Origin of the sequence: uncultured Sphingomonas sp., from assembly GCF_937871615.1 — a bacterium.
Classification (GTDB): Bacteria; Pseudomonadota; Alphaproteobacteria; order Sphingomonadales; family Sphingomonadaceae; genus Sphingomonas.
The window spans coordinates 114,073-171,743 of sequence record NZ_CALMPA010000023.1 but is presented as its reverse complement, the minus strand read 5'-3'; the positions used below and the strand labels follow the sequence as shown (position 1 = coordinate 171,743).

Sequence of the window (57,671 nt, the reverse complement as noted above, 5' to 3'; positions counted from 1 at the left end):
AATAATTCTGCCTTGAGGTTTGACCAGGACAGAAGCGCCGCTAGGCCATTGACGTCCGGCTTCGCGCCCTGACCGATTCTGGACAGGGTGGATGCGTTGACCCCGGCCTCCTCGGCTACGTCCTTCCAGGTTTTTTGACGGCTGAGGCGCGCGGCGTTCAGGGCCGCATAGAAGGCGTCGCTGTCAAAACGGTCGGTCATGCTCTCTCCGTTGCGAAAATTAAATTGATTGCGAACTTGCAATTTCATTCTAAGGATCATAATATCAAATTGATTGCTAGATCGCAATTGTAACCGAGCATCCTACCGGCGGCTGTCCGCCAGAAAGGCTAACCCATGAATGCTCCCAGCCCCGAAGAACGGCCGAAGACCGTCACCATTATCGTCAATGGCCGTCCGAAGACGCTGCCGAAGAAGGAGGTTCTGACCTTCGAAGAGGTCATCGCCCTGGCCTTCGAGAACCCGCCGACCGGCGACGGCATCCAGTACACGGTCCAGTACACACGCGGCCACGGCAACAAGCCCGCGGGTACGCTCGTCGAGGGCCAGTCCGTCAAGATCAAGGAAGGGATGGAATTCGATGTCACGTCGACCAATCGCTCTTAGTCCGGACCTTCTCCGGCTTCAGAACGAGGGTTACGACCTCGACATACGGGGCGGCTACCTGCTCGTCAGGGACGTTCCGTATGTCGACTCGTCGGCAACCATTCGTTTGGGTGTTCTGATTTCACGGCTGGAGCTGTCCGGTGACAAGACCGTCAAGCCGACGGATCATGTCGCCTACTGGACCGGCGCGCACCCGTGTCACAGTGATGGCAGCAAGATCACCGCCATCCAGAACAGCTCCGTCGCCCAGGATTTTGGCGACGGCGTCCGGGCCGAGCATACGTTTTCGGCGAAGGCGGATTACCGCGACTACCATCACAAGATGACGAGCTACATCGCGCGCATTGCGGGCGAGGCCCACAAGCTGGACGACAGCGTGGGTGCGCGCACGTATCCGGCCATTCCTGCGGACGATGATACTTGCGTCTTCAGGTATGTCGACACGGCGACGAGCCGCGCCGGTATCGGGGCGGTCAACGGCAAGATCGCCGGTCAGCGCATCGGCATCGCCGGACTCGGCGGAACGGGCGCTTACATTCTGGACCTTGTCGCGAAGACGGCGGTGACCGAAATCCGGATCATAGACGGCGATGTTTTCTCCCAGCACAACGCGTTCCGTGCGCCGGGAGCACCGTCGCTCGGAGACCTTGAGAACAAGCCGCAGAAAGTTTCCTATTTCGCGGCTCTATACTCGAACATGCATAAGGGCATCGTCGCGCACGATGTCTTCCTGGACGAGGCGAATGTCGCGCTGCTCGACGGGTTGGACTTTGTGTTCGTCTGCCTCGACCGGGGACCCGTCAAGCGGGCCGTCGTTCATCGCCTGGTGGCTAACGGCACCCCGTTCGTGGACGTCGGCATGGGCGTACTGCTCAATGACGGGCAGCTCGGCGGCATCGTGCGCCTGACGACCAGCACGGCGGAAACCCGCGAAGAAGCGGCGCCTCACATCTCCTATGCCGATGATGACGGCGGGGCCAACGAATACGCCACGAACATTCAGATCGCCGAGCTGAACTCGTTCAACGCTTCGCTTGCCGTCATGCGGTGGAAGCAGCTGTTCGGGGTCTATCGCGAGGCGCGCGGTCACTTTTATACCGGCTATTCGATCGGGTCCGGGGAGATTGTGCACGAAGGTGCCGAATGACGGGCGCATCGCACCTCAGGCCGGAATTCGTCGAATTCATCCCGGACCGACTGGAACCGGGCGTCCTGTATATTTCGCGGCGATACGCGACCGCATCACATCTGTGTTGCTGCGGGTGTGAGCGCGAAGTCGTGACGCCTCTTAACCCGGCAAAATGGCGGATTACAGAGCGTGCGGCGAAGGTGTCCCTAACACCATCGATTGGGAACTGGAGCTTTCCCTGCCGCTCCCATTATTGGATCAGCGCGAACCGCGTTCAATGGGCACCTGTAATGGCCCTGGAGATTATCCAAGCTGTTCAAGCGCGCGATCGTCGCGATGCGGAACTCTACGTGCCAAAGCCGCCAAGCTGGATCAGGAGGGTATTTGATGAATTGGCGGGAGCGTCGTCCCTCTTGCTTTCCAAACTGAAATCTTGGTGGAGCCAATCCTAAATAGGCCGCGTCAAAATGTTGGCCTTGGATTGAGACCCTCGGCAAAGCAATGCGTGTGCGCCTTGATCGGCGCGGCGATCAGGGTGCCGCAGCTAGAGAACTAGGACCTCTTCCTGGCCGATCTGCTTCGGCAGGGATGGGTCAGACGCAGGATAGCGCGACCTCGATCGCCTTAGCGGCCACCGAACTCGTATTCCTGGGTGCGAAGGGCCTATCTCATCGTCGGCATTCTGCGACAGCAATACCGTGCCGTGAACGTCGCGGGCGACTAGCGTATTCGAATCATTTTGTAGGAAAGCACCGAGAGGTCGACTTTCAATTCATCTGTAAAGTGCATCTCATATGTTCTTGCATCGAACCCGGCGAAGTTTACTCCTCTGGCTTTCAGGCTTTTGAATGTTCTGCAAACGGCAGAAATGAATATCGGTATGACGTTCAAATAAATTTGCCCGGTTGGATAACGTTCGGCGCTTGCCTTGGCAAACAACTCGTTGAACCCGAGGTCCGTACTCAACTGCTCCAGAATTTTGACCCGGTTTTTCGCGTTCATTTTGCTTTCGAGAGCGGGTGAATTTAGCCCGCTGTCGATCCGTAAAAGGAAGTCCTCTGCCTTGTAAAGTTGATTACCCACATGTCCGTCACCAGCAACATGGTGGCTCGCTATCAGAAATTCGGCTCCCAAGAACCTCAATGGACCTCCTTCCTGGGCCATTGTCGCATTCCAACTCGAAAACAACTCATGATCTCTGTGGTGAATTGCGTTTCGCAATAGCAAAACTACCGCCGTATCAGCATGCTCAAAATAGTCAAAGGCCGCTTTATCTACGTCGTAGAGGCTGTGAAAGGCTTCTAGTTTGGCCTCAAATTTGCGGTCCAGATTGTCGATTGCTTCCTGGAGGTCGACTTTCTTCAGCGCGTCGAACCTTACGTTTTCCTCTGCATAAATGCGCATCTGGTTCGCTAGTTTTTCGATTGCTCGTTCTGCTATTTTCATGTTTCGGCTCGCAAAGCCTTCAAGCTCATGACATTGGGCACGATTTCCCGGACGGTGTCTGGAAGGGGCATTTCTGCAAGAGATACGCCGACCCAAGCGTTATCGACTCGATGCTCTACACGATAATAGTGAAAGCCGCGTGCCGTTTCGGTCTCGGCAGCGGCGATCCGCACCGGCATAGTATAGTCCGCAGGCTCGTCGGCTAGCACGAAGTCGGCGCCGATCCCGCCGGGAAGGGAATAGCTGCGCCGCTTGCGAGGGGCCCACTTCACGCGGCGCGCCCGGAGTTGAGAGAGGCTGAATGGCCCCTGGAGGAAGAGGCTGCTCCAACGCTCCGACGCATACCAATGTCCGCCGGCGCTATGTTCGTCGCCGTCTGCGAACCAGGACGTCGGATTCCGGTAGAGCATACAATTGTCGAGCATCCCGCGCCAAACTCCGCGGGTCACCGGGTCATAGAACCATAGCTGTCCCTGGAGGTCATGGACCCAGAGCTGCCAGGGAGGCGCCGAATAATGGCTCACATAGAATATTTCGGTCCCTGCGATCCGGTTCGTTTCGCCGAGACGCTTCCGGATGAGGATTGGCACCCAGATGACCGCAACACCTGCGGCCAAGTAGGCGCCGGTGCGTCGCTCCAGGGTGGCATAGTCGAGCGTGCTATGCTGCACCTCGAGCGCCACGCGATAGGCCTCGCCCGGCGCATGCAACAGCACGTCGGCGCGCCGATCGCCGTCGACCGACAGCACCTCTACCTCGACATCGCACGATAGGCTGCGCGCGCGATAAGCGGCGGCAAAGTCCTCCTTGGCCTGCTGATGCTCCCAGGTTTCAAGCGCGGCATAGCTGCAGACCGCCCCCGGCCGATGCCCGAAATAGGGCCGGCGGATGCGCCCCTTCGCTAGCGTCACCGGCTCGCCGCAGCCTGGGCAGGCATAGGCTGGCCCCTTGGCTGCCTGCGCCGCTTCGATCCGCGCCCGGTCGTCGCCCCTGAGTGCGATCAGCATGGAATAGGCCCTAGCAGCGCCTCGAAGTCCGCGGCCTTGCTGATCTCACCGACTAACCCCTTCAGCCGGGGTTCCTTGCGCTGCGCGCGCGAGAAGTCCTCGGCGGTGCGCTTGTCGACATACAGGACCGCGCAATAGGCGGCGAGGACCCCAAGATAGCCATCGTTGAGGTCGCTCCCGGGGCGGAGCGGCCTCGGTTGACCATGCGTCCGGAGCGCCTCGCCGATGATCCGGCTGGGCAGCACATCCATCGGCACCTTCTTGAGCGCCTCGAACGACCGTCCTGTATCCGACGCCACCACCCGAAGCTGGCTTCTGAATAGCGCCAGCCGACTAAGATCGGCGAGGACATATTCGTCCCGGACCTCGTCCTCGTCCAGGCCCTGGCCGACGAGCGTCGATACCAGCAGTTCACGTACCGTTGTGCCCGGCGGAGGCATCATGGCGACGACCTGCGCTACGAAGTCATCGGCCATGACACGTGCACGCGCGGCATCGCCGCCAGTGCTCTGCGTTGCCTCCTGCAGCGCCTTCGCGTGAATCCGATTGAGCTGCGCGCGCATCTGGCCGGGCGGATTGATCGCCGACTTGGCCAACTCGCCGATCGTCCGGTTTTCGTCGAACGTCCGCAACGGACTGAGTGCCGCGATCATGTCGGTCTTGCCCTTGCGGGACCGCAGCATCGGCCGCACCACCTCCCACATCCAGGTCTCTTCGCCGATTGCCTGCGTGCCCGATCCCGTCTTCAGCAACAGCTCGCGGGCGCGGTCGCGGATTGAAATGAGATCGCCATGTCCTTCGGTGGCTGCGATCGCTTCGGCCGCCAGCACCTGCGCAATCGACCCGAGCCCGACCTCATCCTTGGGTAGCCGAATATAGGCCAGCATGGGTAGGTCCTGGAGAAAGGCGACCCGCGCGCGGGCGGCGTCGTCATCCTCGCCGCCCAGCAGTTCCTCAAGATGATGCCAGGACAAGAGTGGGATACGACCCAGCCCCATCAACCGCTCATGCAGCGCACGCGCCCTCTGACGCCGATCGCTGTCCTTCGCTGAGGCCGCGTCGAGCCACTTCGCCCAATGCGAGCTGTCGGGAGCAATGATCTTTGGTTCGATGAGGGCCAATCCAAGCTCTCGCAAACATAGGCTTCAGTCGAACTCCATAGCCGATCACCGCGCGATCTGCGACGATCTTGCCTTCGTGATGATCTTCGCGATGAGAGGGCAGCTCACGAGTCTGCCCGAAGTTTGTATATGTATTTCAGACGAGTGGCTGGCCAGGGGACGCTGTTGTTACCGGGCTGAGAGGACTAACAGCTCGAGCCGATCTTGATGTGGCGTACGAAATTGATGCTTGGTCATCGGGCTTCGCGCCACGATCAAACACAAGCTCTGCTCGTAAAAGAGGGGAGATTCCGTGTGGGGGGAGCCAACGCTCTTACCCGCTAGACTAGCCAACATTCAAGGAGGGTGGCGCACCCATCAGGATTCGAACCTGAGACCTCTACCTTCGGAGGGTAGCGCTCTATCCAGCTGAGCTATGGGTGCATTGATCTTCAGATAGTGTCCGAGGACGACCAGGGTCAATCTCGATTCCAACTTTCAAACGATCGCAAACGGTGCGAGCCCGAGGCACTGCCGATTGTGGTCGTTCGTACTCTACAGCTTCCTTCAGTTTGCTTCCGCGGCGCTTCCGTGACCACGGAAGCAGTTTCTCTGCTTCCTTCGAGTTTCCCCAATCGCTTGGTTTTCCTCGATCTTTTCTACCATCGCCCACAGCGCGCTTGACTTAGCCTTGCCTTCGGAGGGCAGCGCTCTATCCAGCTGAGCTACGGGTGCGTGGTCTGGGGCGCCTAGCAGGCGCTTTGACCGAACGCCAGAGGCTTCATCGCTTTGCGATCTTTACCGGCTGAAATTGCCCCAGACCGCAGCTTGCGCCACGCATCGGCGGGCTTTGGTAAAGCACCGTAATGATATCGGTGGAGCACAATTGACTGAGCGAGGTGGAATAAGTGAAGCGCCGTTCAGAGCCCAGCCCGGAGCAGGATTGCGGTAGCGTGACGCGATAATAGCGATCGCCCGAAATGTGGAAATCAATCACCTTGTCGTTGCGCACAAGGCTTTCCCGAAGGCTCATGATCGGCACGCAGCTTTGCGGCTTGCCATCCGGTGTCGCGACGGGAACCTCGTTGCGCTCGCGCGCGGCGCCGGGGGCGGCGAGCGCGGCGATCGCGATGGCGGCTGGTAACAGGATTCGCATGGTGCAGCTCCTACTCGTCAATCCCCCGCAAAGGCATTCCTGAGCCGGGCAAAGAAACCCTGTGTCGCGGGGCATTCCTCTCCGGTTTCGGTTTCCCGGAACATCTCTAGCAGTTCGCGCTGGCGTGTGGATAGCCGGGTAGGGGTCTCCACGTCGATCTGGATCACGAGATCGCCGTGGCCGCGCCCCTGCAGCACCGGCATTCCCGCGCCGCGCTGGCGCAATTGCTTGCCGGACTGGATGCCGGCCGGAATTTTCACCTCATGGGTTCGGCCGTCGAGGCCGGGGATGGACAACAGGCCGCCAAGCGTCGCGGTGGTGAAGCTGATCGGCGCGCGCGCGAACAGGGTGGTGCCCTCGCGCTCGAAGATCGGGTGGCGTTTGAGGTGGAGGAAGATGTAGAGATCGCCGGCGGCAGCGCCGCGTGGACCAGCCTCACCCTCGCCGGACATGCGGACGCGCGTGCCCTCATCGACGCCGGCGGGGATATTGACGCTGAGCGTTTTCGTCCGCTCGACGCGCCCGTCGCCGCGGCAATCGCGGCATGGATCGTCGATCACCTGGCCCGAGCCGCTGCACACCGGGCACGCGCGCTCGACCACGAAAAAGCCCTGCTGCGCGCGGACCTTGCCATGGCCCGCGCAGGTGGAACAGGTGTGCGCGTGCGTGCCGGGCTTCGCACCGGAACCGTGACAGCTCTCGCAGGCCGCGGTGACATCGACCGTTATCTCGGTGGATTTGCCGTGATAGGCTTCCTCCAGCGTGATCTCCATGTCGTAACGCAGATCGGCGCCACGTTGCGGCTGCGCGCGGCCACCACGGCCACCGCCCATGAATTCGCCGAACACGCTTTCGAAAATGTCGGAAAAGCCCGCGAAATCCTGCGGACCCGCGCCGCCGCCGCCACCGCCGCCGTTCCGATACGCGGCATGACCGAAGCGATCATAGGCCGCGCGCTTCTGCGGGTCTTTCAGGCAGTCATAGGCTTCGTTGACCGCCTTGAACTTCGCCTCGTTTTCCTTGCACCCGCCATTCTTGTCGGGATGGTGCTTCATCGCGAGCTTGCGATAGGCCGATTTTATCGTTGCGGAATCGGCGCCGCGCTCGACCTCCAGCAACTCATAATAGTCGATTTCGGTCATTCACGGCCCCCGCCGAGTGTTCCGGCGACCGTCGCCCCGGCGGATGCCGGGGCTTCTGGCGACACGGGATGCTGCCTGAAATGCCGGCCAAGACCGGCACGACGATCGCGGATCACGTCACTTACGCCTTGTTCTCGTCCACTTCCGAGAATTCGGCATCGACCACGTCTTCGCCACCGGCAGCCGCACCAGCGGCTTCGCCAGCGCCCGACGGCGAAGCCTCGGCCTGCTGCTGCTTCTCGTAGATCGCCTGACCGAGCTTCATCGCGACCTGCGCGAGCGCCTGGCTCTTTTCGTTCATCGCCTCCGGGTCACCGCCCTCGACCGCGGCCTTGGCGGCGTCGATCGCGGACTGAATCTCGCCCTTCAGGCTCTCGTCGACCTTGTCGCCATTGTCGGCAAGCTGGCGCTCGGTGGTGTGGATCAGGCTTTCGGCGTTGTTCTTCGCCTCCGCCGCCGCCTTGCGCTTCTTGTCTTCTTCGGCGAACTGCTCCGCGTCGCGGACCATCTGGTCGATGTCGCTATCCGACAGGCCGCCGGAGGCCTGAATGCGGATCTGCTGCTCCTTGCCGGTGCCCTTGTCCTTGGCGGAGACGTTGACGATGCCGTTGGCGTCGATGTCGAACGTCACCTCGATCTGCGGCACGCCGCGCGGGGCAGGGGGGATGCCGACCAGATCGAACTGGCCGAGCAGCTTGTTGTCCGCCGCCATTTCGCGCTCGCCCTGGAAGACGCGGATCGTCACCGCCTGCTGATTGTCGTCAGCGGTGGAATAGGTCTGCGACTTCTTGGTCGGGATCGTCGTGTTGCGGTCGATCATGCGGGTGAACACGCCGCCCAGCGTCTCGATGCCGAGGCTCAGCGGGGTCACGTCGAGCAGCAGCACGTCCTTCACGTCACCCTGCAGCACGCCGGCCTGGATCGCGGCGCCCATCGCGACGACCTCATCGGGATTGACCCCGGTGTGCGGCTCCTTGCCGAAGAACTGCTTCACCACTTCGCGCACGCGCGGCATACGCGTCATGCCGCCGACCAGCACGACATCGGCGATCTCGTCAGCCTTCATGCCGGCATCGGCCAGCGCCTTGCGGCACGGCTCAAGCGTGCGCTTGATGAGATCCTCGACCAGCCGCTCCAGATCGGCGCGGGTGATCGTCTTGACGAGGTGCTTCGGCCCGTTCTGATCGGCGGTGATGAAGGGCAGGTTCACCTCGGTGGTCTGCGCCGACGACAGCTCGATCTTCGCCTTTTCGGCTGCTTCCTTCAGCCGTTGCAGCGCGAGCTTGTCCTTGGTGAGGTCGATGCCCTCCGCCTTCTGGAATTCGCTGGCGAGATACTGGACGATGGTGGAATCGAAATCCTCGCCGCCCAGGAAGGTGTCGCCGTTGGTCGCCTTCACCTCGAACACGCCATCGCCGATCTCGAGGATCGAGATGTCGAACGTGCCGCCGCCAAGGTCATAGACCGCGATCGTCTTGCCGTCCTGCTTCTCCAGCCCGTAGGCGAGCGCGGCGGCGGTCGGCTCGTTGATGATGCGCAGCACTTCAAGGCCAGCGATCTGGCCGGCATCCTTGGTCGCCTGGCGCTGCGCGTCGTTGAAATAGGCGGGGACGGTAATCACCGCCTGCGTCACCGTTTCGCCGAGGAACGATTCGGCGGTTTCCTTCATCTTTTGCAGGATGAAGGCGGAAATCTGCGACGGGCTGTAATCCTTGCCGCCAGCCTGAACCCATGCGTCCCCGTTCGCGCCCTTCACGATGTGATAGGGAACCAGTTCGGTATCCTTCTTGGTGACGGGATCGTCAAAGCGGCGGCCGATCAGGCGCTTCACCGCGAAAATCGTGTTGTCGCCGTTGGTGACGGCCTGGCGCTTCGCCGGCTGGCCGATCAGGCGCTCGCCATCCTTGGCGAAGGCGACGATCGACGGCGTGGTGCGCGCGCCTTCGGCATTCTCGATCACCTTGGGCTTCCCGCCCTCCATGACCGAAACGCATGAATTGGTGGTGCCAAGGTCGATACCGATAACTTTTGCCATGAGTGCTCTTCTAGCCCCTACATTTAATTACGTCCGCGTCCCGTGAAGCGGCGACGCGCAAACGGTGTTGACCGGCGCGATATAGGTGTCGTGCGCCTTGCCGCAAGAAGGTCTGCGCGCTAGCTCTCACTTGCTGTTCCGTTACGGGAGAAACGCGCCGTGCGTATTGCCGCTACTTTCGCCGTCGTCGCCGCGGCTCTTGCCGGGTGCGCGCAGGAGAAGCAGCTTTCGGTTTCCGACGCATGGGTGCGGCTGGCGGCGGTGCCCGGTCGCCCGGCGGCTGGCTATTTCACGCTGAACGGCGGCCCGGCGGATGCGACGCTGATCGACGTATCCACCGATGTCGCCGTGCGCACCGAGATGCATGAGATGAAGCCCGCAGGCCCCGGCGGGGCGATGGCGATGGATGCGGTGCGGCAGGTGCGGGTGCCGGCGTCGCAAAAGGTGCGGTTCGCGCCCGGCGGGCAGCACGCGATGCTGTTCGACGTGAACCCGAGCGTGAAGCCGGGCGGGCAGATCACCTTCACCTTCACCTTCTCCGATGGCCTGCGCATCCAGCAGCAGGCGAACGTGATCGCGGCGGGCGATCCGGCGCCAAAGGGCTGAGGCGCGGGCGGATCGGCGCGGCCCGGTGCGCGGACGCGGCCTGACGCCGGGCGAGGTGGCGCTCGCCCGCTCGATCTTCGGCGATGCGATTGATTATGGCGCGGTCGGCATCGCGCGGCGGCGCTGGGCGTTTTTCCAGCCGCGCAATGTGGTGATGGCGCCGCGCGGCACGATCCATTTTCATCCGGGCGGCGCAAGTTATCGCGATGATTTCGCTACCGCGCCGCTCGATCTGCAAGCGTTGTTCATCCACGAGATGTGCCATGTCTGGCAGCATCAGCGCGGCGTGTACCTGCCGCTCGCACGGCATCCGTTCTGCCGTTATCATTACAGCTTCGTGCCGGGCTGGCCGCTTACATCCTATGGCATCGAGCAGCAGGCGGAGATCGTGCGCCACGCTTTCCTGCTGCGCGCCGGCTTCGCCGTTCCCGGCGCACCGGCACTGGCACGCTACGAGGGCTTGTTGCGGATATTCGCAAAATGACTGCCCCGGCCAGTCCGCCCCTTGGGTGAAGGGGCGGTGGCGGGTGCGTCAGAACGCGGCCGAAACCACGCCGACCACCAGCGCCTGGGCCGCGATCACCAGCGCGAAGCTGGCCGCGGATTCGAACATGCGCATTTCATGGTCTCCATGCCGGGAAGTCCGGCATAGCTCATGTGGGGATCATTATGCTGCATTGCAACATAAGACAATGCAGCCCTGGCTGCACTTTATGCAATCATGCCGCGCCGAATACCCGCTCGAAGATCGTATCGACGTGCTTCAGGTGATAGCCGAGATCGAAACGGGCGTCGATTTCCGCCGGCGACAGGGCGGCAGTGACCTCCGCATCGCCCTTGAGCAACTCGGCCAGCGACAGCGTGCCATCGGATTCCCACACCTTCATCGCGTTGCGCTGCACAAGACGATAGGAATCCTCGCGGCTCACCCCCGCCTGCGTGAGCGCCAGCAGCACGCGCTGCGAATGGACGAGCCCGCCCATCCGATCGAGATTCTTCTGCATCCGATCGGGATAGACCAGCAATTTGTCGATCACCCCGGTCAGCCGCGCGAGCGCGAAATCGAGCGTGATCGTGGCATCCGGGCCGATATAGCGTTCGACCGACGAATGGCTGATGTCGCGCTCGTGCCACAGCGCCACATTCTCCAGCGCCGGGGTGACATAGCCGCGCACCATGCGGGCAAGGCCGGTAAGGTTCTCGGTCAGCACCGGGTTGCGCTTGTGCGGCATCGCCGAGGAGCCTTTCTGGCCCGGCGAGAAATATTCCTCCGCCTCCAGCACTTCGGTGCGCTGAAGATGCCGAACCTCGACCGCCAGCCGCTCGATCGAGCTGGCGATCACGCCAAGCGTCGCGAAGAACATCGCGTGGCGATCGCGCGGGATCACCTGCGTCGATACCGGCTCGACAGACAGGCCCAGCTTCGCCGCGACATGCGCCTCCACCGCGGGCTCGATATTGGCGAACGTGCCGACCGCGCCGGAAATCGCGCAGGTGGCGATATCGGCGCGCGCGAAGGCGAGGCGATCGCGGTTGCGGCTGAATTCGGCATAAGCCTCGGCGAGCTTCAGGCCGAAGGTGACCGGCTCGGCGTGGATGCCGTGGCTGCGCCCGATCGTCGGCGTCATCTTGTGCTCGTAGGCGCGGCGCTTGAGCACGGCGAGCAGCGCATCGAGATCGGCGAGCAGGATATCCGCCGCGCGGGTCATCTGCACGGCAAGGCAGGTGTCGAGCACGTCCGAACTGGTCATGCCCTGGTGCATGAAGCGCGCCTCATCGCCGACATGCTCGGCAACCCAGGTGAGGAAGGCGATCACGTCATGCTTGGTCACCGCCTCGATCGCGTCGATCGCGGGCACGTCGATCGCGGGCTTCGTATCCCACCAGCGCCACAATGCGGCGGCGGCATCCTTCGGCACCACGCCGAGATCGGCGAGCGCATCGGTGGCGTGCGCCTCGATCTCGAACCAGATGCTGTAGCGTGTCTCGGCCGACCAGATCGCGGTCATCTCCGGGCGGGAATAGCGCGGGATCATGTATCTTCCTCAAAGGTTGTGGCGGGGCGCCGGATTCGGGAGTTTGCCGCCGCCTAGCAGCGCGCGCCCGGCGCGCCAACCGCCGGGTCTTTTTATGCGCGGGGGTGGACACGGCGGGGACGGGATCGCATTTCCCGATCGAAACGAGCTTCAAGCAAGGTGACCAGCATGAGCCAGACCGACCGCCCCGCACGTGGACTGTATATTGCCGGCGAATGGCGCACCGGCGGCGGGCGCGAGGAACAGGATGTCCTCAACCCCGCGACCGGCGCGGTGATCGGCACGGTTCCCCATGCGTCGGCGGCGGATCTGGAGGAGGCGCTGGAGGTCGCGGCGCGCGGTTTCAGGATGTGGCGCGACACGCCGGGCGATCAGCGCGCCGCCGTATTGATGCGCACCGCCGCGCTGATCCGTGAGCGCGCCGACGAACTCGCCGCGATCGCGACGGAAGAACAGGGCAAGCCGCTGGTCGAGGCGCGCGGCGAGGCATTGGGCGCGGCTGGCATCCTCGATTTCCATGCCGGAGAAGCGACGCGCATCTATGGCCGCGTGCTGCCGCGCCCGGCCGGATCGCGCAGCCTTGTGCTGAAGCAGCCGGTCGGCCCGGTCGCCGCGTTTTGCGCGTGGAACTTTCCGTTGCTCAACGTGGTGCGCAAGATTTCCCCCGCGATCGCATCGGGTTGTTCGATAATCCTGAAGCCAAGCGAGGAAACGCCCGCCAGCGCGGCGGCGATCCTGCGCTGTTTCCAAGACGCGGGGCTGCCGGGGGAGGTGGCGCAGATCGTGTTCGGCGTGCCCGATGACGTGTCGCGAACGCTGCTCGCTTCGCCGGTGACGCGGAAACTGAGCTTCACCGGATCGGTGCCGGTCGGCAAGCATCTGATGCGGCTCGCCGCCGATACGGTGATGAAGATGACGATGGAACTGGGCGGCCACGCGCCGGTCCTCGTGTTCGACGATTGCGACCTCGAAAAGACGCTCGACATGCTGGTGGCGCATAAATTCCGTAATGCCGGCCAGGTTTGCGTCGCGCCGACGCGCTTCCACGTGCAGGACGGCATTTATGATCGCTTTGTCGCGGGGTTCGCCGAGCGCACCCGCGCCCTGCCGGTCGGCGACGGCAGCGTCGCGGGGAACAGGATGGGGCCGCTCGCCAATCCGCGCCGCCCGGCCGCGCTCGACGAGATGATCGCCAATGCGCGGGAGATCGGCGCGCGGGTGCTGGTGGGCGGCGAACGCGGGGAGGGGGACGGCTTCTTCTACCGCCCGACCGTGCTGGCGGACGTGCCGCTTGAGGCGAAGGCGATGAACGACGAGCCGTTCGGGCCGGTCGCGCTGATGCGCCGCTTTGGCACGCTGGACGAGGCGATCGAACAGGCTAACCGCCTACCTTACGGCCTTGCTTCCTATTGCTTCACCGAAAACGGCCGGCGTCAGGCGATCCTTGGCGACGCGATCGAATCCGGGATGGTGTGCATCAACAATGTCCGCGCGTCATGGCCCGATTCGCCGTTCGGCGGGATCAAGGATTCGGGCTTCGGCTCGGAGGACGGCCCCGAAGGGATCGAGGCGCATATGATTACCAAGACCGTGCATATCAGTTAGGACCGCTTGACATTCAGCCCATGCCGGCCTGCAAATGACGGTTCCCCGCGCTTTTCGGTGCTCACGTACCTTTAGTACGCTGCGCTTGCGGGTCACGAGAAACCACCATTTTCGGCTCGACCTGACCTGAATGTCGAGCGATCCTAGGGCCGATCCGTGCGGGCTGGGGGTCAGCGCACCCCCAGCCCGCGCGCGATGATGCCGCGCAATATCTCCCGCGTGCCGCCGCGCAGCGAGAAGCTGGGCGCGTTGAGCATCGTATGCGCCAGCACCGCGACGAAATCGCTGGTGGAGGCGCGATCCGGCTCGGCATCGACCAGGGATCGGGCGATTTCGGGCATGTCCTGTTCGAACGTCGCGCCCAGATCCTTGACGATCGCGGCGTGGATCGCCGGGTTCTCACCCGCCTCCAGCAGCGCCGCGACCCCGCGCGACAGGCGGCGCAGCACGACAAGATGCGCGGTCAGCCGCCCGAGCGCGAGCCGCGCCGCGTCTCCGGGCGCGTCCGCCAGCACGCCGATCAGTTCGAGCAGCAATTGCATCGAGGACAGGAACCGTTCCGGCCCGCTGCGCTCGAAGGCGAGTTCGCTCATCACCTGATTCCACCCATTGCCCTCCGCCCCGATCAGCGCGGAGGCGGGAAGGAAGGCGTCCTCGAAATGCACCTCGTTGAAATGATGCTGCCCGGCGAGGTCGATGATCGGGCGGATCGTTATCCCTTCGACGGCATGGAGATCGACGAGCAACTGGCTGGTGCCGGCCTGCCGATCGGCGGAGGAGCCGCTCGTGCGGCAGAACAGGATCATGTAGTCCGCATGGTGCGCGCCGGTGGTCCACAGCTTCGTGCCGGTCACCCGCCAGCCGCCATCAACGGGCACCGCGCGCGTGCGCGTCGCGGCGAGATCGGAGCCGGAATCCGGCTCGCTCATCCCGATGCAGAACACCGTTTCGCCCGCCGCGATCCCCGGCAGGATCGTCGCTTTCTGCTCCTCGGTGCCGAATTTGAGCAGCGAAGGCCCGCTCTGCCGGTCGGCGATCCAATGCGCGGCGACCGGCGCCCCGGCGGCGAGCGTTTCTTCCACCACAACATAACGCTCGAACGCGCTGCGCTCATGCCCGCCATAACGCTTCGGCCATGTCATGCCGAGCCAACCCTTCGCGCCCATCGCGCGGCTGAAATCGCGATCGAAGCCGTTCCAGCTTTCCGCGCGCGACACCGGCGGGCGCTTCGCCAGTTCGTCGGCGAGGAAGGCGCGTACCTCGCCACGCAATTCCTCGGCGGCGGGCGAATGGGGCGGGGTGGGGAAACGGAATCCGGTCATGCCGCCGTCACCATCGGCCAATAGCCGTCGCGGCCCGCGCTGAGCGCGCGATCGCCGAGCTGGCCTGCCCAATATACCGCGCCGCCAAATTCGCCGCGCCACGCCCACAGGCTGGTGGTGAACAGATGCAGCCGGTGCTCGGCGGTGAACCCGATCGCGCCGTGAAGCTGGTGCGCGATGCCGTTGGCGCGGCCGACCGCCTCGCCGATCCGCACGCGCGCCACCGCGATCGCGAAGCGCGCCTTTGCCGGATCATCGACGAAGGCGTCCGCCGCGAGGTCCGCCGCGGCGGACGCTGCCGCGACCTCTCCGGCGAGTTTCGCCAGTTCCTGCTGAATCGCCTGGAATTTCGCGAGCGGGCGCCCGAACTGCACCCGCTCGGAAACATGCGTGACGGTCAATTCCAATAGTCGTTCGAGCGCGCCCGCGCATTGCAGCGCGCGAACCAGCGCACCGCGCTCGATCAGCCGCCCCGCAATCGGCGTGGCGTCATTCGTCTTCGGGAAATGCATCGCGTCGCGCGGCAGGCCGGCGAGGTTGTGCCCCTCGCGCTCCACCACCGCGCCGCCGTCGATCCTGACGACGCCGCCGGGGGCCTCGACCACGAACGTGCGGCAATGCCGCCCCCAGGCGATTCGTGCCGCGCCGTCCATCGGCACCAGCGCCGCCGCGCCGTCGGCGAGCGGCAGGCCAGCTTCGGCCAGCGTGGCATTGGCGAGCATCGTCTCGCCCAGCGGCAATGGTATCGCGTGGCGCCCGAGCAGCCGGATAAGCTCCAGCGCGTCACGCGGATCGAGCCCGAATCCGCCCGCATTTTCCGGCACCAGCGCCAGCGGCACGCCCTGTTCCTCCAGCGCATGCCACAGTTCGCCGGCCCATTCGCCCGCGCGCGCGGCGTGCATCGTTCCTTCGTCGAGCCGGGCGTCGAGCAATCGCTCGATCGTGTCGGCAAGGATCGTCGCGATCTCGCTCACTGCCTCTCCATCGCATTGTTGCTATCGTTCCAAACGGGTCTAAGCCGTTTCGATTACGACGCAACAGAAGGAGCGCGCGTGCCGACCAGGCTGTTTCACGTCAGCGATATCCATTTCGGCGCCGAAGACCCCGCGGCGCTCGCTTGGTTTGCCGAGCGCGTGGCGGCGGAAAAGCCCGATGCCGTCATCATGACGGGCGATCTGACGATGCGCGCGCGCCCGAGCGAATTCGATGCCGGCGGGCGCTGGCTGCGCGCGCTCGGTGTGCCGGTGACGCTGGAGGTGGGGAACCATGATATCCCTTATTACTGGGATCCGGTCCGCCGGCTGGTGGCGCCCTATCGCCGTTACGGCGTGGCGGAAAAATTGATTGAGCAACCGCTGGAAATCCCTGGCGTCTCGATCATTCCGCTCAAGACCACCGCGCGGGCGCAACTCCGCTGGAACTGGTCGAAGGGCAATGTGAGTCGCGACGCGCTGGATCGCGCGCTGGCGCTGATCGCGGATGCACCGAAGGGCAATCTGATCTTCGTCGCGGGGCATCATCCGCTGATCGAGGGGCCTACCACCGGATCGGGGCGGACACGAAATGGGATGCGCGCGCTGGCCGCGCTGGCGGCGGCGGGCGCCCATGCGGTGTTATCGGGCCATGTCCATGATCCGTTCGACATTCCCTATGACCGCGATGGCTGGCGTGTGCGGCTGATCGGGGCGGGCACCTTGTCGAAGCGGTTGCGGCAAACCCCGCCGAGCTTCAACGAGATAAGGATCGCGGGCGATCGCTTCGAAACATTGGTGCGCACGCTTTCGCCGCGTCCCGCCATGCCGATCAGCGCGGCGACCGATGCGGGGGCCACGCGCTGACTCCGCCATTGCGGTCAGGTTGGCCGGCCCCTAAGGCGGCGCGCATGGAGCGGCTGGACGGCGGCTCGGCGATCCCGCCGCACCTTGCAGGCGGCATCGTCGCGCTCGGCAATTTCGACGGATTCCACCTGGGGCACCAGGCTGTGATCGGTCGCGCCGTGGATCAGGCGCGGGCGGAAGGCCGCCCGGCGCTCGTCGCCACCTTCGATCCGCATCCCGTGCGCCATTTCCGCCCCGATGCCCCGCCGTTCCGCCTCACCACGCTCGATCAGCGCGAGCGGCTGTTCGCAGACGCGGGCGCGGACGGGATGATCGTGTTCCACTTCGACGGCGAACTGGCCGCGCTCTCCGCTGAGGAGTTCGTTCGCGATCGGCTCGTCGGGCTGTTGCGCGTTGGCGGAGTCGTGACGGGCGAGGATTTCACCTTCGGCCATAACAAGGGCGGCAACGCCATCGCGATGGCCGAATTCGGCGCGCGTTACGGCTTTTCCGACGCGACGGTTGGCGCGGTGCTGCTTGATGGCGCGCCGGTCTCCTCAAGCCGGATCCGCGATGCGCTTCACGCCGGCAACCCGCGCGAGGCGGCGCGGCTGCTCACCCGGCCCTGGGCGATCGAGGGTCGCGTGCAGCACGGCGACAAACTGGGGCGCGAGATCGGCTTCCCCACCGCCAACATCGACATGGGCAATTATCTGCGCCCAGCTTACGGCATCTACGCGGTGCGCGGGCGGCTGCCCGATGGCAGGGTGGTGAACGGCGCGGCGAATCTCGGCATCCGGCCGAGCTTCGATCCGCCCAAGGAATTGCTCGAACCATATTTTTTCGATTTTCACGGCGATCTCTACGATCAGCGGATCGAGGTCGAACTGGTCGACTATCTGCGCGCCGAAGCGAAGTTCGAGACGCTGGAGGGGCTGGTGGCGCAGATCGCGGCGGATTGCGACCGCGCGCGCGCGCTTTTGGTGCGTGGTTGATAACACACAGGCGCAGGTGTTGAGGTGCCTTGGGCCTGAAACACTCGTCTTGCATTCGTCATTCCCGCGAAGGCGGGAATCCATATGCGCTGCGACTACGGCTCCATTGCCAGCGCCAGCCAGAATGGATTCCCGCCTTCGCGGGAATGACGGTGCTTCAAGCTATGTCACCGCTCATGCACATGGGGCATGACGTGGCCTTATTCCCGCGCTAATGCCGCGCGCACTCATGGCTGACGCATCCGACACTCCGAAGCGCGACTGGCGCGACACCGTCTTCCTGCCGAAGACTGATTTCCCGATGAAGGCCGGGCTGCCCCAGAAGGAGCCCGCTATTCTCGAACGCTGGCAGAAGCTGGGCCTGTACCGGCGGTTGCGCGAGCAGCGCACGGGGCGCGAGAAGTTCATCCTCCACGATGGCCCGCCTTATGCCAATGGCGATATGCACATCGGCCATGCGCTCAACCATATCCTGAAGGACATGGTGGTGCGCACTCAGACCTTGCTGGGCAAGGACGCGCCATACGTTCCCGGCTGGGATTGCCACGGCCTGCCGATCGAATGGAAGGTCGAGGAGGAATACAGGAAGAAGAAGCGCAACAAGGATGAGGTGCCGCCGCGCGAGTTCCGTGCCGAATGCCGCGCCTATGCCCAGCATTGGGTGGATACCCAGCGCGAGCAATTGAAGCGGTTGGGCATCAATGGGGATTGGGATAAACCCTATCTGACGATGGACTTCGCCGCCGAAGCCACCATCGTTTCCGAACTGATGAAGTTCGCCGAATCCGGCCAGCTCTATCGCGGTGCGAAGCCGGTGATGTGGTCTCCAGTGGAAAAGACCGCCTTGGCCGAGGCCGAGGTGGAATATGAGGACATCACCTCCACCCAGATCGACGTGGCGTTCGAGATCGTCGAGGCGCCGGGCGCGCCGGAACTGATCGGCGCGCACGCGGTGATCTGGACGACGACGCCATGGACGATCCCGGTCAACCAGGCGTTGGCTTATGGGGAGGATGTTCTCTACCATCATTATCGCGCGCATGATGGTCGCCGCTTCATCGTGGCGAACGAGCTTCTCGAAAAGTTTTTCGAGCGCACCGGGCTCGGGCCGCTCGCGAACCGGGGGCCGGGCGATCCCGACGCTGATCTTTCCGAATATGCGCTGGGCGAAATCACCGGCTCTCAACTCGCCGGCGCCGTCGCGCGCCATCCGATGCACCACCTCGGCGGCTTCTTCGCGAAACCGCGCCCGTTCCTCGCGGGCGATTTCGTCACCACAGACGCGGGCACCGGGCTCGTCCATATGGCGCCCGATCACGGCGAGGACGATTTCAACCTGTGCAAGGCGAACCATATCGAGCCGGTATTCGCGGTCGATGCCGGTGGCATGTATCGCGAGGATTGGGCGTGGCTCGGCGGGCAGGGCAGCGTCATCAACAAGAAGTTCGTCGCCGCCGATGGCCCGATTTGCACGGACCTGCGGGCAGCGGGGGCGCTGCTCGCGGCGTCGGATGATTTCACCCACAGCTATCCGCATTCGTGGCGTTCCAAGGCGAAGGTGATCTTCCGCTGCACGCCGCAATGGTTCATCCCGGTCGACAAGAAGATCGACCGTCAGATGGCGCTCTGCGCGACCGAGGCGGAAATCCGCGCCGAACAGGGCGACGGCGAAACGCTGCGCGAAACCGCGATGGCCGCGATCGCCGCCACGCGCTTCGTGCCGGAGAAGGGCCGCAACCGCATCGGCGCGATGGTGGAGGGGCGGCCCGATTGGGTGATCTCGCGCCAGCGCGCCTGGGGCGTACCGATCGCGCTGTTCGTCAACCGCAAGACCGGGCAATATCTGTGCGATCCGGCGGTAAACGCGCGGATCGTCGAGGCTTTCCGCGCCGAGGGCGTCGATGCGTGGAGCGATGAGGCGGCCCCCGCGCTGCTCGGCCCGGATCATGATGTGGCCGATTACGAGCGCGTCACCGACATTCTCGACGTGTGGTTCGATTCGGGCTGCACCCATTCCTTCGTGCTGGAAAGCGGGCGCTGGCCGGAACTTCGCTGGCCGGCGGACCTCTATCTTGAGGGGTCTGACCAGCATCGCGGGTGGTTCCAGTCGTCATTGCTGGAAAGCTGCGGCACGCGCGGGCGGGCGCCTTACGATACCGTGCTGACCCACGGCTTCACGATGGACGCCAAGGGCATGAAAATGTCCAAGTCGCTCGGCAACACGGTTAATCCGCTCGATCTGATGAAGGAATATGGCGCGGATATCCTGCGGCTGTGGGCGCTGTCGGTGGATTTCACCGAGGATCACCGCATCGGCAAGGAAATCCTCGCGGGCGTGGCGGATCAATATCGCAAGCTTAGGAACACCTTCCGCTACCTGCTCGGCGCGCTCGATGGTTTTGAGGAGGCGGAGCGGCTGCCGGTGGCCGAATGGCCGGAACTGGAGCGTTATATGCTCCATCTCGTCCATGCGCTCGACAAGCAGCTTCGCCAGGCGATCGCGGACTTCAACTTCAACGGCTATGTTCGCCTGTTGAGCGATTTCGCGAACGAGGATCTGTCCGCCTTCTTCTTCGATATCCGCAAGGATTCGCTTTATTGCGACGCGTCGACCGATACGAAGCGCCGCGCCTATCGCACGATGTTGGACGTGCTGTTCCACGCGCTCGTCCGCTGGGCCGCGCCGGTGCTGACCTTCACCGCCGAAGAAGTGTGGCAGACGCGCTTCCCGAGCGAGGACGGATCGGTGCATTTCCTCGACTGGCCGGAGCTTCCGGCGGAAACGGGCGAGGATTTGAGCCAGCGCTGGCTAGAGGTGCGTGCGCTGCGCGTCCGCGTGACCGAGGGGATCGAGCCGCTGCGCCGCGAGAAGATCGTGCGCTCCAGTCTTGAAGCCGATGTAACGGTGCCGGAAATGCCGCTCGATGCGGCGGCGCTGGCCGAGGCGTTCATCGTCGCCAGGGTTCTTCCCGGCGACGAACTGGGCGTGACGCGCACGGACTATCACAAATGCGGTCGCTGCTGGCGGCTGCTTCCCGAGGTGGCGGAGGATGACGGCCTGTGCGGGCGCTGCGCCGGGGTGGTTGGCGAGGTGGCGGCATGATGCGGGCGCTTCCGCGGGCCGGGTTGATGAGCGCGGCATTGCTGTTCGTGCTCGATCAGTTGGTGAAGTGGATCGTCACCGGGCCGCTCGGCATCGACTATATCGGCGCGGTGCGTGAAATCGCGCCGATCTTCGATCTGCGCTTCGTGCAGAATATCGGTGTCAGCCTCGGCATGTTGCGCGCGGAAAGCGAGATGGGGCGCTGGCTGCTGGTGGTGATGACCGGGGCGATCGCCACGGGCGTGCTGATCTGGATGTGGCGCGAGAAGAACCGCGCCGATCAGATCGCGCTCGGGCTGGTGCTGGGCGGCGCGATCGGCAACATCGTCGATCGCGTGCGGTTCGGTTACGTGGTCGATTTCGCCGATCTGCATTTCGGCGAATGGCGCCCGTTTTTGGTCTTCAATGTCGCCGACGCGGCGATTACGATCGGTGTGCTTATATTGCTGGTGCGCGCGCTCCTGATGCGCGACAAGCCCGGCAAGCCTGTGGAGAATCAATAATGCGTAAGATCGTTGTCGCCGGAGCCGGCATCGCCGCGCTCGCCCTGCTCGCAGGATGCGGCAAGCGTGGCTACGATCGGGCGCGGCCCGACGAATTCGCCGTCGCGCGCCAGCCGGCGCTGGTGATCCCGCCCGATTTCGCGCTGGTGCCCCCCACGCCGGGCGCGGCGCGGGTTCAGGCGAACAGCGCCTCGCAGACGCAGACGTTGGAGGCGCTGTTCGGCACCGCGCCGCGCGATCCCGCGGAAGCCGCGACGATCAGCCAGGCCGGCGGCACCGCCGATGCGGGCATCCGTTCATCGGTCGGCGATCCCAAAACCAATGTCGTCGACAAGGGGCAGACCACGCGCGATATCATCGCCGCGCCGCAGGGCGATGGACAGGATGCCCGCGCCGCGACGCCGGGGACGCCGAAGTAAACGCGGGATCGTTCCTCCGTTCGCCCCGCCCGTATCGCGGGGTGAATGGGCGTTCAGGCCAACGCGGCGCGGAACCGTGCCAGCCCGCGCTCCAGATCGGCGATCAGATCGCCCACATCCTCCAGCCCGATCTGTAGCCGCACGAGCGGGCCGGCGAAATCGGGCACGGTCGCGGTGCGATATTTCGCGGGATCGACGGGCAAGGCGAGGCTTTCGTAGCCGCCCCAGGAATAACCGATCCCGAAATGATCGAGGCCGTCGATCAGCGCGGCGCGCTCCTTCTCTCCGCCGCCGTTGAGGACGAACGAGAAAAGCCCGCTGGCGCCAGTGAAATCGCGCGCGAATATCTCATGGCCGGAGCAGGAGGAGAGCGCGGGGTGGAGCACTTGCGCCACCTCCGGTCGGGTTTCCAGCCAGCGCGCGATGGCGAGCGCGCTTTCCTGATGCCGCTCCAGCCGGAGCTTCATCGTCCTGAGGCCGCGGCTGCCCAGCCACGAATCATCCGGGCTGGCGATCTGCCCGAGCTGGAAACTGGTATCGCGCAATCTGGCGAATCGTCCCTGCGCCGCCGTCACCGATCCCAGCATCACATCCGAATGGCCGACGACATATTTGGTGCAGGCGAGGATCGTATAATCCACCCCGCGCTCGATCGCGCGAAAGTGCAGCGGCGTCGCCCAGGTATTGTCGAGCAGGGTCACCACGCCGCGCGCCTTCGCCGCCGCGACGATCGCGGGCACGTCCTGCACCTCGAACGTCAGGCTGCCGGGGCTTTCCATGAAGATCGCGCGCGTGGTGGGGCCGATCAGCGCGGCGATATCGCCGCCGATCAGCGGATCATAGAAGCGCGTCGCGATCCCCATCCGCGCGAGCAGCCCCGTCGCCATCGAGCGCGTCGGGTCATAAGCCGAATCCGGCACCAGCAATTCGTCGCCGGGTGCGAGCACGCTGAGCAGGGCAGCGGCGATCGCGGCGACGCCCGAGGGGTAGAGAAAGGTCGCCTCGGCCCCCGGCTCCAGCGAGGTCAGCGCATCGGCGAGGCTCCACTGCGTCGGCGTGCCGCGCCGGCCATAGAACAGCCGGTGATGGGTGTCGCCATGCGCGGTCGCGCGCAGGTGCGCCACATCGTCATAAAGGATGGTCGAGGCGCGCCACACCGGCGCATTGACCACGCCCCCGGTCCATTCCTTGCGCCGCCCGGCGGAGACGACACGGGTGGCATCGGCGATATCGTCGTGATCGCCGCTCACCGCCCGGTTTCCTTTGGCGCATCGGGCGTGCCGCCCCATTCGGCCCAGCTTCCGTCATAGACCGCCGCGTCATGCCCCAGCAGATGCGCGGCGAAGGCGATGATCGAGGCGGTGACGCCCGAGCCGCAAGTCGCGACCACCGGGCGATCGAGGTCGATGCCATTGTCGGCGAACACGGCGGCGAGGCGCTCGCGCGGCAGCCAGGTGCCGTCCGCGTTGAAGAACCGGCCATATGGGATGTTGATCGCGCCAGGAATGTGGCCGGGCACGACGCCGGGGCGCGGTTCCGGTTCCTCGCCGGCGAAGCGCGCGGGCGAACGCGCGTCCACCACTTGCTCGGTTCGGCTGGAGAGGTTGGCGCGCATTTCCGCGATATCGCGCACGCCCATGCCGCGCGCGCGTGGCGTCATATGCCGGGTGCGCGGTTGTGTCTCGTCATCGCTGAGCGCGCGACCCTCCGCGCGCCATTTCGCCAGACCGCCATCGAGGATCGCCACATCCGGCACGCCGAAGCTGCGTAGCATCATCCAAGCGCGCGCGGCGGTGTGGTGCGGCGAATCGTCGTAGAGCACGATCCGCACGCCGTCGCCCAGGCCCAGTGCCGCCATCCGGCTGGCGAATTTCTCGGGCGGTGGCAGCATCATCGGCGCGGGATGATCGGTATCCGCAATCTCGGCGAGATCGAGGAACACCGCGCCGGGAATATGCCCCCCGCGATATTCCGCCGCCGCGTCCCGCCCGTCGCCGGGCAGGAACCACGAGCAGTCAGCAATGCGAAGATCGGAAACGCCAAGCGCGTCGGCGAGCCATTGGGTGGAAATGAGCGAGTCCATGGCCGCCTCTTACCGCCGTGGGCGGGTTTGTCGAAACCCCGCTGACCTCGATCACCGTAAGCACGTTGTGGATCGCGGCGCTCGCGACGGCTATCCGATGGCGATGGAAGATCTGTTTTCCGATCAGGCAATTCGCGGCCAGCGGCTTACGCGGGGAGGAGTAGAGTCCCTGCTCGGCGGCGCCCGACATCTGATAGATTGCGATCTGGAGGAGGCCGATCTCTCGCGGCTCGATCTGTCGCGATGGACGTTCGAGCGGTGCAACCTGCGGCGCGCCGATTGCGCGGAAACGATTCTGGAAGGGACGAACTGGCAATCCTGTCGCGGCGCGTTCGCCAGTTTCACCGGCGGCGACCTGAGCGACGCGACCTTCATCGCCAGCGATTTCAATAATTCCTCGTTCAAGCGGGCGACGCTCGAATCAGCGAAATTCGTCCGATGCAAGCTCACCGGCGCTGATCTTACCAGGGTGAAGGCGGTTGAAATCCATTTCGATGAAACCCTGCTGATTAACGCGAAGCTGCTGGAACATTCGTTCCGGGACGCGACGTTGAAGCGGATTGATTTCGCGCAAGCGGATCTGCGGAAGGCCGATTTTCGCCGGGTGCGGTTTGAGGAATGCAGCTTGCGCGAGGCGAGCCTGGAGGGCGCGCGCTTCGAAGGGGCGGACCTGCGCGGCGCCGATCTCGGAGGTGTGCGGCTGATCGACGCGGCGCTTTTTCGCGGGGCGACCATCTCTAGGGAGCAGGCTGGGCAGTTGCTGAGCGAACTGGGTATCAACGTTCGTTAGGGTCCAAACTCAATCAGCACGGCGGCGTAAAGCCGCTAATCCGCGCGTAGCCGCAGGCGAGGAGTGGCGCGCCGGGCGATCCGCGCCTATCTCTTGCCGCATGACACTTCATCTCGGCAAGGCCAGCACGCTTCCCGTCTCTCCGGAAGAAGCGGTGCTGGATTATGTTCCCAATCCGCGCCCGGGGCGCGTCTATGCGGTGCGCTTCGTCGCGCCGGAGTTCACTTCGCTCTGCCCGGTGACGGGGCAGCCCGATTTCGCGCATCTGGTGATCGACTATCTTCCCGGCGAAACGATCGTGGAATCGAAGTCGCTGAAGCTGTTCCTCGCCTCGTTCCGCAACCATGCGGCCTTTCACGAGGATTGCACCGTTGGTATCGGGGAGCGGCTGGCGACCGAGATGAAGCCGGTGTGGCTGCGCATCGGCGGCTATTGGTATCCGCGCGGCGGCATTCCGATCGACGTGTTCTGGCAGACCGGCGCGCCGCCGGCGGCGCTGTGGCTGCCCGATCAGGGCGTTCCACCGTATCGCGGGCGCGGCTGATCCCGATCGGCGCGGTTCGTCGGCGCCGCATCGCACAACCTCTGCAACCATCTTCCATCTTGCCGGTTAGGATAAGAGGCGGCGGAACAACGCCGCCATCCAGCACTAATCGCGAGTGAGGTGGCGGTGGAAAGGCGCGTTCAAAGCTTGGTCAATCACATTGCGCTGATCGGCAATTTCCTGCCGAGAAAGTGCGGTCTGGCGACGTACACCACCGATACTTATGCGGCGCTGCGCGATCGTTTCCCCGATCTTCGGGTGGATGTTTACGCGATGGACGATCATCCCGGACAATATGATTATCCGCCCGCGGTAACCGGCACGATCCCCGAGCAGGATCGCGCGGCCTATATCGAAACGGCGCGCCGGATCGAGCAATCGGGCGTGCAGGCGATCTGGCTTCAGCACGAATATGGCATTTTCGGCGGCGTGGCGGGCGAGCATATCCTGGCACTGCTCGATCGCACCACGCTGCCGCTGATCGTGACGCTCCACACCGTGCTCGAAAAGCCCGATGAGCATCAGCGCACGGTGATGGAAGGGCTGTTGCGCCGCGCCGCCCGCGTGATCGTGATGGTGGATCGCGGGCGGGAGATATTGCGCCGCGTTTACGGCGCCGATCCGCGCATCGTGGTGACGATCCCGCACGGTGTTCCCGATCGTGCGCTCGCCGATCCGGCGGTGTTCAAGCCGCGCTTCGGATGGGAAGGGCGCAAGGTGGTGCTCACCTTCGGCCTGCTCGCGCCCGGCAAGGGGATCGAAACGGTGATCGAGGCGATGCCACAGATTGTGGCCCAACATCCCGACGCGCTCTATGTCGTGCTCGGCGCGACGCATCCCAACCTCGTCGCGCATGAAGGCGAGAAATATCGCGATTCGCTGAAGGCGCTCGTCCGCGCGAAGGCTGTGGAGGAAAGCGTCAGCTTCATCGACGCCTTCGTCGAATATGACGAACTGATTGATTATCTTCAGGCGGCGGACCTTTATGTCACGCCCTATCTGAACCCGGCACAGATCACGAGCGGGACGCTCAGCTATGCGGTGGGGGTGGGCAAGGCGGTGATCTCCACGCCTTATGTCCACGCCACCGAGATACTGGCGGACGGCCATGGCGTGCTGGTCGATTTCCGCGATTCGGTCGCGTTCGGTCGCGAGATCAGTCGGCTGCTTGGCGATGACGAGGGCCGGGCGCGCCTTTCCGAGCGTGCCTATGCGCGCGGGCGGACGATGATCTGGCCGCGGCTGGCGGAGCGCGCGGTGGCGGAAATCGCCGCGATCATCTCCTCGCGGCCCGAACGGCTGGGAAAAAGCGGGCTGGGCGGCAAGCGGCTCGCGCCGGATATCAGCGCGGTCGAGCGGATGAGCGACCAGACGGGGATGTTCCAGCACGCGATCTATTCGGTGCCCGATCGCCGCCACGGCTATTGCATCGACGATAATGCCCGCGCGCTGATGCTGATGAGCGCGGTCGATGAACTGGCGCCTCCCGTGCGCGATCGCTGGATGACGATTTATGCCTCGTTCGTCCAATATGCGTGGAACCCGGACAGACGGCGCTTTCGCAACTTCATGAATTTCGACCGGACATGGTGCGAGGAAGAAGGGTCCGAGGATTCGAATGGCCGCGCGCTCTGGGCGCTGGGGGTCACCGCGCGCGATGCGCGTGAACGCAAGCATCGCGATTGGGCGAGCGCGCTGTTTGCGGATACGGCGAGCCTGGCCTTCGCGCTCGGCAGTCCGCGCGCGCAAGCTTTCGCGATGCTCGGCGCCGCCGCGATGCTGGAGGCATCACCCGGCAACCAGCTCGCCCGCGCGATCCTTGAGCGGTTTCCTGACGAGCATCTCGCGCTGCTCGATCGGGTGAAGCGGCCCGACTGGCAATGGTTCGAGATCGTCCTCGCCTATGATAACGCGCGGCTGCCGGAGGCGATGATCCGCGCGGGGCTGGCGCTTGGCCGCGACGATCTGATCGCCTGCGGCATCGAGACGCTCGAATGGATCGTCGCGATGCAGACCGGGCCGGGCGGCCATTTCCGCGCGATCGGCACCGAGAGCTTCGGGCGCGCCTATGCCGATCCGCTGCCGTTCGATCAGCAGCCGCTGGAAGCGCAGGCGACGATCGACGCCTGCTGCGCGGCTTATGATGCGACTCGGGATACGAAATGGATCGCGGAGGGCGAGCGCGCCTATCGCTGGTTCCTGGGCGGCAACGATCTCGATCTGCCGCTCGCCAGCGGGCCGGATGGCGGCTGTTTCGACGGGCTGATGCCCACCGGATTGAACCGGAATCAGGGTGCGGAGTCGATTCTTGCGCTGCAACTCGCGTCCTGCACCATTTCAAGGCTATCAAAATCGGGTGTTGCCGTGGCAGGTGAAGGACGCGCCGTCGCCTGACGGGCGGTGAGCGCATCGGCTAGACGGCACGCGAGGCGGGTTTTGGAGATTTTCGACCACCGGCTGCGGCTCCATGCGGACCCATCGCGAGTCGTCGTGAGGCCATTTCATCTCGGCTGGCAGTCGAATGGATCGGGGGTCAGTCGTTCGCAGCGCCTGATCGGCGAAGTGCTGGAAATGACCGAGGCGGAGGCGAGCGGGCAGCTCGAAACCGTGCTCAAGGATTTCGAGGCGCGCCACTGGCAGACGCGGCGTGTGTTCATGACGCGCTATGATCGGATCGCGGCGCAGCATGGGCTGGACGGCAGCGCGATCAGCGATGTGAAGCGTCAGTTGATCGGGGCCTATTTCTGCCTCGAATACAGCTATGCCGCCGCCGCGCTGATGAACCCGAGCGTGGTGCCGCATTCCGATCAGAGCGGAATGCCGCGCGGGTCGCTGCGCATCGTCATGTCGCTGCGCGCGGTGGGGGAGGGGCATATCTCCTCGGTCGCCTTCCGCGAAGGGATCATCACCGCCAACCGGCAGTTGAAGCTTGCCCCCGAGCCGCCCTTTGCGACCGTGGCCGACGCGATCGGGGTGGATGAGGAGGAAGCGCCGACCGGCCCCGTCACCGTCTATCGCGATCGCGATTCGACGCTTTCGGGCACGGTGATCTTCCCGATTACCGAGGCGCAATCGAAGGGGCTGGAGGATCTGCGCCTCGTCAAGTTCACGCATAACGATGGCGAGGTGGAGTGGCTGGGCACCTATACCGCCTATAACGGATCGACCATCCAGTCGGAGTTGCTGCGAACGAAGGATTTCCGCGCGTTCGATCTGGTGCCGATGACCGGCACCGCGGCCCGCAACAAGGGCATCGCGCTGTTTCCCCGCAAGGTGGAGGGCGCCTATATGGCGATCGGGCGGCAGGATGGAGAAAATCTCTATCTCCTCAAGACCGATGACCTGACCCATTGGGACGATGGCGAACTGATCCTGAAGCCGGCGCAGCCGTGGGAATTGGTGCAGATCGGCAATTGCGGCGCGCCGATCGAGCTGGATGAGGGCTGGCTGCTGCTCACGCACGGCGTCGGCGCGATGCGCAAATATTCGATCGGCGCGGTGCTGCTCGACAAGCGCGATCCATCGAAGGTGCTTGGCCGGATGCAGCAGCCGCTCCTCGCCGCCGCCGATCAGGATCGCGAAGGCTATGTGCCGAACGTCGTCTATACCTGTGGCGCGATGAAGCTCGGGGACGTGCTGTTCATGCCTTATGGCATCGCGGACAGCTCGGTCGGCTTCGCGTTCGTCGATATCAAGGATCTGCTCGCGGCGATGTGAACGGCGCGGGCGTTATCGCCCGGCCAATGCCCGCGTCCTGCGATAGAGTAGCCAGACAAGCGCGACGAACAGCGCGGTTCCCCCGATCAGCGCCGCTGGCGCGAAGCCCGCGCCGACCACCGCCAATGGCGAATCCGTGTTGGTCGCCGCGACGATCCCGGCGAAGATCACGCCGAACAGGCTTTCGCCGACGATCATGCCGGTAGCGAGCAGCACGCCGAGCCGCTTAGTGCCCTCCGCATCCGCCTTCCGATCCGCCCAGCGATCATAGAGCCAGCCAAGCACCGATCCGATCGTCACCGGCAGGATCACCGCCATCGGCAGATAGATGCCGATGCCGATCGCCAGCGGCGGCAGGCGCAGCAGCTTCAGCCGGCCCAGCATTTCATCGAGCGCGATGAAGCCGATGCCGGCCAGCGCCCCCCAGCGCAGCATCGGCCAATTGAGATCGCCGCCGAGCACGCCCTTCGCCAGCGCGGAGATTAGCCCGGCCTGCGGTGCGGCAAGCGCCTGCGGCCCCGCGCCCGGCGCGCCGGCAAAGCCGAACGCGGTGTTGAGCAGATCGAGCACCACCGGCACCACCAGCGCGCCGAAGCACACGCCGATAATCAGCGCGACCTGCTGCTTCCACGGCGTCGCGCCGACGAGTTGGCCGGTCTTGAGATCCTGCAGATTGTCGTTCGAGATCGTCGCCACGCCGAATACGATGCCGGTGACGATCAGGGCATAAGCGATCAGTGCCTGCGCCGTGTCCGGCGGTGCGTTGCGCCCGAACAGCGCGACGAGCAACAGCGATGCGGCGAGGATCGAGAGGATGCCGATCGCCGAAACCGGCGAGTTCGAGGCCCCGATCAGCCCGGCCATATAGCCGCATACCGCCGCGATCAGCAGCCCGATCACGGCCACGAACAGCAGCGCGCCCGCGATCAGCAGCACGCCCGATGCCGCGAGCGGGCCGCCCGCGATCACGCTCCACAACAGGATGGCGATCGGCACCAGCATTGCCAGCGAAACGATGCCGACGATGCCGATCGGCAGATCGCGCTCGGTCAGCGGCAGCGCCTCGCCGCTTTGCCGCGCGCGGCTCGCGGCCAGCGCGGAGGTGACGCCGCCCACCACCGGGCGCGCGATCTTCACCAGGGTCCACACCGCCGCGACGCCGATCACGCCCGCGCCGAAGAAGCGCACATCGGCGCGAAACACCGCATTGGCCAGTTCCTCCGCGCTTCCGCCGATGCTGCTGTGTGCGGTGAGAAAGGGGAGCAGCACCCACCAGCCCGTCGCCATGCCGACAAGCTGCGCCATGCCGACCGACAGGCCCACGAGATGCCCAACGCCGAGCAGGGCGAACGAAAGCCCGCCCGAAATCCCGGTCGCACCCGCGCCGACGCGGAACCAGCGCGCGGATTCCGCCGCCGCCAGCTTCATCTGGGTGAGCAGCGCGAATCCGGCCGAGGCGAGGCTGCCCCAGATCAGCACCTTGAGGCCCTGCGCGCTGTCCGCCCCGCCATCACGCGCGCTTTCGCCCACTTCCAGCACCTCGGCGGCGGCGCGGCCCTCGGGATAGGGCAAGTCGGTATCGACCACCAATGCGCGGCGCAGTGGCACGGAGAACATCACGCCGAGAATGCCGCCTGTCGCGGTGATCGCAGCGGTGGTGATGAACGGAAAGCCGTGCCACCAGCCGACGATCACCAGGCCCGGCAACACGAAAATGATCGCCGCCAGCGTGCCCGCCGCGCTGGCGATCGTCTGGACGATGTTGTTTTCCAGGATCGAGCTGTCGGGAAAGGCGCGCAGCACCGCCATCGAAATCACCGCCGCCGGGATCGAGGTGGCGAAGGTAAGCCCCACCTTCAGCCCGAGATATACGTTGGCCGCGGTGAACAGCAGGGTGATAAGCCCGCCGAGCAGGATGCCGCGGATGGTCAGTTCGGCAACGCCCGCGCGTCGCCCGTCGGAAGGGGAAGTCATCGGCGATTACTAGGGGGCAATGCAAATCCGGGCAATGTCGCGCGCATCTGTTTCCTCACACGCCGTCATTCCCGCGAAGGCGGGAATCCAGATGCGCCGTCGTCGCGACTCTATCGCCAAGGCTGGCGTGAATGGATTCCCGCCTTCGCGGGAATGACGGCAAGGGGGCCGCCCACTTGTCCCGGCTCGCTTCGTGGCCCAAGAGCGCGCGCGACACTGATATAGGGAATCGACATGGCGAAAGCGTTGCGCGTGGCGTTGGCGGGGCTGGGTACGGTTGGATCGGGCGTGATCCGCGTGCTGGAGGCCAATCGCGCGCTGATCGAGCGCCGCGCCGGTCGCGCGATCGAGGTGGTCGCCGTCTCCGCGCGCGATCGCAACAAGGATCGCGGCATCGATATCTCTGGCTTCACCTGGGTGGACGATACCGTCGCGCTCGCCGATGCGGATGCGGATGTGGTGGTGGAACTGGTCGGCGGGGCGGACGGCCCGGCGCTGGCGCTCGCACGGGCGACGCTTGGGCATGGCAAGGCATTCGTCACCGCGAACAAGGCGATGCTCGCGCATCACGGGATGGAACTGGCCGAAGCCGCGGAGAAAAGCGGCGTGCCGCTGAAGTTCGAGGCGGCGGTGGCCGGCGGCATTCCGGTCATCAAGGGGCTGCGCGAAGGCGCTGCGGCGAACGAGATCGCGCGGGTGCAGGGCATCCTCAACGGCACCTGCAACTTCATCCTGTCGAAGATGGAGGCGGAGGGCCGCGATTTCGGGGAGGTGCTCGCCGAGGCGCAGGCGCTTGGCTATGCGGAGGCCGATCCCAGCTTCGACATCGACGGCGTGGACGCGGCGCACAAGCTGTCGATCCTCGCCAGCCTCGCATTCGGCACGCGCCCCGCGTTCGATGACGTGACGATCCGCGGCATCCGCCAGTTGATCGCGGGCGATATCGCGGAGGCCGCGGCGCTCGGCTATCGCATCCGCCTGATCGGTCAGGCCGAGCTTGGAGCGGGCGGGCTGTTCCAGCGCGTCCAGCCGCAACTCGTGCCGCAGGATCATCCGCTCGCGCATGTCACCGGCTCGACCAACGCGGTGGTGGCGGAGGGCAATTTCGTCGGCCGCCTGCTGTTCCAGGGTGCGGGCGCGGGCGACGGGCCGACCGCCAGCGCGGTGATCGCGGACCTGATTGATATCGCGCGCGGCGAATCCGGGCCGCCCTTCGCGATGCCGGTAGCCGCGCTGACGGACGCCGCCGCCGCCGATACCGGCGCACGCTGCGGCCGCTTCTATCTGCGTTTCATGGTTGCCGATCGTGTCGGCGTGCTGGCGGAGATCGCGGCGGCGATGCGCGATGCCGGCGTGTCGATCGAAAGCCTGATTCAGCGCGGGGCCAATCTCGATGGCAGCGCGTTGGTCGCCATCGTCACGCACGAAGTGTCCGAATCCGCGATCGCCGCCGCGCTGGAGCGGTTGCGCGGCTCGCAAAGCCTGGTCGGCGAGCCGATGTGGATGCCGATCCTTGGTTGATTGAGGATCAGGGCCGCCCGGCGAACATGAACAGGGCGGCCCCGATCAGGCAGGCGAACGCGCCCGCGTGCCGCCAGCTCAATTGCTCACCCAGCACCGTCACCGCGAACACGCCGAACACGATGAGCGTGATGATCTCCTGCGTTACCTTGAGTTGCCCGCCGCTCCAGCCGCTGGCGTAGCCGATGCGATTGGCCGGCACGGCGAGGCAATATTCGGCGAGCGCGACCCCCCAGCTAATCAGGATCACCAGCACCAGCGGCTTCGCCATGCCGCCCTTCAGATGCCAATACCAGGCGATCGTCATGAAACAGTTGGAGAGGATCAGCAGCGCAATCGTCGGCATTGATGCCCCCGGTCAGCGGTCCCCGGCGCCAATAGCCGCGCATCCCCCGCTTGCGGCAGCGATACACCGCCGCTGGCCGCGCGCAACAACGTGTCAGCGATCGCCTTTCCGTCTTTCGCGGATGGGGCGCAGGCCGTCGTTGTCCGGGTCCAGATCGAGATCGAGATCGGGGGCAAGATCGGTGATGATCGTCCCGTCGCTCGGCCCCTCGTGCGTTGCCTCGATGATTTCCGCGCGCTGGCTCTCGTCATAGCCGTCCGCGTCAAAGCCGTCGTCCCCGGAACCCTGGCCCGGCACCCGATGTCCGCCCATGCCCTTTTCTCCTCTCACCAATCCGAACCCGCACCGGCGCGCAGGGTTCCAGTGGAGCGGTTCAGAGCGGGTGGAACAGGCGCCCGCGCTCGGTGATCGCGACGATCGCCAGTGCGAACAGCGCCGCGATCAGGAATCCGGCGGTCAGCGGCATCGTCGTCCCGTTGAAGGCATGGCCGATCAACGAGCCGAGCGCGGAGCCGAAGGTGAGGCTGACGAATCCCTGAACGCTCGAAGCCATGCCGGCGATATGCCCCATCTTCTCCATCGCCATCGCGGAGAAATTGGAGCTTGAAAGCGCGAAGCACCCCAGCGTGATCGCCTGAAGCGTGGCGAAGATCGTCACCGTCTCATAGCCGGTCGCCGCGATCGCCAGATGCAGCGCGGTGCACAGGATCATCACGCAGATCGCGCTATGGCTGATGCGCCGCGTGCCGAGGCGCATCACGAGGCGCGCGTTGAACAGGTTCGCCACCAGCATCGTGCCCGCGCTCGTGGCGAAGATCACCATCAGGAGCTTAGGGGAATCGAAGGTGATCGCCATGATCGGTTCGATCGAGCCGAGATAGCCGTAAAGTGCCGCGGTCAGCCCGGTGGTGGCAAGCGTGTAACCCAGCGAATAGCGATCGCCAAAGGTGGTGCGCCAGCCATCAAGGATCGTCGCGACGCGGATTTCGTGGCGATCTTCCGGCAGCATGGTTTCGGGCATTCGCACCGCCACCCATATCATCACCAGCAGCGCCAGCCCGGCGACGATCCAGAACATCGTTCGCCAAGTTCCGATCAGCAGGATCGCGGTGCCGAAGGCGGGGGCGATGATCGGCACCGCCATGAACACCATCACCGCCAGCGACATGATCTGCGCCATCGCGCGCCCGGCATAACAATCGCGCACCATCGCGACGGTGGCGACGCGCGATCCGGCGATCGCCAGCCCGCCAACGAAGCGCGAGGCGAGCAGCAGCGGGAAACTCGCCGAAACCGCCGCGAGCACATTCATCAGCGCATAGGCCGCCAGCGCCCCGATCAGCATCCGCCGCCGCCCGAAACGATCGACCAGCGGCCCGTGGAAAATCTGGCCCGCGCCGAAGCCGATGCCGAAAATCGTGATGACGAACTGATGGTTGTTGGGATTGGCGACATGCAGCGAATGGCCGATATCCGGCAGCGCGGGCAGCATGGTATCAATGCCGAGCGCGCCCATCGCCATGAGTGCGGCGACCAGGGCGACGAATTCGCCGAACGGTATCGGCGCGCCGCGCGGCGTGTCCTGGGATGACGATGTTGCCATGGCGGGGCGTTACCGGCGCGGGCGGGCCAAGTCACCCCCTTGGCGTGATGTTCCGGATGCCGCTTGTTGATCGCGAGTGATCGCGATCAGCCCTAGCGGCGCCAGAGGCGAGGGGGTATGCAGATCGTTTCCAGTTTCACGGACCCGATAGATGCTCGATACGCCGCTGGCCCAGGTGCCGACGCTCAGCCTGAACGATCAGGCAACCGACCCGATCGCCTTCGCCGCCGCGCTTGGCGGATCATTCGAACGCTTCGGTTTCGCGATCGTTGCCGATCACGGTATTCCCGAGGAACTGATCGACCGCGCCTGGCGCGAGACAGAGGCGCTTTTCGCGCTGCCGGATGCGGAGAAGCGCGGTTATTTCGTGCCCGGTGGCGGCGGTGCGCGGGGGTATACCCCGTTCAAAACCGAGATCGCGAAGGACGCCCGGCACGTCGATCTGAAGGAATTCTGGCATGTCGGGCGCGAATTGCCCGCCGGGCATCGCTTTGCCGGTGAAATGGCGCCCAATATCTGGCCGGCGCGCCCGGAGGGATTCCGGGGCACCTTCCTCGAATTGTTCACCGCTTTCGATCGCGCGGGCGATCGCCTGCTCTCCGCGATCGCACGCCATCTGAGGCTCGCGCCCGACTGGTTCGATCCCGCGGTCGCCGATGGCAACAGCGTGCTGCGTCTGCTGCATTATCCGCCGATCCCCGCCGATGCGGAGGGGGTGCGCGCGGGCGCGCATGAGGATATCAACCTCATCACCCTGTTGCTCGGCGCGGAGGAAGCGGGGCTGGAGTTGCTCGATCGCGATTCGGGGCGCTGGCTGGCGATCAAGCCGCCAGCGGGGGCGATGGTCGTCAATGTCGGAGACATGCTGCAGCGGCTGACCAATCACGTCCTGCCGTCCACCACCCACCGCGTCGTCAATCCGCCGCCCGAGCGGCGCGGGCATTCGCGCTATTCGATGCCGTTTTTCCTGCACCCGGCGCCGGATTTCCTGATCGAGACGCTGCCCGGCTGCATCGCGCCAGACAATGCGAACCGCTATCCCACGCCGATCACCGCGCATGATTATCTGCACGAACGGCTGGTGGAGATCGGCCTCATCAAGAAATAATCACGCGGCATCGGGGCTGATCGAAGCCGGCCCCGATGCTTGTTCGCTGATTTGCGGTATTATTCCGCGGCGGCGGCGAGCGGCGTGTCGGCCACGTCGCTTGGCAGCGCCCAGTGCAGATCGCCCTTGCCGAGCAGGCGGCCATCGTGGCTGAGCACCGCGATCTGCTGGATCGGGCGATTGTCGCGCGAGTCGACGAGGATCGGAAAAGCCGGCACGCCGGTTTCCCAACGCTCGCCCCATTGCCGCAGTGCAACCATGGTCGGCAGCAGCGCGTGTCCCTTTTCGGTCAGGCAATATTGAATCTTGCGCCGATCCTCCGGCAGCGATTCCCGCTCCATGATCCCGTGCTCAACGAAGCGCGCCAGCCGGTTGGCAAGAATGTTGCGCGCGATGCCGAGTTCCGACTGGAATTCCTCAAAATGGTGCAGCCCATTGAAAGCAGCGCGTAAAATGAGAAACGCCCATCGTTCGCCCATTGTTTCCAGCGCCGCAGGGAGGCTGCATTCCGTCAGGCGTTCGCGCAATTTCTCCAATTGTACGCTCCTTGCTGTGGCGCGCATCCTAAACGAGGGCGATGCGTCACCGAACTAAATTATCAGTTGCCACTTGCAACTCGCACTTGCAATAAGTAAGTGGCACCTCGCAACTTATTTTGCGAGGCAACAACATGATTCGCTCGATGATCGCCGCCGCTCTCACCTCCGCCGCGCTTCTCGGGGCGAGCGGTGCTTCGGCGCAGACCGCCGGCGGGTATTTCACCGCCACCCCCGTCGCTCCGGCGACCAAGGATATCGTGATGACGCGCGATACGCCGTGGAACCTGCGTGATGGCGTTTACGTCACCGGCAAGGCGCCGCTGCGTGAGATGGTCGCGTGCCAGATGATGGCGCGCACCGTTGGCGCGCTCTCCGCCTTCGCCGTCGAGGGCAAGGCGTTTGACGGTGCCGCGCTCGGCGAATGCAACAGCAAGGCGAAGGGCGGTAAGGCCCCAGCCGCCAACTAAGCAATAAATCGAACGAGAAAAATGGTCCTCCCGCCGTCCGCCACGGCGGGAGGACCATTTTTGTTGCAAAGCAATAGGGGAAAGCGGCATCGTGTGACGGTGCTGAGACAGTATGAGTTGATAGATCGGGTTCTTGCGTATGACCCGAATGCCGACGAGGCGCTGCTTAACCGCGCCTATGTTTTTTCGGTCAACGCCCATGGCACCCAGAAGCGCGCGTCGGGCGATCCCTATTTCAGCCACCCGATCGAGGTGGCCGGCATCCTGACCGAGCTGAATCTCGACGACGAAACGATCGCCACCGCGATCCTGCACGATACGGTGGAGGATACGGTCGCCACATCCGAGCAGATCCGGCAATTGTTCGGAGACAATGTCGCCCGGCTGGTTGATGGCGTGACCAAGCTCTCCAAGATCGAGGCGCAGACCGAGAACGAGCGCGCGGCGGAGAATCTGCGCAAGTTCCTGCTCGCCATGTCGGGCGATATCCGCGTGCTGCTGGTGAAGCTGGCGGACCGGCTGCACAATATGCGCACGCTTCATCACATCGCGAAACCGGAAAAGCGCCGGCGCATCGCGCGCGAGACGATGGATATCTATGCCCCGCTCGCCGAGCGGATCGGCATGTATGAGTTCATGAAGGAGATGCAGACGCTCGCCTTCCAGCAACTCGAACCCGAAGCATATGAATCGATCACGCGGCGGCTGGAGCAACTGAAATCCGGCGGTGGCGATCGGATCGCGAAGATCGGTTCTGGGCTGAAGACATTGCTGTCGCGCCATGGCATCCAGGCCGAGATTTCCGGGCGCGAGAAGCATCCCTATTCGATCTGGCGCAAGATGCAGGAACGCCACATCAGCTTCGAACAGCTTTCCGACATCATGGCGTTTCGCGCGATCGTGCCCGCGGTGGAGGATTGCTATGCCGCGCTCGGCCAGATCCACCGCCGCTGGCCGGCGGTGCCGGGGCGGTTCAAGGATTATATCTCCACGCCGAAGCGCAACGGCTATCGCTCGCTGCACACCACGATCATGCAGGCGGAAAACCAGCGCGTCGAAATCCAGATCCGCACCGAGGAAATGCACGCCGAAGCGGAATACGGCTTAGCCGCGCACTGGGCGTACAAGCAGGACATGAAGGTTCGGCCGGAGACCCAGCAGAACTGGATCGCCGATCTCGTCGAGATCCTCGACAATGCCGCGACGCCCGAGGAACTGCTCGAACATACGCGGATGGCGATGTATCAGGATCGCATCTTCGCCTTTTCGCCGAAGGGCGAACTGATCCAATTACCCAAGGGGGCAACGCCGATAGATTTCGCCTACGCGGTTCACACCGATCTCGGCGATCAGGCGGTGGGCGCGAAGATCAATGGCCGCGTCGTGCCGCTGCGCACCGAGATTCATAACGGCGATCAGGTGCAGGTGCTGCGCTCCAAGGCGCAGACCCCGCAACCGAACTGGCTGAATTTCGCGATCACGGGCAAGGCGCTGGCGGCGATTCGCCGCCACCTCCGGCTGGTCGAACGCGAGCAGACCGTCACGCTCGGGCGCAAGCTTTACGATGAAATCGTCACCCGTCTGCCCGCGCCGCTCGCCGCCGGGGCGCTGGACGAAGGCGTGAAGCGGCTGAAGTTCGCGGACGAAACCCAGTTTCTCACCGCGATCGCGCGCCGCACCCTGACCGACGCGCAGGTGATGGAGGCGCTGATGCCGGGATCGGCCGGCGCCGATGTTGCCCATGCGCCGCCGCAATCCCACGCCATCTCAATCGAGGGGCTGGCGCCGGGCGTCGCCTACGAACTCGCCACCTGCTGTCATCCGGTGCCGGGGGATCGCATCGTCGGGCTGCGGCGGCCCGATGCCTCGATCGAAGTTCATACGATTGATTGCCGCACGTTGGGCGAACTGGCCGAGCGGACCGATGAGGAAACCGACTGGATTGATGTTCAATGGGGCACCAAGACCCAGGGCGCGGTGGCGCGGATCACGGTCGAGGTGCGCAACGAGCCCGGCGCGCTGGGCGTGATCGCCACGATCATCGGGCAACACAAGGCGAACATTATCAACCTGCGGCTCGACAGCCGCGATACCGGCATCCACACCAACACGATCGACGTGGAAGTGCATGACGCGCATCAGTTGATGCGGCTGCTGGCCGGATTGCGCGCGGCGGATGCGGTGGCGGGCGCCGAGCGCGCCTGAGCCGGCGCGATCGCTTGCTCCAACGCTATCAACATCTTGCGATCGCGCGGGCGCTGGGCGAATAAACCCCCATCACCAATCAAAAAGGGGGGCTCTGCCTTGCTGGTACGTGCCATCGCAATTCTTCTTGCCACATCCTCGGTCGCGGTAGTCGCGCAGGATATCAAGCCTGTGGACAAAGCCGGGAAGGGGGCGCCGCTCTCTCACGCCGAACTGGCGAAGCAGGAGGTGGAATCCGCTTACGCCAATGCGCCGGTGCAGGAGCGTGAGGAGCGTTCGAAGGGGAGTGTCGCGGTCGCGGGGCGGACGCTCGCCTACACCGCCACCGCCGGCACGCTGACGATCCGCGATACCGAAGGCAAGCCGACCGGCTCGATGTTCTACACGGCCTATACGCTGGATGGCACCAAGCCCGGCACCAAGCGGCCGATCACCTTCCTGTACAACGGCGGCCCCGGCAGCCCGAGCTTCTGGCTGCATATGGGATCGTTCGCCCCGGTGCGGCTGCGCACTGGCGATCCGGTGTTCATGCGCCCGGCGCCGTTCGATTTCGGCCCGAATCCGGATACTTTGCTCGACAAGACCGATCTGGTGTTCCTCGATGCGATGGGCGCCGGCTATTCGCGCGCACTGGGCGAAACCAAGCCGAGCCATTTCTACGGCGTGGATGAGGATGTGGACGCGTTTGCCCGCGCGATCATCCGCTATGTGAGCAAGAACGGCCGCTGGAACAGCCCGAAATTCATCCTGGGCGAAAGCTATGGCACCACGCGTTCGGGGGCGCTTGCCTATCAGCTTCAGGATCGCGGGATGGCGCTGAACGGCGTGGTGCTGCTGTCGTCGATCATGAACTACGGCTATCGCCAGCCGGGGCTGGATCAGGTCTATCTCAATTATCTGCCGAGCTATGCGGCGACCGCTTGGTATCACAACCGCATCCAGAATCGCCCGGCGGACGTGTCGACGATCGTTGAGCAGGCGCGCGCCTTCGCGGTCGGCCCCTATGCGAGCGCGCTCGCCAAGGGGCAGTCGATCTCCGATGCGGAGCGCGATCAGGTGGCGAACCAGATGAGCCAGCTCATCGGCCTGTCGCCGGAGTTTATCAAGCGTGCCAATCTGCGCATTGATCTGCCGCGCTTTCAGAAGGAATTGCTGCGCGATCGCCGCGAGCGGGTTGGCCGGTTCGATTCGCGCTATGTCGGCGTGGATGCGGATGCGGCGGGTGAGCGCCCGGATTCCGATGCCTCCTCCGATGCCATTTCGGGCGCGTTCATCGGCACGTTCCACGAATATCTGAGCAACACGCTCGGCTACAAGACCGATATGCAATATCGCCTGTCCGCGCGCGATGCGGCGGGCTTCGACTGGAACTGGAAGCACAAGGCGCCGGGCGGCGGCTTTTCCGCGCAGCAGAACAACCCGAATACCGCGGTCGATCTCGCCTTTGCGATGCGCGACAATCCGCATCTCAAGGTGCTGTCGATGAACGGCTGGTACGATATGGCGACGCCGTTCTTCGGCACCGAATATGATCTGGGGCACATGATGCTGGAGCCGGCGCAGGCGAAGAACCTGTCGTTCACTTATTATCCCGCCGGGCACATGACCTATCTGAACCCCGAGGCGCTGCGCGAGATGCGGCGCGATCTGGTCAAATGGTATGATAGCGCGCTCGCCGGTTCGGGCGCCGCCAACTGATCGACCGATGATGGCGCACAGGTGTATTATGTTGTTGCCACACCTGTGCGCCGCGTTACGATGATCCATCACCCAGATAAAAAAGGGGCAACAGATGGATCGTCGTACATTCCTTACCTCGTCTTCCGCAGCATCCGCGATTGCGCTGATGCCGGGCGCCTTGCGTGCGCAGGCGCCCGCGGGCGATGCGAAGCTCAACGCCACATTCGATCGGATCATGGCGGATACGCTCCGCGAGCAGCCCACGCTCGCCACCGTGCTCGGCATGGACAAGGGCGCGAATGCCGCACTGAAGCACAAGCTGGAGGACAATTCCGCCGCTGGCCGCATCAAGGGGCAACTGACGCTCCACCAGGCGATCCGCGACGTTACCGCCGTTGCGCCCGAATCGCTTTCGCCCGGCGCCCGGCTCGATCGCGAAGTGGTGCTCTATTCGCTTAACGCGCGTGCGATCCCGATCGACAAATTCGGGCTGAATTCAGTGCAGCGCCCGTATCTGATCTTCCAGCAGGGCGGTGTTTATTTCGAGACGCCCGATTTCCTGAACGCCTCCCACACGATCACCGATGCGGAGGATTGCGGCGCCTATCTCGATCGCCTCGCCGCGATGGCGACCGCGCTCGATAACGAGACGGTGCAGCAGAAGAAGGAGGCCGCGCGCGGCTATGTCGCGCCGGGTTGGTCGCTCGATCTTACGCTGGGGCAGATGGCGAAGCTGCGCGATCCGTCGGCGGCACAAAACGGCCTGACGCAATCGCTCGTCACGCGCGCCGCAAAGGCGAATATCGCGGGGGACTGGCAGGCGAAGGCCAGCGCGATCGTCGAGAAGCAGATTTATCCCGCGCTCGATCGGCAGATCGCGCTTATCAGGGAATTGCGCGCGAAGGGCCGCACCGACGACGGCTTATGGGCGGTGCCGAAGGGCGATGAAATCTACGCCGCCGCGCTCGCCGAATCGACCACCACCAATCTCACCCCGGATGAAGTTCATCACATGGGGCTGGAGCAGGTCGCGTCGATCACCGCCGAGCTGGATACGATCCTGAAAGCGAACGGGCTGACGCAAGGCTCGGTCGCGGATCGGCTCAACGCGCTCAACGTGCGGCCCGATCAGCTTTATCCCGATAGCGATGCCGGGCGCGCGCAACTGATCCGCGATCTGAACGCGGGCAATGCCGCGATGACGGCGAAGCTTGGCCGGCTCGTCAACAATCCGCCCAACGCACCGCTTGAGATTCGCCGCGTGCCGATCGAGATTCAGGATGGCGCATCGAACGGCTATTATTATCTCGCCGCGCTCGATGGATCGCGTCCGGCGATCTACTGGATCAACCTCAAGAGCGTTGGCGACTGGCCGAAATATTCGCTGCCGAGCCTGACCTATCACGAAGGCGTGCCGGGCCATCACCTGCAACTCACCATCGCGCAGCAGGCGAAGACGCCGCTGCTGCGCAAGCTGGCCTTCTTCAACGCTTATTCCGAAGGCTGGGCGCTTTATGCCGAAAGTCTGGCGGACGAGGTGCATGGCTATGCCACGCCGCTGGACCGCGCGGGTTTCCTGCAAAGCTATCTGTTCCGTGCCGCCCGGCTGGTGATCGACACCGGCATCCACACCAGGAAATGGGACCGCGCAAAGGCGACCGATTATATGGTGCGGACGGTGGGCTTCGCGCAGCCGCGTTCGCAGCGCGAGATCGAGCGTTATTGCACCCAGCCGGGACAGGCGTGCAGCTACAAGGTCGGCCATGCTGCCTGGGTGCGCGCGCGTGAGAAGGCCATGGCGATCCAGGGCGCGAAATTCGATGAGCGGAATTTCCACGATATCCTGCAGGCCGGCGCCATGCCGCTGACCATATTGGAACGGATGGTGGAGGAACGCGCCCGCGCCAGCGCGTGATCTGCGAAGCGGGAAGGGGCGTCGCGCTATTGGCGCTCCTTCCCGCAACCCGCGCGAACAATCTGGTGATTTCCGCCCGGCTAGCCGATAAGGGCGTCGCCATGCATCGTCCCCAGCTTTCCGTCGTGATCCCCTGCTACAACGAGGCGGCGACCTTGCCGTTGCTCCATGAACGCGTGTCCGCCGCTGCAAAAGCGGTGGTGGGCGACGATCATGAGATCGTGCTCGTGAACGATGGCTCGCGCGACAATAGCTGGGCGATCATGCGGCAACTGGCGGCGGCTGATCCACGCGTCGTTGCGATCAACCTTTCGCGGAATCACGGCCATCAACTTGCGCTCACGGCGGGGCTGGATCTGTGCGGTGGCGAGCAGATCCTGATCCTCGACGCCGATTTGCAGGATCCGCCCGAATTGCTGGGCGAAATGCGCGAGGCGATGGCGCGCGAGGAAGCCGATGTGGTCTATGCCGTGCGCCGCCGCCGCGAGGGCGAAACGCTGTTCAAGAAGGCGACCGCCTCGATCTTCTATCGCGTGCTCGATCGCGTGACGGATACGCCGATCCCGCTCGACACCGGCGATTTCCGCCTGATGACGCGCCGCGCGCTCGATGCGTTCCTGTCGCTGCCGGAACAGGCGCGGTTCATTCGCGGGATGGTGGCGTGGATCGGGTTCCGGCAGGTGCCGTTCCCATACGATCGCGCCGAGCGCCACGCGGGCGAGACGAACTACCCCTTGTCGAAGATGCTGCGGCTGGCGTTCGATGCGGTGACCGGCTTTTCCACCGCACCGCTGCGCTTCGCCAGCCATGCCTCGGTGGCGCTGGCGGGGGCGTCGTTGCTGCTGCTCGTCTATATCGCCTGGGGTTATTTCGAGGGCAGCCCGGTGCAGGGCTGGACCTCCACCATGCTGGTGGTGACGGTGCTCAGCGCGGCGCAGATGTTCGTGCTGGGCATGATCGGCGAATATCTCGGGCGGCTCTATATCGAATCGAAGCGGCGCCCGCTGTATCTGGTGGCCGATATCGCCGGGCCGGTCAGCGCGCGCGCATCGCTTGGCTATCTGGCCGATCAGCGCGGGGAGGGCGATCCGCCGCCCCCCGCACGGCCCTGATTCTTTCAATAGCCTTACAGACCGGTTCAGCACACATTCGCCACGATTCGGCCAAAGCGGCAATATCATCAGGGCCGGCTTGAGCGCCGGCGGCGGAGTGACCGGGAATGAGGAAGTTGATTTCGGTAACGCTGATGGCCGCGGCCTCGCTGCTGCCGCTGTCGGCATTCGCGCAAGAGGGGTGGCAGCGCGGCGATCGCGGCAGCGCCGATCGTGGCGAACGACCCCGGCATCAGGCCCCGGCCGCGAATCCGCAGGCGCAGGCGCCGCAAGCCCAGCAACGCCCGCAATGGGGCGGTGGCGATCGCGGCCAGATGCAGCAACGTCCGCCGTGGAACGGTGGTGGTCGCGGTGAGGCACAGCGCCCGCAATGGAACGGTGGCGATCGCGATCAGGCCCAGCGCCCGCAGCGTCAGCCGGGCGGCCAGCCCGGTGGCTGGCAGCGCCCCGATATGTCGCAGGGCGGCAACTGGGCCGGGCGTGACCCGTCGCACGGTGGCGCGCGCGAACCGGGGCGCCCCGGCGGCTGGCAACAGGCGCGGCCGGACGGCGATCGCGGGCCGAACTGGCAGGATCGCGGCCAGTATAACCGCGATCCGCGCCGCGACTGGAGCGATCGGCGCTACGATCGCGGCGATCGCTACGCGCGTGACAATGGCCGGTGGAACCGGGATTGGCGGCGCGACAGGCGCTATGACTGGAGCGACTATCGCTATCGGAACCGTCAGGCGTTCCGCCTGCCCCGTTATTACGCGCCCTACGGCTGGAGCTACGGCTATCGCCGCTTTTCAGTCGGCATGACGCTGTCGAGCATCTTGTTCGCGCAGAATTACTGGATCGACGATCCGTGGAGCTATCGCCTGCCCGAGGTGTACGGCCCGTATCGCTGGGTGCGTTATTACGACGATGCCCTGCTGGTCGACATCTATACCGGCCAGGTGGTGGACGTGATCCACGACATCTTCTGGTAAGCCAAGGCAATGCGGGCGCCGTTTTCGATCGGCGCCCGCTTGTCATTCGGGGCGGGCCGCGCAAAGTGGGCGGGAGATGAAGACGAACCCCGGACTTCCCGCGCAACCTTCCCCGGTGCGGCGCTTTATCGGCGAGCAGGTGCAGGCGCGGCTCGATGCGAACCCGCGAATGGAGCGGCTGCCGAGTGATCTTGCCGTCGTCTATCGCTGCCGTGATTATCTTGATGCAAAGCAATGTGCCGCGCTGATCGCGCTGATCGACGCCAATCGTCGTCCTTCGACGCTGTTATCCGGCAGCGGCAATTCCGAATACCGGACCAGCGAAAGCTGCGATCTCGATCGCTGGTCTCCGGCGATACGCGAGATTGACGAGGGGGTGGCGGCATTGCTGGGCATCGCGCCCGAAAATGGCGAAACGCTGCAAGGCCAGCGTTATGCGATCGGCCAGCATTTCCGCCCGCATCACGATTATTTCAACGAGGGTGAAAGTTACTGGCCGCGCATGAAGGCGACCGGCGGGCATCGCACATGGACGGCGATGATCTACCTGAACGATGTGGCGGAAGGCGGCGCGACCTGGTTTCCGCAAGCCGGGCTGCGGGTGGCGCCGAAACGCGGATTGTTGCTGGCGTGGAACAACATGAACGCCGATGGGGCGGCGAACGACGCGACGCTGCACGAAGGATCGGCGGTGACGGAGGGCGTCAAATATATCGTCACCAAATGGTTTCGCGAAGGCGCATGGGTGAAATCCGGCTGATCGCACCCGGCATGTATCAGCCGCCCGTATCAGCCAATGTGCCGCGGGATACGCGGCGCGAGAAAATCAAGCACGGCGCGGATGCGCGGTTCGCCACGGAGCCGTTCATGATAGACGAGCCACAAGCTGACGGAGACGCCCTCAAGCGGCGGCAGGCAGCGGATCAGATCGGGGTCGTTATCCGCCGCAAGGCACGGCAGCACGGCCAGCCCCATCCCGGCGCGCACCGCTGCGAGCAGCCCGGTCGATGAATTGTGGTGCATCACCACCTGGCCTTCCAGCCCGTGCTCGGTGAGCCATTCGAGATATTGCGCCCATACCCCCGGCTCGCCGCCGCCGATGAACGGCGCGCGCGCCAGCTCGGGCAGATGCCGGGGAACGCCGTGCTGCTCGGCATAGGATCGGCTGCAATAGACCGTCCACGGATCGTCGGTCAGCCGGCGACAGATCAGGCCGGCGCCGGTCGGGCTGTGGCAGACGCGCAGGGCCACATCCGCCTCTCCGCCCGCCAGATCGCGCACGTCCTCGCTGGTGTCGATCTCGATGCGTATCTCGGGGTGGGCGGTGCGCAGGTCGCGGACGATCGGGGCCATGAAGGTGAAGGCGAAGATCGGCGACATGGTGAGGCGAACAACGCCTTCCGCCGCCCGGCGCAGCAACGCCGCCTCATCGGCCACCCGGCGAATCGCATCTTCCGCCGCGCGCGCATGGGCGAGCAGGGTTTCGCCGGCGGGAGTGAGCGAATAGCCGCTTTGCCGCCGCTCGAACAGGGTCAGGCCCAGCGCCTCCTCCAGCGCGGCGATGCGGCGCGCGGCGGTCGTCTGGCTGACCTGTAGCGTGCGCGCGGCGGCCAGCGTGCTGCCGGTTTCGGCCACCGCCAGAAAATGCCGGATATCGCCCCAGTCGTGCATCGCGCCATTCTGCACTTTTGCAGAATGAGTCGGCAACATCGTTGTTCGTCATCCGGGGGGCAGGGGGATTATATGGGGGCAGCGCCGGCGCCGACGCGAACGATTTTCATCCCCGGAGACCATCACAATGAAAACGATCCTTGCGCTCGCGGCCTTTGCCGCGGCTTTCACCGGCGCGCCGGCTTTCGCCCAGAGCGTCGAACCATCGCCCTCGATCGCGGTGCATCATGCCGATCTCGATCTTGCCCGCGCGCATGACGTGCGGCGGCTCGATCATCGTATCGCCGGTGCGGTGATCCGTGTTTGCGGCGAGGCTTCCAGCGCCGATCTGGCGGGCGAGATCAACGTCACCCGCTGCCGTGCGGAGACGCTGGCGGTCGCCACCGCCCAACGCGAAGCACTCGTCGCCGCGAGCCGGCAGACCCGGCTCGCCAGCGCGGCGGTGCGTTGATCGCGTCGCCAGACGGTCCGGGCGTGCGTGTCCACGCGCACCCGGGCTGTCGCAATGGCGGTGAAACGTGCCAATAGGGAGCGATGACGGCTCCTGTTCTTGGCGTTGAACGCTCGATCCTCGGCCAGCCCTGGCGCTGGCGCTCCCTCGCGGCGGACCAGCGCGAGGATTTCGTGCCCGACGATCTCATTACGCAATTGCTGCTCGCGCGTGGCTGCCCGCGTGACGCGCTTGAGCTGCATCGCAATCCCACGATCCGGGGCTTCATGCCCGATCCGTCGATCTTCCGCGACATGGATCGCGCCGCTGTGCGTTTGGCGGATGCGATCGAGGCGCGCGAGCAGGTCGCCATCTTCGGTGATTATGATGTGGATGGCGCCACATCGGCGGCGTTGATGATCCTGCTGCTGCGCGAGCTTGGGCTGGAGGCTCGCCCCTATATCCCCGATCGCCTGATGGAAGGCTATGGCCCGTCCGGCCCGGCGCTGGTGCGGTTGGCGGGGGAGGGGGCGACGCTGATCGTCACCGTCGATTGCGGCGCGCAGGCGTTCGACGCGCTGGCGGCGGCGAGCGCGGTGCCCGTTGACGTGATCGTCGTCGATCACCACCAATGCGCCAGCGCGCTGCCGGTGGCCCATGCGCTGGTCAATCCGAACCGGCTGGATGAGGGGGAAGGGCGCGCGCACGGCCATCTTGCGGCGGTTGGCGTGGCATTCCTGCTTGGTGCAGCGCTCCTGCGCGAATTGCGCGGGCGCGGCTGGTTCGCGGCGCGCGCCGAGCCGCGGCTGATGGAACTGCTCGATATCGTCGCGCTCGGCACGGTTGCCGATGTGGCGCAGCTTCGCGGGCTCAACCGCGCCTTTGTCGCACAGGGGCTGAAGGTGATGGCCGCGCGGCGGAACATCGGCCTTGCCGCGTTGATGGAGGCTTCGCGGCTCACGCGCGCGCCGACCGCGACCGATCTCGGCTTCGCGCTTGGTCCGCGCATCAACGCCGGTGGCCGGGTTGGCCGCGCCGATCTTGGCGTGCGGCTGCTCACCACGCGCGATCCGGTCGAGGCGCGTGAGATCGCGGAAGAACTCGATCGGCTCAATGAGGAGCGGCGCGCGATCGAGATGGCGGTGCAGGAGGCCGCCGAATCGCTGCTCACCACGGATCGCGCCGTAACGGTGGTTGCTGGCGAGGGCTGGCATCCCGGCGTTATCGGCATCGTCGCCGGGCGGCTGAAGGAAAAGCTCGGGCGGCCCGCGATCGTCATCGCGCTCGATGAGGCGGGGGTAGGCAAGGGCTCCGGGCGGTCGATCGCCGGGGTCGATCTGGGGCAGGCGGTGCTCGCCGCGAAGGAGGCCGGGCTGCTCGTCGCGGGCGGCGGCCACGCGATGGCCGCCGGGCTTACGATCGACGCGGCGAAAGTGCCGGCGTTCGCTGAATTCATCGAGGAGCGGCTGGCCGAAAAGGTTGCCGTCGCGGCGGCGGATCGCGCGCTGCTGGTCGATTCGGTCCATGCGCCCGGCGGCGTCACACCCGAACTGGTCGCCGCGCTGGAGGCCGGCGGCCCCTATGGCATGGGCTGGCCCGCCCCCCGGGTCGCGATCGGGCGGGTGCGCCCGGTGCGCGTCGATATCGTCGGCAACGGGCATGTCCGCGCGATCGTTGCCGGAGACGACGGGCGCAGTTTCAAGGCGATGGCGTTCCGCGCCGCGGATACGCAATTGGGGCAGGCGCTGCTCGGCGCGGATACGCATCGCAGGCTGTGGCTCGCCGGGCGCGCAAGGGTGGATAACTGGGGGCAGCGACCGGCGGCGGAGCTTCATCTCGACGATGCGGCATGGGCCGATTGATTTTTGATCGTTTGTTGCCTTGACCGCGCGGCTTAGCTCGCCTAACCGCCCTCTCGCCCAACGGCCCCTTCGTCTAGCGGTTAGGACGCGGCCCTTTCACGGCTGAAACACGGGTTCGATTCCCGTAGGGGTCACCATATTGATTTATGGGCTTTATTTCTCGCCTCCTTTAGTGCGCCAACCCCTTGTGGGGCAAAACAGCCCATTCAGTCAGGTCGCTCGTCGGTTGGGTTGATATCGAAGAGTGCCGAGATGCTTCGGGGCGAATTTGGTCCAGATCGGCCATTTTCGCGGTATCAGAAATATTAATTTGTTGAATCAATTGCCTATCTGAGGCGATTCTTTCTCGTAACATTCCTGGCAAGTGGCCGCGTGCTCATTGAGAGCGCGCACCCGCATCTTGGTGCCGGCTACCCATCATTCCGGCAGCAATGTTGCCGCAATGTAACAGCGATGACACACAATGGTTACAAAATGGCCGATCCGTAACCTTTCTGTTGTCGTGCGCGTGCGCTCTGACGCAATAGGCAATGTCGCCGCGATTTTGTGTATGGCGACACCATGAGGGGGAACTCAATGAATTTACGTCGTAATATGATGCGATCGAGCGCGCTTGGCGTTCTGGCGCTGGGGATGTGCGCGATTTCCGCGTCGCCCGCGCTGGCGCAGGCGGCCGAAGGCGGTGCGGGGGGCGCGAACGCCGAGCAGAACGATATTGTCGTCACCGGCTCGCGCATCTCTCGCCCGGATTTGGAGAGCGCCAGCCCGGTCAGCGTGATCTCGGCCAAGGACATCGCGCTCCGCCAGCCGGCTACCGCCGAAGAATTGCTGCGCGACATGCCGGCGCTGCGTCCGAATATCGGCCCAGGCGTGAACAACGGCTCGGACGGTTCGGCCACGCTGGAACTGCGCGGTATCGGCGCCAACCGCACGCTGGTACTGCTTGACGGTCGCCGTCTGGTGCCGTTCGGCCTCGATGGCCTTACCGACACCAACAACATCCCGGTTGCGTTGATCGAGCGCGTCGATACCCTGACCGGGGGCGCATCCTCGACCTATGGCGCAGACGCGGTTGCCGGCGTTGTCAACTTCGTCACCAAGCGCAACTTCAAGGGTATCACCGCATCGGCGAACTATCGTGTTTCCGAAAAGGGCGATGCGACCCGGCTCAAGGCGGACATTGTGGTTGGCGCGTCACTTGACGACGATCGCGGCAATGTTGTGCTGAGCGTAGGCTACACCAAGGCCGATCCGCTTGCGACGATGGCGCGTTCGATCGGTGCATTCCCGATCAGTTCGACGACCGGGCAGTTCCAGGGTGCCACCGCTGCGCTCGTCACGATTTTCGCTTCTCCGTCGAACGCCAAGCTCGGCCTGCCGGCAAGTTCGTTCGGCGCGGTGGTGAATCCGGCCACGGGCCTGCTTCAGGCTGCGACTGCCGCGGATACGTTCAACACGAACATCGGCACGTATTTCCAGACTCCGCTGGACCGTATCAACGTATACGCATCCGGCCGTTATGAAATCACCGACGGTGTCGAATTCTATTCGACCGCGATGTTCACCCGCAATCTGGTCCGTCTGCAGCTCGCCTCGTCGGGCACGTTCAGCAACACCTATCAATTGGCGCTGAACAACCCGTATATTCCCGCGGGTATCTTGTCGCAGCTCTGCTCGGGCAGCGGCATCTCCGCCGCAAACTGCGCCACGGCGGCTGCCGTCAAGGGTGGGCCTGGCACTGCCGGATATATGGAAATTCCGGTGATCGCTCAGCGGCGTATCACCGAAATGGGGCCGCGCGGCAATCCGATCGAATCGCAGATGTTCCAGGTCGTCGGCGGCTTCCGCGGCTCGATCATCGACTCGTTGCGATATGACGTTTCGGCGCAATATGGCGAGACGACGCAGAACCAGACGCGCGAGCATTGGGGTTCGTTCAGCAAGGTTCAGCAGGCGCTTCGTTCGTACAAGAACGCCGCCGGCCAGTATGTCTGCGCCGATACGAGCAATGGTTGCGTTCCGCTCAACCTGTTCGGCCCGAACGGCAGCATCACGCCCGATCAGGTTGGCTTCATCGACCTGAGCGCGCTCATCAACCGCAAGGTTCGTCAGACGGTAATCACCGGCAACGTCACCGGCGATCTGTTCACCGTGCCGCTTGCGGATCACAAGATCGGTTTCGCGGTCGGCGGCGAGTATCGCAAGATTTCCGCGCGCAGTATGCCGGACAGCGCATCGCAGATTCAGGGCGAAGTGCTCGGCACCGGCGCACGTACTCCGCCCGATTTCGGCGAGTATAGCGTCAAGGAAGTATTCGGCGAAATTAACGTGCCGCTGGTGGAGGACAAGCCGTTCTTCTATCGCTTGGCCGCTGAAGGTGGAATCCGCTATTCCGACTATACCACGACGGGCGGCAGCACGACGTGGAAGGCCGGGGGCACCTGGGAGCCTTATCAGGGCTTCAAGTTCCGCGGCACCTACACCGTCGCCGTGCGCTCGCCGAACATCCAGGAACTGTACCAGTCCCCGGTGCAGAGCCTTGGCAACCTGACCGTTGATCCGTGCTCCGGCGCGGTGAGCGGCGCTCTGGCCGCGCTTTGCGTCGCGACCGGCGCACCGGCGGGAACGATCGGCTCGATCCCGACGCCAACCTCGAACCAGATCAACACGACGACCTCGGGCAACCGCAACCTGAACGTGGAGCGTGCGCGCACCTACACGTTGGGCGCGGCGATTACGCCGTCGTTCCTGCCGGGCTTCTCGCTCACCGCGGACTATTTCCACATCCGCATCCGTGACGCGATCACCCAGCCGGCGCAGTCCGACATTCTGAACGGCTGCTATTCGACGGCGCTCAACCCGTCGCTGTCGTACAATTCGTTCTGTCAGCTCATCAAGCGCAACCCGCTGACGGGCAGCCTGAACGGCGCGGGTGAAACGCCGGGCGTGATCCTCAGCTATTCCAACCTCGGCGTGATCGAAACCGCAGGCTGGGATTTCGGCATCACGCAGCGGGCACGGATGGAAGACCTTGGCGTCAACGTGCCGGGCAATCTGACGATCAACTTCAACGCGACGTTGCTCGACTATTACCACTTCCAGGCGAACCCGAACTCGATCAACCGCGACTGCACCAGCTATTACAGCTCGGGCGGTTGCACCAACCCGCGTGCGAAATGGCGTTGGACTGGTCGCTTGGGCTATGGCACCGACACGTTCGATGTGTCGTTGCTCTGGACACATGTGAGCAGCGTTTCGCTTGAGCCGTATCTGGCCACGCGTCTGCCGGGCGACGTCCCGCAGCCGGGCGGGCCGAACCCCGCCACGATCCTGCAGGCGTTCCGCAGCATCCCGGCGTACAACTATTTCGATCTGGCCACGCGCGTGAGCCCGGTCGACAACCTCGAACTGTCGCTGACGGTCAACAACCTGTTCAACAAGCAGCCGCCGCTCGTCGGCAACGGCGTTGGCGGGACGACCTACAACGGCGGCAACACCTTCCCGACGATTTACGACGTGATCGGGCGGTCGTTCACCATCGGTGCGCGTCTGAAGTTCTGATCGAAGGCGGTCAGTCCAACTCTATCGGGGGCGCCGCGCAATCGGCGCCCCTTTTTTTGGCCTCGGCCAGCCGGCGCGCGGCAATCGGCGCACCCGAACCCTGTTCAGGAAAATCCGGCCATATCGTTCCCTTGCCATCCGCTATCGACAAGCGATCCAGTCCGGATGGCGCCATTTATCGTCTTCCGCCCGCATGCGGGAAACTTCGGTAGTTCAATCATTTGGGTGCGATATTGGTCTTCTCCCTCCATCTGGCGGGGGGTGAAGCCGTGTCCGGGAATGGCGCGAGCGGAACTCGTCAGTCCGGCCCGGTCGGATGTTCGAGGAATCCGCTCGTCATCAGTCGCTCGACGAGTGCGACGCGGATTTCATCGGGGATCTCGCCGGGCAGATCCGCAATCCGGAACATTGGGGTGGCGCTGATGAAGCGCAACGCCTCCTCCACGCCGCGATGGATGTTGATGTGCTCGCCCGGCTGGCAGAAGTCGATCATCGCGGGCGTCGCCAGCATATAGCACATCGCCAGCGGGTTATGCTGGACGATTGAGGACGCGGAGAGCGGGAGCGCCGGCGATCCGCCCGCAAGCTTCGCCATGCTTCCGATCGTGCGTGACGAACGGCGCTGCAACGCCGCGTCGACGAAATCGGTGGAGCGGGTTGCCTGAAGCAAACGCTCCAGTGCCGCTGCGATGTTTTGCGATAGGGCCGCCCGGTCGGCGGGCGCGTCGATTCTGCCGAGCGCGCCTTCGCGCAGCGTTCGATCCTGATCGGACAGATGGTCGAGCGCGGCGATCACGGCATCCCTGAGCGTCACGGGCGTGAAAATGATCGAGAGGTGCAGCGATTCCGAATGCGAATGCACCGTATGCGGCGTGCCGCGCGGCACATACAGGAAGTCGCCCGGATTAAGGTCGATCGTGCGATAATTGCCGAGCGCGGGCTGCACCTCCGCGACATCGCGCCAGGCGTTGTGCAGATCGCTCGGATCGGACGAGATGAGCCACCTTTTCCGCCCGGCCAACTGAATGATGATATTGTCGTTATCATCATAATGGATCGGCGCACGTGCGGCATTCGCGCTCCAGAACAGCGAGGCTTTGACGGGCTGGTGGAGCATGAATTCCAGCGCGCGGGTAAACTGGCTGAGCGCGGGCGACAGGGCGGTAACGTCCGGAATGCGCACGGTGTAGCCGCGCGCGTGGAACGCCGCGATCGAGGCGTGAAAGGCGGCTTCGCTGTCAACCGGCAGTGGGCGCGGCGGCGGGCCGGTCGGCGATTCGGCGTGACAGGCGAGTTGATCGCCGTGGGTGGCAAAGGCTTGCAGGAGGGTCTTTGCGGGATCGGCGCCGAACAGGTGCCGCCGGGCATGATCCGGCCCGCCGGGCAATTCGACGAGGGACTTTCCCATCAGTTCGTCGAAAAAGCGATCAATAGGGAGCGGCGCGAAAATCGCCGTCAACGTCGCGCGGGCCTGTTCAAGAATCACGGGGCACGTCCTCTTATCGCCGCGATAGTCCTTATGGGGGCGTCAGGCGGCTGACAAATGCCCGATCGAGGGATGCGGGAGCGTGCGCGGTGCCGGCCATCAGTTCCTTATGTTATCGGCGCCGCACCATCGGATGTCTCAACCGCGATCGCGGTGCCGATCGGGTCGGCGCAAGGGCTGGCGAAGGTGAGCAGCAAATCGGTGCCCCGCGCCTGCAACGTCACCGGGCTGCCGTCATCAAGGCGGCGTGCCCGGCCTGTAATCGGCAGGTTCCTCACAGCCACTTGCATCGACGAGACAGGCCCCTTGAGGATCAGGTTCAGGCGCCCCTTGGCCGCGGTGAAGCGCACGGCCTGTCCGCAATCGGTTTCGCCATCGGATCGTGTCCATGGCCGGGTGCCGTAAATCGCTCCGCCGTTCGCGCGCAGCCATGCGCCGAAACGCTTGAGGCGGTTTAGCTGTTCGCCGGGTATCGACGCATCGGTTCCGCGTGGGCCGACGTTCAGCAGCAGATTGCCGTTGCGCGCCACCGCGTCGATGAAATCATGGATCAGCGTCTCGGCGCTGGCGTAATCGGTGTCCGTATCATTCCGGTTGAAGCCGAACGAATGGCTCATGCCGCGGGTCGATTCCCATTTCTTGGCCTGGATTTCGCTGAAGGCGGCATATTCGGGGGTGCGAAAATCACTATGCGGCACCGGCGGCGGAATGATTCCCTTCGATTGCTCGGCGCCCGATCGGGTTATCGCGGCCTTGATCTTGCGATCGACATAGCGGCGCACCAGCGGAATTTTGAGCAGATCGCGCCGAAGGCTGGTGGCGACCCAGCGATCGTTGACCACGCCATCGGGCACCGCGCGATAATAATCGGCGAACAATTGATATAATGGCCCAGGGCGCGTCGGCCACGAAATGTCGTTCCAGAGCACTGATGGTTCGTATCGCTCGATCAGTTCACGCACCTGCGCCATGGCATAAGCTGGATAATCGCTGCCGGGCGTGGAGGCGAGGAAGTCGCCAAGCGTGCGCATCGGTCGCCGGTTGAAGGTCCAGTCGATCCCGCCGGAATAATAAACGCCGAAGCGCAGGCCCGCAGCGCGAACCGCATCGGCCAGTTCGCGGACGATATCGCGCCTGGTGCTCCAGTTCTTCTCGTGTCGATTGGCGATCCCGCTTGGCCAAAGGCACAAGCCGTCGTGATGCTTGGTGACCAGCACGACATAACGCGCACCCGCGTCGCGGAATGCTTCCGCCCATGCGGCGGGATCCCATTGCTTCAGGCCATCTTCGAACGGTTGCTTGAAATCCGTATATGGCGCGTCGCGGTAATTGGCGGCGTGGAACTCGGCCGAAGGCGTCCCCGGCACCTTGATCGCGTTCCAATACCATTCGGTGTAGGGCGCCAGGGCGACGGCGCGATCATAGTCGCTCGCGAACACCTCTCCGATCGAGCCGACGCGCGGCGCGAAACCGGGAATGGCGAAGGCGCCCCAGTGAATGAAAATTCCGAACTTCGCGTCCTCATACCAGGCCGGCACCGGGCGGGCGTTGAGTTCGGCCAGCACGGGATCGGGGGTGGCCATCAGCAGCGCCCCGTGCGACGCGCAACGCGCATCGGCGCGGCCATCATCTGGCGAGCGCCCCGGCAATTCGTGCGGCGGATTTCCCGTCCATCATATCCCCCCAATTCATCCGGTCATCTTCGTGACCGTGTCTCGCCGGTGCGCGGACGCTTGCCAACGTCAATAAATATATTGAAATAGAATTATATATGCAACGATAATTATATCGCGCCCGGAGACCAGCGCCGCGCCGTTGTTCAAATCGAGTTCGGATCGTAAAGAGCGTCATGGCCGAACGCTTCGAACGACATCGCCAGCCGTGGCGCCCCGATGAAATCCAGAAACTCCATACGCTCGCAAAGAAGGGCATGGCGCTGAAGGCGATAGCCAAGGCGCTGACGCGCAGCGAGGAATCGGTGAAGGAGCGGGCCAAGATCGACGGGCTTTCGATCGCGAAGCTTCACTGAACCACGCCAATGTCGCTCGGGGATTATGATGCGATCGTGCTCGGCGCGGGGGCGGCCGGGCTGATGTGCGCGGCGGTCGCGGGGCAGCGTGGCCGGCGGGTCTTGCTGATCGACCACGCCGATCGGCCGGGCAAGAAAATCCTGATCTCGGGCGGTGGCCGGTGCAATTTCACCAATATCGGCGCCACGCCGGATCGCTTCCTTTCCGCGAATCCGCATTTCGCGCGTTCGGCGCTCGCGCGTTACCGGCCTGCCGATTTCCTCGAACTGGTCGAACGTCATCGCATCGCGTGGCATGAAAAGACGCTGGGGCAATTATTCTGTGATGGCTCGGCGCGGCAGATCGTGGAGATGCTGCTCGACGAATGCGATTCCGGCGCGGTGGAACTGGCGCTGGGCAAGCCGATAACGTCGATCGACCACGCCGATGCGCGCTTCCGCGTGACATGGGGCGGGCGAACGGCGCGGGCGGCGGCGCTTGTCGTGGCGACGGGCGGGCCATCAATCCCGAAAATGGGGGCGAGCGGATTTGCTTATGATCTCGCGCGCCAGTTCCGCCTCAAGGTGGTCGAGCCGCGCCCGGCGCTGGTGCCACTCACCTTGGGCAGCGACGAGCAATTGTTCCGAACCTTGTCGGGCGTGTCGGCGGAGGTGGTCGCCAGCGCCGGCAAGGCGGCGTTCCGCGAAGCCGCGCTATTCACCCATCGCGGCCTTTCCGGCCCGGCGATCCTCCAGGCCTCGTCCTATTGGCGGCACGGTGAGGCGATCGGCATCGACTTCCTGCCCGATCGCGCGCCGGGCTGGCTGAGAGAAGCCAAGCGGATGACCCCGCGCGCGACGCTCGCCCGAACGCTCGGCAAGGCGCTGCCCGAGCGGCTGGCGGTGGTGCTGTCGGATCGGATCGGGCTGGCGGGCGACCTCGCTAATCTTGCCGATGCGAAGCTGACCGCTGCCGAACAGATGCTCTCCGTATGGCGGTTCGCGCCGAATGGCACGGAAGGTTATGCCAAGGCGGAGGTAACCGCCGGGGGCGTGAGCACGGCGGCGCTTTCATCGCAGACGATGGAGGCTCGTGCGGTGCCGGGCCTTCATTTCATCGGCGAGGCGGTGGACGTTACCGGCTGGCTGGGTGGCTACAATTTTCAATGGGCGTGGGCGAGCGGCTGGGCGGCGGCGCAGGCGCTGGGCGATCGGGGCTAATTCTTCTTTCCGATCGCCGCCGCTAGCGAAGCCGTCGCGCTGCCGCGACGCGCGGGCATTGGTTGATCGGGCGAGGGCGCCCAGGCTGTAAGATAGAGGATTGCGAAACGCTCGGTCGTTCGGCCATCCGCATCGGCTTTCGCGGCAAAGGCGGCGGCGGCTCGGGCGAGAACATCGCGACGCATCGCCCGGCGCTCGGCGAGCAGATTGCCGGCGCCCATCCCCCGCAGATCGTCAAGCAGTCGCCCGAGGCTGCCGTAGCGCACGTCGAGAATCTCCACGTCCGCCACCGGCAGCGCGAACCCGGCGCGCACCAGCAGATCTCCGGCTGCGCGCACGTCGATTTGCGGATGAATGCGCGGCGCTGGGCGATCGCCCTCCGCTTCGCGCAGCGCGGCGCGTAGCGTGGAGAGGCTGCCGGCACCGGCGAAGGCGGCAAGAAACAGACCGTCCGGTCGCAATGCGCGTCGCGCGAGCGTCAGCGCGCCGGGCAGATCATTGACCGTATCGAGCACGCCCGCCGATACGATCAGATCGAACGAGCCATCGGCGAAGGGCAGGCGATCCTCATCCGCCTGTACGCCGCCGGACATTGCGGCAAAGCGCCGCCCCGCATCGAGCCGCGTGATCCGTGCGCCGGGGAACTGCAAGCCTCCGCCAAAGCTGCCGAGATCGAGTATGTCGCGAAATTCGCGCTTCACGCTTCCCAGCCGATCGACCAGCCCTTCGATCATCGCGGCGCGCAGGAAATCATGCCCGGCATAGGATGCGGCGATGCGATCGCGGCGCAGCCGGCGTGCGGCGCGATCGAAGATTTCAGGCGGGCGCATG

The 57,671-nt window shown here is 64.6% G+C and carries 49 protein-coding genes, 2 tRNA genes and 1 pseudogene (1 of these 52 running past the window's edge); 30 read left to right on the top strand and 22 right to left on the bottom strand.

Translation table 11 applies throughout. The features are described 5' to 3' along the window. On the bottom strand, positions 1-200 hold the 5' portion of the coding sequence (locus tag Q0316_RS07030) for a hypothetical protein (RefSeq protein ID WP_298670820.1). It extends 145 nt beyond the left edge of the window; only the first 200 of its 345 coding nucleotides appear in the window; the start codon lies at positions 198-200; its stop codon lies off the left edge, out of view. Between the two features lie 135 nt (positions 201-335). Between Q0316_RS07030 and Q0316_RS07025 the strand changes: the two genes are divergently transcribed. From Q0316_RS07025 to Q0316_RS07015, 3 genes are read left to right on the top strand one after another with little or no spacing between them, the layout of a single operon-like run. After that, positions 336-605 (top strand): multiubiquitin domain-containing protein, encoded by a 270-nt coding sequence (locus Q0316_RS07025; RefSeq protein ID WP_047558535.1) that lies wholly within the window; start codon positions 336-338, stop codon positions 603-605. Beyond that, positions 580-1,752, top strand: coding sequence for a ThiF family adenylyltransferase (locus Q0316_RS07020; protein ID WP_047558538.1), 1,173 nt, complete (start codon positions 580-582; stop codon positions 1,750-1,752). The genes Q0316_RS07025 and Q0316_RS07020 overlap by 26 nt, the downstream gene beginning before the upstream one ends. After that, positions 1,749-2,186, top strand: coding sequence for a DUF6527 family protein (locus Q0316_RS07015; protein WP_298670819.1), 438 nt, complete (start codon positions 1,749-1,751; stop codon positions 2,184-2,186). The genes Q0316_RS07020 and Q0316_RS07015 overlap by 4 nt, the downstream gene beginning before the upstream one ends. Before the next feature lie 268 nt (positions 2,187-2,454). Here Q0316_RS07015 and Q0316_RS07010 read toward each other — a convergent pair whose 3' ends face one another. From Q0316_RS07010 to dnaK, 7 genes are all read right to left on the bottom strand, one after another. Next, a complete protein-coding gene (locus Q0316_RS07010; RefSeq protein ID WP_298670818.1) occupies positions 2,455-3,180 on the bottom strand; it encodes a hypothetical protein in 726 nt (241 codons plus the stop codon). Further along, complete coding sequence (locus tag Q0316_RS07005; protein ID WP_298670817.1) at positions 3,177-4,187, bottom strand: competence protein CoiA family protein; 1,011 nt, start codon at positions 4,185-4,187, stop codon at positions 3,177-3,179. Before Q0316_RS07005 ends, Q0316_RS07010 begins: the two co-directional genes overlap by 4 nt. Further along, positions 4,181-5,308, bottom strand: coding sequence for a hypothetical protein (locus tag Q0316_RS07000; protein WP_298670816.1), 1,128 nt, complete (start codon positions 5,306-5,308; stop codon positions 4,181-4,183). The genes Q0316_RS07005 and Q0316_RS07000 overlap by 7 nt, the downstream gene beginning before the upstream one ends. Before the next feature lie 346 nt (positions 5,309-5,654). After that, positions 5,655-5,731 (bottom strand) — tRNA-Arg (locus tag Q0316_RS06995). 337 nt (positions 5,732-6,068) lie between these two features. Continuing rightward, complete coding sequence (locus tag Q0316_RS06990; protein WP_298670815.1) at positions 6,069-6,443, bottom strand: hypothetical protein; 375 nt, start codon at positions 6,441-6,443, stop codon at positions 6,069-6,071. Between the two features lie 17 nt (positions 6,444-6,460). Further along, the gene (gene dnaJ / locus Q0316_RS06985) at positions 6,461-7,585 is read right to left on the bottom strand and encodes a molecular chaperone DnaJ (protein WP_298670814.1); all 1,125 of its coding nucleotides are present in this window, start codon (positions 7,583-7,585) and stop codon (positions 6,461-6,463) included. Positions 7,586-7,706: 121 nt separating this feature from the next. After that, positions 7,707-9,620, bottom strand: a complete 1,914-nt coding sequence (dnaK, locus tag Q0316_RS06980; protein ID WP_298670813.1) for a molecular chaperone DnaK — start codon at positions 9,618-9,620, stop codon at positions 7,707-7,709. Positions 9,621-9,779: 159 nt separating this feature from the next. Here dnaK and Q0316_RS06975 point away from each other — a divergent pair, with 159 nt between their 5' ends. After that, positions 9,780-10,226 (top strand): copper chaperone PCu(A)C, encoded by a 447-nt coding sequence (locus Q0316_RS06975; protein ID WP_298670812.1) that lies wholly within the window; start codon positions 9,780-9,782, stop codon positions 10,224-10,226. Positions 10,227-10,251: 25 nt separating this feature from the next. Next, a complete protein-coding gene (locus Q0316_RS06970; RefSeq protein WP_298670811.1) occupies positions 10,252-10,710 on the top strand; it encodes a vgr related protein in 459 nt (152 codons plus the stop codon). A gap of 235 nt (positions 10,711-10,945) precedes the next feature. Here the strand turns inward: Q0316_RS06970 and purB are convergent, their stop codons facing one another. Beyond that, positions 10,946-12,262, bottom strand: a complete 1,317-nt coding sequence (purB, locus tag Q0316_RS06965) for an adenylosuccinate lyase (RefSeq protein WP_298670810.1) — start codon at positions 12,260-12,262, stop codon at positions 10,946-10,948. A 168-nt stretch (positions 12,263-12,430) separates the two neighbouring features. Here purB and Q0316_RS06960 point away from each other — a divergent pair, with 168 nt between their 5' ends. Next, positions 12,431-13,867: an NAD-dependent succinate-semialdehyde dehydrogenase gene (locus tag Q0316_RS06960; protein WP_298670809.1), complete on the top strand. Its 1,437-nt coding sequence runs from the start codon at positions 12,431-12,433 to the stop codon at positions 13,865-13,867. A 170-nt stretch (positions 13,868-14,037) separates the two neighbouring features. Here the strand turns inward: Q0316_RS06960 and Q0316_RS06955 are convergent, their stop codons facing one another. After that, entirely contained in the window at positions 14,038-15,189 is a 1,152-nt protein-coding gene (locus Q0316_RS06955) for an acyl-CoA dehydrogenase family protein (RefSeq protein WP_298670808.1), read from the bottom strand. After that, positions 15,186-16,163, bottom strand: coding sequence for an acyl-CoA dehydrogenase (locus Q0316_RS06950; RefSeq protein WP_298670807.1), 978 nt, complete (start codon positions 16,161-16,163; stop codon positions 15,186-15,188). Before Q0316_RS06950 ends, Q0316_RS06955 begins: the two co-directional genes overlap by 4 nt. 78 nt (positions 16,164-16,241) lie before the next feature. Between Q0316_RS06950 and Q0316_RS06945 the strand changes: the two genes are divergently transcribed. The 5 genes from Q0316_RS06945 (at position 16,242) to Q0316_RS06925 (ending at position 22,026) form a co-directional block, all read left to right on the top strand. Continuing rightward, a complete protein-coding gene (locus tag Q0316_RS06945; protein ID WP_298670806.1) occupies positions 16,242-17,027 on the top strand; it encodes a metallophosphoesterase in 786 nt (261 codons plus the stop codon). 44 nt (positions 17,028-17,071) lie between these two features. Beyond that, complete coding sequence (locus Q0316_RS06940) at positions 17,072-18,001, top strand: bifunctional riboflavin kinase/FAD synthetase (RefSeq protein ID WP_298670805.1); 930 nt, start codon at positions 17,072-17,074, stop codon at positions 17,999-18,001. Between the two features lie 229 nt (positions 18,002-18,230). Further along, entirely contained in the window at positions 18,231-21,104 is a 2,874-nt protein-coding gene (ileS, locus tag Q0316_RS06935) for an isoleucine--tRNA ligase (protein WP_298670804.1), read from the top strand. Continuing rightward, on the top strand, positions 21,104-21,607 hold the full coding sequence (gene lspA / locus Q0316_RS06930) for a signal peptidase II (protein ID WP_298670803.1): 504 nt from the start codon (positions 21,104-21,106) through the stop codon (positions 21,605-21,607). Before ileS ends, lspA begins: the two co-directional genes overlap by 1 nt. After that, positions 21,607-22,026, top strand: coding sequence for a DUF3035 domain-containing protein (locus Q0316_RS06925; protein ID WP_298670802.1), 420 nt, complete (start codon positions 21,607-21,609; stop codon positions 22,024-22,026). Before lspA ends, Q0316_RS06925 begins: the two co-directional genes overlap by 1 nt. Positions 22,027-22,079: 53 nt before the next feature. Here Q0316_RS06925 and metC read toward each other — a convergent pair whose 3' ends face one another. Together metC and Q0316_RS06915 are read right to left on the bottom strand one after the other, a co-directional pair. Beyond that, complete coding sequence (gene metC, locus Q0316_RS06920) at positions 22,080-23,315, bottom strand: cystathionine beta-lyase (RefSeq protein WP_298670801.1); 1,236 nt, start codon at positions 23,313-23,315, stop codon at positions 22,080-22,082. Continuing rightward, on the bottom strand, positions 23,273-24,109 hold the full coding sequence (locus tag Q0316_RS06915; protein ID WP_298670800.1) for a sulfurtransferase: 837 nt from the start codon (positions 24,107-24,109) through the stop codon (positions 23,273-23,275). Before Q0316_RS06915 ends, metC begins: the two co-directional genes overlap by 43 nt. A gap of 103 nt (positions 24,110-24,212) precedes the next feature. Between Q0316_RS06915 and Q0316_RS06910 the strand changes: the two genes are divergently transcribed. The 4 genes from Q0316_RS06910 (at position 24,213) to Q0316_RS06895 (ending at position 29,160) form a co-directional block, all read left to right on the top strand. Beyond that, positions 24,213-24,899 carry a pentapeptide repeat-containing protein gene (locus Q0316_RS06910; protein WP_298670910.1) on the top strand — a complete coding sequence of 229 codons (687 nt, stop codon included), beginning with the start codon at positions 24,213-24,215 and terminating at the stop codon, positions 24,897-24,899. Between the two features lie 100 nt (positions 24,900-24,999). Beyond that, positions 25,000-25,443 carry a preQ(1) synthase gene (queF, locus tag Q0316_RS06905; RefSeq protein ID WP_298670799.1) on the top strand — a complete coding sequence of 148 codons (444 nt, stop codon included), beginning with the start codon at positions 25,000-25,002 and terminating at the stop codon, positions 25,441-25,443. A gap of 147 nt (positions 25,444-25,590) precedes the next feature. Further along, positions 25,591-27,837, top strand: coding sequence for a glycosyltransferase family 4 protein (locus Q0316_RS06900; RefSeq protein WP_298670798.1), 2,247 nt, complete (start codon positions 25,591-25,593; stop codon positions 27,835-27,837). 42 nt (positions 27,838-27,879) lie between these two features. Next, a complete protein-coding gene (locus tag Q0316_RS06895) occupies positions 27,880-29,160 on the top strand; it encodes a glycoside hydrolase family 130 protein (RefSeq protein WP_298670797.1) in 1,281 nt (426 codons plus the stop codon). A 12-nt stretch (positions 29,161-29,172) separates the two neighbouring features. Here the strand turns inward: Q0316_RS06895 and Q0316_RS06890 are convergent, their stop codons facing one another. After that, positions 29,173-31,134 (bottom strand): OPT family oligopeptide transporter, encoded by a 1,962-nt coding sequence (locus Q0316_RS06890; RefSeq protein ID WP_298670796.1) that lies wholly within the window; start codon positions 31,132-31,134, stop codon positions 29,173-29,175. A gap of 234 nt (positions 31,135-31,368) precedes the next feature. Here Q0316_RS06890 and Q0316_RS06885 point away from each other — a divergent pair, with 234 nt between their 5' ends. Beyond that, positions 31,369-32,655, top strand: coding sequence for a homoserine dehydrogenase (locus Q0316_RS06885; RefSeq protein ID WP_298670795.1), 1,287 nt, complete (start codon positions 31,369-31,371; stop codon positions 32,653-32,655). A gap of 7 nt (positions 32,656-32,662) precedes the next feature. Here Q0316_RS06885 and Q0316_RS06880 read toward each other — a convergent pair whose 3' ends face one another. The 3 genes and pseudogenes from Q0316_RS06880 to Q0316_RS06870 form a co-directional block, all read right to left on the bottom strand. Next, a complete protein-coding gene (locus Q0316_RS06880) occupies positions 32,663-33,001 on the bottom strand; it encodes a DMT family protein (RefSeq protein WP_298670794.1) in 339 nt (112 codons plus the stop codon). Between the two features lie 162 nt (positions 33,002-33,163). Then, positions 33,164-33,313 (bottom strand): annotated as a pseudogene (locus Q0316_RS06875) (DNA primase); the annotation flags it as partial. 61 nt (positions 33,314-33,374) lie between these two features. Beyond that, complete coding sequence (locus Q0316_RS06870; RefSeq protein ID WP_298670793.1) at positions 33,375-34,604, bottom strand: multidrug effflux MFS transporter; 1,230 nt, start codon at positions 34,602-34,604, stop codon at positions 33,375-33,377. Between the two features lie 151 nt (positions 34,605-34,755). Here Q0316_RS06870 and Q0316_RS06865 point away from each other — a divergent pair, with 151 nt between their 5' ends. Next, entirely contained in the window at positions 34,756-35,712 is a 957-nt protein-coding gene (locus Q0316_RS06865) for a 2-oxoglutarate and iron-dependent oxygenase domain-containing protein (RefSeq protein ID WP_298670792.1), read from the top strand. Between the two features lie 59 nt (positions 35,713-35,771). On the opposite strand, the gene Q0316_RS06860 is transcribed toward Q0316_RS06865, so the two are convergent. Then, positions 35,772-36,191, bottom strand: a complete 420-nt coding sequence (locus Q0316_RS06860) for a helix-turn-helix domain-containing protein (protein WP_298670908.1) — start codon at positions 36,189-36,191, stop codon at positions 35,772-35,774. A 191-nt stretch (positions 36,192-36,382) separates the two neighbouring features. On the opposite strand from Q0316_RS06860, the gene Q0316_RS06855 reads away from it, so the two are divergent. The 7 genes from Q0316_RS06855 (at position 36,383) to Q0316_RS06825 (ending at position 45,361) form a co-directional block, all read left to right on the top strand. Beyond that, positions 36,383-36,718: a hypothetical protein gene (locus tag Q0316_RS06855; protein WP_298670791.1), complete on the top strand. Its 336-nt coding sequence runs from the start codon at positions 36,383-36,385 to the stop codon at positions 36,716-36,718. A 99-nt stretch (positions 36,719-36,817) separates the two neighbouring features. After that, the gene (locus Q0316_RS06850) at positions 36,818-38,923 is read left to right on the top strand and encodes a bifunctional (p)ppGpp synthetase/guanosine-3',5'-bis(diphosphate) 3'-pyrophosphohydrolase (RefSeq protein WP_298670790.1); all 2,106 of its coding nucleotides are present in this window, start codon (positions 36,818-36,820) and stop codon (positions 38,921-38,923) included. A 171-nt stretch (positions 38,924-39,094) separates the two neighbouring features. Next, positions 39,095-40,621, top strand: a complete 1,527-nt coding sequence (locus Q0316_RS06845) for a peptidase S10 (RefSeq protein ID WP_298670789.1) — start codon at positions 39,095-39,097, stop codon at positions 40,619-40,621. Positions 40,622-40,715: 94 nt separating this feature from the next. After that, on the top strand, positions 40,716-42,518 hold the full coding sequence (locus Q0316_RS06840) for a DUF885 family protein (RefSeq protein WP_298670788.1): 1,803 nt from the start codon (positions 40,716-40,718) through the stop codon (positions 42,516-42,518). Positions 42,519-42,619: 101 nt separating this feature from the next. After that, positions 42,620-43,630, top strand: a complete 1,011-nt coding sequence (locus Q0316_RS06835) for a glycosyltransferase family 2 protein (protein ID WP_298670787.1) — start codon at positions 42,620-42,622, stop codon at positions 43,628-43,630. A gap of 107 nt (positions 43,631-43,737) precedes the next feature. Next, complete coding sequence (locus Q0316_RS06830; protein ID WP_298670786.1) at positions 43,738-44,601, top strand: RcnB family protein; 864 nt, start codon at positions 43,738-43,740, stop codon at positions 44,599-44,601. 76 nt (positions 44,602-44,677) lie between these two features. Then, the gene (locus tag Q0316_RS06825) at positions 44,678-45,361 is read left to right on the top strand and encodes a 2OG-Fe(II) oxygenase (RefSeq protein WP_298670785.1); all 684 of its coding nucleotides are present in this window, start codon (positions 44,678-44,680) and stop codon (positions 45,359-45,361) included. 29 nt (positions 45,362-45,390) lie between these two features. On the opposite strand, the gene Q0316_RS06820 is transcribed toward Q0316_RS06825, so the two are convergent. After that, positions 45,391-46,272 carry a LysR family transcriptional regulator gene (locus tag Q0316_RS06820; RefSeq protein WP_298670784.1) on the bottom strand — a complete coding sequence of 294 codons (882 nt, stop codon included), beginning with the start codon at positions 46,270-46,272 and terminating at the stop codon, positions 45,391-45,393. Positions 46,273-46,399: 127 nt separating this feature from the next. Here Q0316_RS06820 and Q0316_RS06815 point away from each other — a divergent pair, with 127 nt between their 5' ends. From Q0316_RS06815 to Q0316_RS06800, 4 genes are all read left to right on the top strand, one after another. Continuing rightward, a complete protein-coding gene (locus tag Q0316_RS06815) occupies positions 46,400-46,723 on the top strand; it encodes a UrcA family protein (protein ID WP_298670783.1) in 324 nt (107 codons plus the stop codon). 83 nt (positions 46,724-46,806) lie between these two features. After that, complete coding sequence (gene recJ, locus Q0316_RS06810) at positions 46,807-48,564, top strand: single-stranded-DNA-specific exonuclease RecJ (RefSeq protein WP_298670782.1); 1,758 nt, start codon at positions 46,807-46,809, stop codon at positions 48,562-48,564. 62 nt (positions 48,565-48,626) lie between these two features. After that, a tRNA-Glu gene (locus Q0316_RS06805) sits at positions 48,627-48,701 on the top strand. A 457-nt stretch (positions 48,702-49,158) separates the two neighbouring features. Next, complete coding sequence (locus tag Q0316_RS06800; RefSeq protein WP_298670781.1) at positions 49,159-52,125, top strand: TonB-dependent siderophore receptor; 2,967 nt, start codon at positions 49,159-49,161, stop codon at positions 52,123-52,125. A 298-nt stretch (positions 52,126-52,423) separates the two neighbouring features. Here Q0316_RS06800 and Q0316_RS06795 read toward each other — a convergent pair whose 3' ends face one another. Together Q0316_RS06795 and Q0316_RS06790 are read right to left on the bottom strand one after the other, a co-directional pair. Continuing rightward, positions 52,424-53,611, bottom strand: a complete 1,188-nt coding sequence (locus tag Q0316_RS06795) for a cupin domain-containing protein (RefSeq protein WP_298670780.1) — start codon at positions 53,609-53,611, stop codon at positions 52,424-52,426. A gap of 107 nt (positions 53,612-53,718) precedes the next feature. Then, positions 53,719-55,194 carry an alpha-L-fucosidase gene (locus Q0316_RS06790; RefSeq protein WP_298670779.1) on the bottom strand — a complete coding sequence of 492 codons (1,476 nt, stop codon included), beginning with the start codon at positions 55,192-55,194 and terminating at the stop codon, positions 53,719-53,721. A 266-nt stretch (positions 55,195-55,460) separates the two neighbouring features. Here Q0316_RS06790 and Q0316_RS06785 point away from each other — a divergent pair, with 266 nt between their 5' ends. Next, positions 55,461-55,640, top strand: coding sequence for a hypothetical protein (locus Q0316_RS06785; RefSeq protein ID WP_298670778.1), 180 nt, complete (start codon positions 55,461-55,463; stop codon positions 55,638-55,640). A gap of 9 nt (positions 55,641-55,649) precedes the next feature. After that, entirely contained in the window at positions 55,650-56,840 is a 1,191-nt protein-coding gene (locus Q0316_RS06780; protein ID WP_298670777.1) for an NAD(P)/FAD-dependent oxidoreductase, read from the top strand. Here the strand turns inward: Q0316_RS06780 and Q0316_RS06775 are convergent. Further along, complete coding sequence (locus Q0316_RS06775; protein WP_298670776.1) at positions 56,837-57,670, bottom strand: methyltransferase domain-containing protein; 834 nt, start codon at positions 57,668-57,670, stop codon at positions 56,837-56,839. The two genes, Q0316_RS06780 and Q0316_RS06775, sit on opposite strands and share 4 nt — an antisense overlap. Between the last annotated feature and the right edge of the window lies 1 nt (position 57,671).

Coding starts and splice junctions, on each gene's coding strand:
- Q0316_RS07025 (WP_047558535.1), top strand. CDS start 336: ATGAATGCTCCCAGCCCCGAAGAACGGCCGAAGACCGTCACCATTATC.
- Q0316_RS07020 (WP_047558538.1), top strand. CDS start 580: ATGTCACGTCGACCAATCGCTCTTAGTCCGGACCTTCTCCGGCTTCAG.
- Q0316_RS07015 (WP_298670819.1), top strand. CDS start 1,749: ATGACGGGCGCATCGCACCTCAGGCCGGAATTCGTCGAATTCATCCCG.
- Q0316_RS07010 (WP_298670818.1), bottom strand. CDS start 3,180: ATGAAAATAGCAGAACGAGCAATCGAAAAACTAGCGAACCAGATGCGC.
- Q0316_RS07005 (WP_298670817.1), bottom strand. CDS start 4,187: ATGCTGATCGCACTCAGGGGCGACGACCGGGCGCGGATCGAAGCGGCG.
- Q0316_RS06990 (WP_298670815.1), bottom strand. CDS start 6,443: ATGCGAATCCTGTTACCAGCCGCCATCGCGATCGCCGCGCTCGCCGCC.
- dnaJ (WP_298670814.1), bottom strand. CDS start 7,585: ATGACCGAAATCGACTATTATGAGTTGCTGGAGGTCGAGCGCGGCGCC.
- dnaK (WP_298670813.1), bottom strand. CDS start 9,620: ATGGCAAAAGTTATCGGTATCGACCTTGGCACCACCAATTCATGCGTT.
- purB (WP_298670810.1), bottom strand. CDS start 12,262: ATGATCCCGCGCTATTCCCGCCCGGAGATGACCGCGATCTGGTCGGCC.
- Q0316_RS06960 (WP_298670809.1), top strand. CDS start 12,431: ATGAGCCAGACCGACCGCCCCGCACGTGGACTGTATATTGCCGGCGAA.
- Q0316_RS06955 (WP_298670808.1), bottom strand. CDS start 15,189: ATGACCGGATTCCGTTTCCCCACCCCGCCCCATTCGCCCGCCGCCGAG.
- Q0316_RS06940 (WP_298670805.1), top strand. CDS start 17,072: ATGGAGCGGCTGGACGGCGGCTCGGCGATCCCGCCGCACCTTGCAGGC.
- ileS (WP_298670804.1), top strand. CDS start 18,231: ATGGCTGACGCATCCGACACTCCGAAGCGCGACTGGCGCGACACCGTC.
- lspA (WP_298670803.1), top strand. CDS start 21,104: ATGCGGGCGCTTCCGCGGGCCGGGTTGATGAGCGCGGCATTGCTGTTC.
- Q0316_RS06925 (WP_298670802.1), top strand. CDS start 21,607: ATGCGTAAGATCGTTGTCGCCGGAGCCGGCATCGCCGCGCTCGCCCTG.
- metC (WP_298670801.1), bottom strand. CDS start 23,315: ATGGGGCGGCACGCCCGATGCGCCAAAGGAAACCGGGCGGTGAGCGGC.
- Q0316_RS06915 (WP_298670800.1), bottom strand. CDS start 24,109: ATGGACTCGCTCATTTCCACCCAATGGCTCGCCGACGCGCTTGGCGTT.
- Q0316_RS06910 (WP_298670910.1), top strand. CDS start 24,213: ATGGAAGATCTGTTTTCCGATCAGGCAATTCGCGGCCAGCGGCTTACG.
- queF (WP_298670799.1), top strand. CDS start 25,000: ATGACACTTCATCTCGGCAAGGCCAGCACGCTTCCCGTCTCTCCGGAA.
- Q0316_RS06890 (WP_298670796.1), bottom strand. CDS start 31,134: ATGACTTCCCCTTCCGACGGGCGACGCGCGGGCGTTGCCGAACTGACC.
- Q0316_RS06885 (WP_298670795.1), top strand. CDS start 31,369: ATGGCGAAAGCGTTGCGCGTGGCGTTGGCGGGGCTGGGTACGGTTGGA.
- Q0316_RS06880 (WP_298670794.1), bottom strand. CDS start 33,001: ATGCCGACGATTGCGCTGCTGATCCTCTCCAACTGTTTCATGACGATC.
- Q0316_RS06870 (WP_298670793.1), bottom strand. CDS start 34,604: ATGGCAACATCGTCATCCCAGGACACGCCGCGCGGCGCGCCGATACCG.
- Q0316_RS06865 (WP_298670792.1), top strand. CDS start 34,756: ATGCTCGATACGCCGCTGGCCCAGGTGCCGACGCTCAGCCTGAACGAT.
- Q0316_RS06860 (WP_298670908.1), bottom strand. CDS start 36,191: ATGGGCGAACGATGGGCGTTTCTCATTTTACGCGCTGCTTTCAATGGG.
- Q0316_RS06855 (WP_298670791.1), top strand. CDS start 36,383: ATGATTCGCTCGATGATCGCCGCCGCTCTCACCTCCGCCGCGCTTCTC.
- Q0316_RS06840 (WP_298670788.1), top strand. CDS start 40,716: ATGGATCGTCGTACATTCCTTACCTCGTCTTCCGCAGCATCCGCGATT.
- Q0316_RS06835 (WP_298670787.1), top strand. CDS start 42,620: ATGCATCGTCCCCAGCTTTCCGTCGTGATCCCCTGCTACAACGAGGCG.
- Q0316_RS06830 (WP_298670786.1), top strand. CDS start 43,738: ATGAGGAAGTTGATTTCGGTAACGCTGATGGCCGCGGCCTCGCTGCTG.
- Q0316_RS06825 (WP_298670785.1), top strand. CDS start 44,678: ATGAAGACGAACCCCGGACTTCCCGCGCAACCTTCCCCGGTGCGGCGC.
- Q0316_RS06820 (WP_298670784.1), bottom strand. CDS start 46,272: ATGCACGACTGGGGCGATATCCGGCATTTTCTGGCGGTGGCCGAAACC.
- Q0316_RS06815 (WP_298670783.1), top strand. CDS start 46,400: ATGAAAACGATCCTTGCGCTCGCGGCCTTTGCCGCGGCTTTCACCGGC.
- recJ (WP_298670782.1), top strand. CDS start 46,807: ATGACGGCTCCTGTTCTTGGCGTTGAACGCTCGATCCTCGGCCAGCCC.
- Q0316_RS06800 (WP_298670781.1), top strand. CDS start 49,159: ATGATGCGATCGAGCGCGCTTGGCGTTCTGGCGCTGGGGATGTGCGCG.
- Q0316_RS06790 (WP_298670779.1), bottom strand. CDS start 55,194: ATGGCCACCCCCGATCCCGTGCTGGCCGAACTCAACGCCCGCCCGGTG.
- Q0316_RS06785 (WP_298670778.1), top strand. CDS start 55,461: ATGGCCGAACGCTTCGAACGACATCGCCAGCCGTGGCGCCCCGATGAA.
- Q0316_RS06780 (WP_298670777.1), top strand. CDS start 55,650: ATGTCGCTCGGGGATTATGATGCGATCGTGCTCGGCGCGGGGGCGGCC.
- Q0316_RS06775 (WP_298670776.1), bottom strand. CDS start 57,670: ATGCGCCCGCCTGAAATCTTCGATCGCGCCGCACGCCGGCTGCGCCGC.